The organism is Lentimicrobiaceae bacterium, from assembly GCA_020636745.1.
In the GTDB taxonomy this organism is placed as follows: domain Bacteria; phylum Bacteroidota; class Bacteroidia; order Bacteroidales; family Lentimicrobiaceae; genus Lentimicrobium.
Window position 1 is genome coordinate 115,344 of the sequence record JACJXH010000005.1, and the last position, 57,671, is coordinate 173,014.

At 41.3% G+C, this 57,671-nt stretch carries 45 protein-coding genes (1 of these 45 only partly in view); 25 read left to right on the forward strand and 20 right to left on the reverse strand.

The window, feature by feature from the left end:
- Positions 1-2,455 carry the final stretch of a cell surface protein SprA gene (gene sprA / locus H6541_09355; protein MCB9015987.1) on the forward strand. 4,787 nt of this gene lie to the left of the window's left edge, so the window shows 2,455 of its 7,242 coding nt (coding positions 4,788-7,242); its start codon lies beyond the left edge, outside the window; it ends in the stop codon at positions 2,453-2,455.
- A gap of 28 nt (positions 2,456-2,483) precedes the next feature.
- On the opposite strand, the gene H6541_09360 is transcribed toward sprA, so the two are convergent.
- On the reverse strand, positions 2,484-3,236 hold the full coding sequence (locus H6541_09360; GenBank protein MCB9015988.1) for a ParA family protein: 753 nt from the start codon (positions 3,234-3,236) through the stop codon (positions 2,484-2,486).
- A gap of 252 nt (positions 3,237-3,488) precedes the next feature.
- Here H6541_09360 and gcvH point away from each other — a divergent pair, with 252 nt between their 5' ends.
- The 3 genes from gcvH to H6541_09375 are packed head-to-tail and all read left to right on the forward strand — an operon-like array spanning position 3,489 to position 5,058.
- Positions 3,489-3,869, forward strand: a complete 381-nt coding sequence (gcvH, locus tag H6541_09365; protein MCB9015989.1) for a glycine cleavage system protein GcvH — start codon at positions 3,489-3,491, stop codon at positions 3,867-3,869.
- Between the two features lie 33 nt (positions 3,870-3,902).
- Positions 3,903-4,319 carry a VanZ family protein gene (vanZ, locus tag H6541_09370; protein MCB9015990.1) on the forward strand — a complete coding sequence of 139 codons (417 nt, stop codon included), beginning with the start codon at positions 3,903-3,905 and terminating at the stop codon, positions 4,317-4,319.
- 58 nt (positions 4,320-4,377) lie between these two features.
- Positions 4,378-5,058 (forward strand): energy transducer TonB, encoded by a 681-nt coding sequence (locus H6541_09375; protein ID MCB9015991.1) that lies wholly within the window; start codon positions 4,378-4,380, stop codon positions 5,056-5,058.
- 211 nt (positions 5,059-5,269) lie between these two features.
- On the opposite strand, the gene H6541_09380 is transcribed toward H6541_09375, so the two are convergent.
- The 9 genes from H6541_09380 to H6541_09420 all read right to left on the reverse strand — a co-directional run bounded on the left by H6541_09380 (position 5,270) and on the right by H6541_09420 (position 24,260).
- Positions 5,270-5,734: an OsmC family protein gene (locus tag H6541_09380; protein ID MCB9015992.1), complete on the reverse strand. Its 465-nt coding sequence runs from the start codon at positions 5,732-5,734 to the stop codon at positions 5,270-5,272.
- 312 nt (positions 5,735-6,046) lie between these two features.
- Positions 6,047-8,104 carry an OmpA family protein gene (locus H6541_09385; GenBank protein MCB9015993.1) on the reverse strand — a complete coding sequence of 686 codons (2,058 nt, stop codon included), beginning with the start codon at positions 8,102-8,104 and terminating at the stop codon, positions 6,047-6,049.
- Between the two features lie 46 nt (positions 8,105-8,150).
- Positions 8,151-9,098, reverse strand: a complete 948-nt coding sequence (locus H6541_09390; GenBank protein MCB9015994.1) for a type IX secretion system membrane protein PorP/SprF — start codon at positions 9,096-9,098, stop codon at positions 8,151-8,153.
- 121 nt (positions 9,099-9,219) lie between these two features.
- On the reverse strand, positions 9,220-13,683 hold the full coding sequence (locus H6541_09395; protein ID MCB9015995.1) for an HYR domain-containing protein: 4,464 nt from the start codon (positions 13,681-13,683) through the stop codon (positions 9,220-9,222).
- Between the two features lie 165 nt (positions 13,684-13,848).
- Entirely contained in the window at positions 13,849-15,105 is a 1,257-nt protein-coding gene (locus H6541_09400; GenBank protein ID MCB9015996.1) for a hypothetical protein, read from the reverse strand.
- 82 nt (positions 15,106-15,187) lie between these two features.
- Positions 15,188-15,565, reverse strand: a complete 378-nt coding sequence (locus H6541_09405) for a hypothetical protein (protein MCB9015997.1) — start codon at positions 15,563-15,565, stop codon at positions 15,188-15,190.
- 47 nt (positions 15,566-15,612) lie between these two features.
- Entirely contained in the window at positions 15,613-16,065 is a 453-nt protein-coding gene (locus H6541_09410) for a hypothetical protein (protein ID MCB9015998.1), read from the reverse strand.
- Complete coding sequence (locus tag H6541_09415; GenBank protein ID MCB9015999.1) at positions 16,016-22,210, reverse strand: SprB repeat-containing protein; 6,195 nt, start codon at positions 22,208-22,210, stop codon at positions 16,016-16,018. The genes H6541_09410 and H6541_09415 overlap by 50 nt, the downstream gene beginning before the upstream one ends.
- Before the next feature lie 436 nt (positions 22,211-22,646).
- A complete protein-coding gene (locus tag H6541_09420) occupies positions 22,647-24,260 on the reverse strand; it encodes an RNA-binding S4 domain-containing protein (GenBank protein ID MCB9016000.1) in 1,614 nt (537 codons plus the stop codon).
- A 229-nt stretch (positions 24,261-24,489) separates the two neighbouring features.
- Here H6541_09420 and H6541_09425 point away from each other — a divergent pair, with 229 nt between their 5' ends.
- Positions 24,490-25,620 carry a universal stress protein gene (locus tag H6541_09425; protein MCB9016001.1) on the forward strand — a complete coding sequence of 377 codons (1,131 nt, stop codon included), beginning with the start codon at positions 24,490-24,492 and terminating at the stop codon, positions 25,618-25,620.
- A gap of 4 nt (positions 25,621-25,624) precedes the next feature.
- Here the strand turns inward: H6541_09425 and H6541_09430 are convergent, their stop codons facing one another.
- Together H6541_09430 and H6541_09435 are read right to left on the reverse strand one after the other, a co-directional pair.
- Positions 25,625-25,987 (reverse strand): YraN family protein, encoded by a 363-nt coding sequence (locus H6541_09430; GenBank protein MCB9016002.1) that lies wholly within the window; start codon positions 25,985-25,987, stop codon positions 25,625-25,627.
- 12 nt (positions 25,988-25,999) lie between these two features.
- Positions 26,000-27,019 (reverse strand): LD-carboxypeptidase, encoded by a 1,020-nt coding sequence (locus tag H6541_09435; protein ID MCB9016003.1) that lies wholly within the window; start codon positions 27,017-27,019, stop codon positions 26,000-26,002.
- A 118-nt stretch (positions 27,020-27,137) separates the two neighbouring features.
- Between H6541_09435 and H6541_09440 the strand changes: the two genes are divergently transcribed.
- The 3 genes from H6541_09440 (at position 27,138) to H6541_09450 (ending at position 28,635) form a co-directional block, all read left to right on the forward strand.
- The gene (locus H6541_09440; protein ID MCB9016004.1) at positions 27,138-27,467 is read left to right on the forward strand and encodes a tRNA-binding protein; all 330 of its coding nucleotides are present in this window, start codon (positions 27,138-27,140) and stop codon (positions 27,465-27,467) included.
- Positions 27,468-27,538: 71 nt separating this feature from the next.
- Positions 27,539-27,919 (forward strand): DUF1801 domain-containing protein, encoded by a 381-nt coding sequence (locus H6541_09445; GenBank protein MCB9016005.1) that lies wholly within the window; start codon positions 27,539-27,541, stop codon positions 27,917-27,919.
- Positions 27,920-28,056: 137 nt separating this feature from the next.
- Complete coding sequence (locus H6541_09450; GenBank protein MCB9016006.1) at positions 28,057-28,635, forward strand: rubrerythrin family protein; 579 nt, start codon at positions 28,057-28,059, stop codon at positions 28,633-28,635.
- 123 nt (positions 28,636-28,758) lie between these two features.
- On the opposite strand, the gene H6541_09455 is transcribed toward H6541_09450, so the two are convergent.
- On the reverse strand, positions 28,759-29,454 hold the full coding sequence (locus H6541_09455) for a Crp/Fnr family transcriptional regulator (protein ID MCB9016007.1): 696 nt from the start codon (positions 29,452-29,454) through the stop codon (positions 28,759-28,761).
- Positions 29,455-29,817: 363 nt separating this feature from the next.
- Here H6541_09455 and H6541_09460 point away from each other — a divergent pair, with 363 nt between their 5' ends.
- The 11 genes from H6541_09460 (at position 29,818) to H6541_09510 (ending at position 39,321) form a co-directional block, all read left to right on the forward strand.
- Positions 29,818-30,405, forward strand: coding sequence for a porin family protein (locus H6541_09460; GenBank protein MCB9016008.1), 588 nt, complete (start codon positions 29,818-29,820; stop codon positions 30,403-30,405).
- 66 nt (positions 30,406-30,471) lie between these two features.
- Complete coding sequence (locus tag H6541_09465; GenBank protein MCB9016009.1) at positions 30,472-30,894, forward strand: hypothetical protein; 423 nt, start codon at positions 30,472-30,474, stop codon at positions 30,892-30,894.
- Between the two features lie 71 nt (positions 30,895-30,965).
- Positions 30,966-32,225: a hypothetical protein gene (locus H6541_09470; protein ID MCB9016010.1), complete on the forward strand. Its 1,260-nt coding sequence runs from the start codon at positions 30,966-30,968 to the stop codon at positions 32,223-32,225.
- Positions 32,226-32,473: 248 nt separating this feature from the next.
- A complete protein-coding gene (locus H6541_09475; protein ID MCB9016011.1) occupies positions 32,474-32,965 on the forward strand; it encodes a nuclear transport factor 2 family protein in 492 nt (163 codons plus the stop codon).
- A gap of 64 nt (positions 32,966-33,029) precedes the next feature.
- Entirely contained in the window at positions 33,030-33,551 is a 522-nt protein-coding gene (locus H6541_09480; GenBank protein ID MCB9016012.1) for a GNAT family N-acetyltransferase, read from the forward strand.
- 160 nt (positions 33,552-33,711) lie between these two features.
- Complete coding sequence (locus H6541_09485; GenBank protein MCB9016013.1) at positions 33,712-36,126, forward strand: outer membrane beta-barrel protein; 2,415 nt, start codon at positions 33,712-33,714, stop codon at positions 36,124-36,126.
- Between the two features lie 279 nt (positions 36,127-36,405).
- Positions 36,406-36,822 (forward strand): OsmC family protein, encoded by a 417-nt coding sequence (locus H6541_09490; GenBank protein ID MCB9016014.1) that lies wholly within the window; start codon positions 36,406-36,408, stop codon positions 36,820-36,822.
- Positions 36,823-36,932: 110 nt separating this feature from the next.
- Positions 36,933-37,289 (forward strand): thioredoxin family protein, encoded by a 357-nt coding sequence (locus H6541_09495; GenBank protein ID MCB9016015.1) that lies wholly within the window; start codon positions 36,933-36,935, stop codon positions 37,287-37,289.
- 151 nt (positions 37,290-37,440) lie between these two features.
- Positions 37,441-38,403, forward strand: a complete 963-nt coding sequence (locus tag H6541_09500; GenBank protein ID MCB9016016.1) for an FAD-dependent oxidoreductase — start codon at positions 37,441-37,443, stop codon at positions 38,401-38,403.
- Between the two features lie 86 nt (positions 38,404-38,489).
- Complete coding sequence (gene trxA, locus H6541_09505; protein ID MCB9016017.1) at positions 38,490-38,828, forward strand: thioredoxin; 339 nt, start codon at positions 38,490-38,492, stop codon at positions 38,826-38,828.
- A 100-nt stretch (positions 38,829-38,928) separates the two neighbouring features.
- Positions 38,929-39,321: a DUF302 domain-containing protein gene (locus H6541_09510; GenBank protein MCB9016018.1), complete on the forward strand. Its 393-nt coding sequence runs from the start codon at positions 38,929-38,931 to the stop codon at positions 39,319-39,321.
- 112 nt (positions 39,322-39,433) lie between these two features.
- Here H6541_09510 and H6541_09515 read toward each other — a convergent pair whose 3' ends face one another.
- The 4 genes from H6541_09515 to H6541_09530 all read right to left on the reverse strand — a co-directional run bounded on the left by H6541_09515 (position 39,434) and on the right by H6541_09530 (position 42,596).
- The gene (locus H6541_09515) at positions 39,434-39,859 is read right to left on the reverse strand and encodes a DsrE family protein (GenBank protein MCB9016019.1); all 426 of its coding nucleotides are present in this window, start codon (positions 39,857-39,859) and stop codon (positions 39,434-39,436) included.
- Between the two features lie 133 nt (positions 39,860-39,992).
- Complete coding sequence (locus H6541_09520) at positions 39,993-41,333, reverse strand: 1-acyl-sn-glycerol-3-phosphate acyltransferase (protein MCB9016020.1); 1,341 nt, start codon at positions 41,331-41,333, stop codon at positions 39,993-39,995.
- 4 nt (positions 41,334-41,337) lie between these two features.
- Positions 41,338-42,288, reverse strand: coding sequence for a bile acid:sodium symporter family protein (locus H6541_09525; GenBank protein MCB9016021.1), 951 nt, complete (start codon positions 42,286-42,288; stop codon positions 41,338-41,340).
- An 89-nt stretch (positions 42,289-42,377) separates the two neighbouring features.
- Complete coding sequence (locus H6541_09530) at positions 42,378-42,596, reverse strand: RNA-binding S4 domain-containing protein (GenBank protein ID MCB9016022.1); 219 nt, start codon at positions 42,594-42,596, stop codon at positions 42,378-42,380.
- 252 nt (positions 42,597-42,848) lie between these two features.
- Between H6541_09530 and H6541_09535 the strand changes: the two genes are divergently transcribed.
- Entirely contained in the window at positions 42,849-43,670 is an 822-nt protein-coding gene (locus tag H6541_09535; protein MCB9016023.1) for a kinase/pyrophosphorylase, read from the forward strand.
- Positions 43,671-43,848: 178 nt separating this feature from the next.
- A complete protein-coding gene (locus H6541_09540; protein ID MCB9016024.1) occupies positions 43,849-45,153 on the forward strand; it encodes a cysteate synthase in 1,305 nt (434 codons plus the stop codon).
- Between the two features lie 21 nt (positions 45,154-45,174).
- Here the strand turns inward: H6541_09540 and H6541_09545 are convergent, their stop codons facing one another.
- The 3 genes from H6541_09545 to H6541_09555 all read right to left on the reverse strand — a co-directional run bounded on the left by H6541_09545 (position 45,175) and on the right by H6541_09555 (position 51,428).
- Entirely contained in the window at positions 45,175-46,710 is a 1,536-nt protein-coding gene (locus H6541_09545) for a HAMP domain-containing histidine kinase (GenBank protein MCB9016025.1), read from the reverse strand.
- Between the two features lie 174 nt (positions 46,711-46,884).
- Complete coding sequence (locus H6541_09550) at positions 46,885-49,401, reverse strand: hypothetical protein (protein ID MCB9016026.1); 2,517 nt, start codon at positions 49,399-49,401, stop codon at positions 46,885-46,887.
- Between the two features lie 128 nt (positions 49,402-49,529).
- A complete protein-coding gene (locus H6541_09555) occupies positions 49,530-51,428 on the reverse strand; it encodes a 1-deoxy-D-xylulose-5-phosphate synthase (GenBank protein ID MCB9016027.1) in 1,899 nt (632 codons plus the stop codon).
- Between the two features lie 305 nt (positions 51,429-51,733).
- Between H6541_09555 and trkA the strand changes: the two genes are divergently transcribed.
- The 4 genes from trkA to H6541_09575 all read left to right on the forward strand — a co-directional run bounded on the left by trkA (position 51,734) and on the right by H6541_09575 (position 57,504).
- Positions 51,734-53,074 (forward strand): Trk system potassium transporter TrkA, encoded by a 1,341-nt coding sequence (gene trkA, locus H6541_09560; protein MCB9016028.1) that lies wholly within the window; start codon positions 51,734-51,736, stop codon positions 53,072-53,074.
- Positions 53,075-53,194: 120 nt separating this feature from the next.
- Entirely contained in the window at positions 53,195-54,616 is a 1,422-nt protein-coding gene (locus H6541_09565) for a TrkH family potassium uptake protein (protein MCB9016029.1), read from the forward strand.
- Positions 54,617-54,720: 104 nt separating this feature from the next.
- Positions 54,721-56,106 (forward strand): TrkH family potassium uptake protein, encoded by a 1,386-nt coding sequence (locus H6541_09570; GenBank protein ID MCB9016030.1) that lies wholly within the window; start codon positions 54,721-54,723, stop codon positions 56,104-56,106.
- A gap of 75 nt (positions 56,107-56,181) precedes the next feature.
- Positions 56,182-57,504, forward strand: coding sequence for an MATE family efflux transporter (locus H6541_09575; GenBank protein MCB9016031.1), 1,323 nt, complete (start codon positions 56,182-56,184; stop codon positions 57,502-57,504).
- Positions 57,505-57,671: the final 167 nt, after the last annotated feature.

Genomic DNA, 57,671 nt, shown 5'->3' on the forward strand with positions numbered 1-57,671 from the left:
TGGAATTAAGATACCCATGCATATCGACTATTCCGAAATGCGGCTTACACCCAAATACAATCCCCTCGATCCTGACATTCTATACTCCAGCCTGATTTCTGACTTGAATAGTTCGGAAAAAGATTCAATTAGAAACAAGGTCCAGGATATTACCCGGCGAACCAACGTTAACTTTGTGAATATGCGCAAAGAAAAAGTTGGAGCCAAAGGCAAGCCCAAGGTGTATGATATCTCCAACTTTGACTTCACCTATGCTTATTCGCAAATTTATCATCAAAATATTGATATTGAATACGATAGTCGTAAGCAATATAGAGGTGGAATAGGATATAACTACATTAATAACCCTAAACTGGTTAAACCATTCCAAAAGGTGAAGTTCCTTCAGAACAAATCATTGGCATTGATCAAAGATTTTAACTTCTACTATTTGCCCAAGATGTTCTCTTTCCGAACCGACATGAATCGCCAATACAGCGAACGTTTGCTCAGAAATAAGAGTGACGCACTTGTGATCATTGAACCTACATACATCAAAAGCTGGGACTGGAATAGAATCTTTGATTTCAAATTTGACCTTTCACAATCACTTAAACTCGAATATCAGGCCAATGCCAATGCATACGTGCAGGAGCCTCCCGGCCGAATAGACCGAAACGCTGATGATTACAAAATGAGGCGTGATTCTATTTGGGATGAGATTATGAACTTTGGGACAATGAACAGATTCACCCAAAACATGAGTCTCAACTACACGGTGCCTATCAATAAGATTCCTATTTTAAACTGGGTTAACCTTAGCACCCGCTATGCAAGCACTTTCCGTTGGGAAGCATCTCCCCGCTCAATTCAGAGCATCATGGGAAATACAATTGAAAATTCCAATACCATTAATATTAATGGAAATGCAAGGCTGACCAATTTGTACAATAAAGTAGGGTTCCTCAAAAAAATCGGACAAAAGGCCCGACCGACGCCTGGTCGACCCGGCCCCGGAGGTCGTCAGCCAGCAAACAAAAACAAACAAGACAATCCTGACGAAACACTTGCTGCTGACTCAACTGCTAAAAAAGGTCCGAATATAGCCAAATTGCTTGGCACAGGTCTGGTAAAACTGGTTATCGGATTCAAAGATGTTCAGTTAAATTACACTGAATCTAACGGAACCTTATTGCCGGGATTTATGCCCAAACCCGATATCCTGGGAAGCCGTTTGAGCGACATGGCCCCGGGTTTTGGATTTGCTTTTGGCGGGCAGGCTGATATAAGGGATGATGCTGTAAGCAAAGGATGGCTTTCTACAGATACCTTGCTTAACAATGCTTATATCCTCAGAATGACCAAAAATTTAACTGCAAGGGCGACTTATGAACCATTTGCCGACTTCAGACTTGAATTTACAGCCGACAGAACGGAATCGTTCGGACATCAGGAATATTTTAAAGCCAATGCATCCGGCACTTTTTCGTCATCATCACCACAAGACAGAGGTTCATTCAGCACATCAATCATCTCACTCAGAACCGCATTCAGAAAAGACGGGACAGATAATATTTCTCAGACTTTCGAGGAATTTAAGGAAAACAGAAGAGTAATTTCTGCCAGGCTTGGTGCTGAAAGTCCATTCTCTAACGGAGTCGACAGTGCTGGTTATAATATCGGATATGGTGCCGGCTCTCAGGAAGTACTTATCCCTGCCTTCATTGCAGCCTACACTGGCAGTGATCCCAAAAAAGTTTCATTATCAGCATTTCCAAAAATCCCTATACCAAACTGGAGATTTACCTATAACGGGCTTTCAAAACTTGAATTTCTGAAAAAATACTTTAAACAGGTAAATATAGCACATGGTTACCGTTCAACTTATGCTGTTGGAAGTTATATCTCCAACATCGATTATATTGAAGAAAACGGATTTGCTACAACTTTTGACTTCTCAGGTAATTTCATCCCTAAAAACAGGATTGAAGTTATTACTCTCACTGAGCAGTTTAGTCCTCTCTTTGGATTAGACATGACCTGGAATAATAGTTTGCTTTCAAAGTTTGAATACAAAAAGTCGCGAAATCTTTCATTGAGCTTTGTAAACAATCAGCTCACAGAAGTTTCAAGCAATGAAATTGTTATCGGACTGGGTTATAGATTTAAGGATGTAAAGCTGAATTTATCATCGGGAGGAAGAAAACAGCAGCTCAAGAGTGATTTGAACGTGAAGATGGATTTATCCATACGCGACAATAAAACTGTACTGCGCAGGCTTGATGAGGCAATCAATCAGATTTCAACAGGCAACCGGATGGTCTCTATCAATACTTCGGCTGATTATGTAATAAACCAACGGTTTAACGTAAGGCTGTTTTTCGACAAGACCATTACAAATCCTTTTGTATCTTCTCAATTCAAAAACTCTACAACGAATGCAGGTGTCAGTTTAAGATTTACACTTGCTCAATAAACAGATACAGCATTGAATAAAAAGACCATCAACCTGAACGATGGTCTTTTTTTATTTCCGACCACAGAGCATCAAAAGCTTTTGCCGCATCTGATGAAGGTTTCGAACTCACTACAGGTTTTAAATAAATGCCCATCTTTTCAATATCGCTTAAATAAGGTATTGAGGACAAGAAGAAATTCATTCCCCGGAAATCCCATTCCTCAAGAATATGCTTTTGAAGACCTTTTCGCCTGTCAACCATAGAAAAAAAGCCCTTATATGTGCAACCCTTAACTAAAGGCTTTTCATCTGCAAACTTTATGAAATCATAATATGTTCGTACCGAAAGTGTAGTTGGCACTACAGGAATCAACACAAGATTTGAAGCATTAAAAATAGCTTTCGACAATAAAGTCAAGCCTGGAGGACAATCAATAAATATCCAGGAATATTTATCCTTCAAAGGTAAAATCATGTCTTTGATACGACTTCCGGCCTTTTTAACTTCACCAAGAACAGTCTCCATCTCGCGATAAGCAAGAGTAGCTGGTAAAATATCAAGATGAACAAATTCAGTTGATTTAATATGCTCTTCAATATCCGACTTTCCTTTTAGCAGCCTTTTAACTGTCGTTTTAATTTTAGGTTTAACTTTCAGATAAAAAGTAGAAGAAGCCTGAGGATCCAGGTCAATAAGCAAGGTTTTTTCACCTGCAAAAGAAGCAAGCGTTGCAAGGTTGATGGCGGCTGAAGTTTTTCCAACACCACCTTTTATACTAAAAACTGATATCACAAACATATAACAGCGTTGATTATTTAAAGCTTACTAAAGGCACCAAAAAGAAAAATCCAGACAAACCAAGCAAAAACCATTCAATATGAAGGCTTCGGCGATTAAAGGTAGTGCTTTTATTTTGAGCATAAATGGCAACGTGGAAATGCAGCAAAAAGATTTTTGAAATAATTACCGATTGCATAAAAAAAAACTTGGAATTTAAGCGCTTTTAGTAATTTTGCCTCATCTACATCTCATTAAAAAAAAACAAAAATCATGAACATTCCAGCCAATTTAAAGTACACCAAAGATCACGAATGGATTAAAATTGAAGGTGAAACCGCCGTTATTGGTGTAACTGAATACGCACAAGGCGAATTAGGAGACATCGTTTTTATCGAAGTTGAAACTGAAGGTGAAACATTAGAAGAAGGTGAAACATTTGGAACAATAGAAGCAGTGAAAACTGTAAGTGATATGTTTATGCCAGTTGCCGGTGAAGTTCTTGAATTTAATGAAGCGCTGAACAGCAGCCCTGAGCTGGTAAACAAAGATCCTTACGGAGAAGGCTGGATAATTAAGATCAAAGTAAGTACACCTTCGCAAGTAGAAGATTTACTTGACTCAGCAGCATATGGAGCATTAATTGGCGCTTAATAACTCGTAATTTGCAACGCTCATCAACACTTCATGCTTAGATTTCTTAAAAACTTCTGGCCAGGATTATTGTGGGCTTGCGTTATTCTTGTATTAACCTTATTACCTGGCAACTATTTTCCCGGAATCAATAGTTTTTGGGAACTGTTTTCTCCAGATAAGCTGATACACATTTTTTTATTTGGCGTACTCAGCTATTTAATATTGCAAGGAGCTGAAAAGCAATATTCAGCCGACGATAAGCGTTATACTATCATATTGCCTTTATTAACCGCCATGCTTGGAGGTGTTATTACTGAAGTTTTACAGTCAGTTTTACCCATTGGCCGTGACGGGAACATGTTTGACACAATTGCTGATTTTGCAGGTTGTTTTACAGGTTTGATGATCTTTAGGGGTCTGAGAAAGAAAAAAAAGAAAAAATTGCAAACCAATGCAAAAAATATATAATTTAGCAGTCTGCCAGTAATGGTAGTTGAGTTTGCATAACTAATTATCAGTTAACAATATGGAAGCAAAAAAGAGCCCGAAAGCTGACCTTGAGTCTAAAAGGACCATGTTTGTTCAGATCGGTTTAATTGTTGCACTAGCAGCTATGTTGGTGGCCTTCGAATGGAAGACCTACGATGTAAAGCAGCTTGACCTAAGTGCACGCCAGGTTGAAAATGTAGAGGAGGATATGATTGAAATTACCAACCAGAACAAGCCTCCCCCACCTCCGGCACCACCTCCAACAACTACATTAATCAACATTGTACAGGATAATGTTGTTGTGGAAGATGACCTGAGCATTGATGCAGAAGCTACAGAACTTACTGTAATTCCAACTTATACTCCGGTAGTTGCTGAAGAGGAAGAAGTTGCAGAAGCTGAAATTTTTACGGTTGTTGAAGAATCACCAAGTTTCCCTGGCGGTGATGAAGCACGTATCAGATTTCTTCAGGAAAATATCAAATACCCTCAGATTGCCCGTGAAAGTAGTATTCAGGGAACTGTTTATGTAACGTTTGTTGTTGAGAAAAACGGAAATGTTACAGACGTAAGAATCCTCAGGGGTATTGGCGGTGGTTGCGACGAAGAAGCTGTTCGCGTAATTAAAGCCATGCCAAAATGGAATCCCGGAAAACAAAGAGGTAAACCTGTTCGTGTTCAGTTTAACATGCCTATCAAATTTACCCTCGCAGGATAATCCCAATAGAAGTTTTAAAAAAAATCCCGTTCTGGCAGAACGGGATTTTTTTTGCTTATGAAATAACGCTCATCAAACGTGTATTTGTCACCATCCAAAAACCATTCCGATACGAGCAAAGACAATCCAGAAGGTAAACAATAAATGGCCCGAAAAAGATTCCTGCCAGGTTCGATTAACAAACTCACAAAATGAACATCATAAAACCATATCAATTACAAAGATCCGGGTGGTCAATCTTTTTAATTGAATAGCTGGTCTTAACTACTACATTTCCTTTAATCATATGATAAACCGGGCAGTATCGTTCTTCGGCAAGAGCAATCACCTTATCCACATCCTGTTCGTTTGCATCAGAAAACAAAGTAAAATCAATTGTAATGACATTGAAGCTGGTAGGATGTTCTTTATTACGAATGCCGGCAGCCGATATTTCCATTCCGGGCAATACTTTTCCCGTTTTGCGTAACAACAGAGCGAGGGCAGAGCCATAACATGAAGTCAGACTTAAAAGTAAAAGTTCTAATGATGTATACCCCAGATTATCGCCATAGGGTGGAATATAATCAATTGAAACAGGTTCATTCTTATCAGCAATACCAATAAAATTCAATTTATCGTTTATCAGCTTCAGAGAAACATTTAGCTTTTGCGACTTGTCAATTATTTTTTCCATCTTTTGAAAATTCGGAGTTAATAAATAAATCCATACAGACAAAGATGAGACAAAGGCCATGGAATTAAAAAGAAAAGATGACCAATGGTTGAATATGCAGCACAAAAGTGATATTTATTAACCTGAACCGGTGAAATTAACTCAAACATCAGGCATAATATTCGGGGAGCTCAAATAACACAAGAAAAACGGGAGAGCCGGATAACCGGTCCTCCCGTTGGAAAACAAATATAAAGGAAACTTAGGGGGCGATTGATAAGTACTAAGCTGGAAATACCAGATTAATCCTTTGAATTGTTAATTTGTGTTTAACTATTTTATTGAACTTGTATTCATACTTTCATTGCAACTAATAAAGAAATCGCTCTTCAGATCCTTTATCCCGATAATTTGTCCTCCTTTATAAATATCCAAAGGCTGCTGCGCTTTGGTATCATCGGGTTCAACAACTCCGGTAATCTTAATTTCAGTGCGACGATTATCCTGATGTTCCTGATCTGTACATTTAACTCCATCTGCACAGCGGTTTACAAGTTTATATTCACCATAACCTTTAGCCGTTATACGAGAATCAGAAATTCCACGGCTGATAATATAAGCAACGGCAGATTCAGCTCTGCGGTCCGATAACCGCTCATTATATTTAAAGCTACCCCTGGAATCAGTGTGCGAACCAAGTTCTACAATAATTCCCGGATTTTCGTTAAGAAAAGCAACTACTTTATCCAGCTCAACAGAAGCATCAGAACGAATATTCCATTTGTCGAAGTCGTAATAAATATTTTCTAATCTGAAAATTTGATCAACCTTATATTTTCCAAGAAGTAAATCCCTGTTTTCCAGCGTTGCTTCTTTTGTTCCGGCAGGAATTTCCACTGTAAGACAATCATGAGAATAACCATTTTTCATAGCTTTCATCACAAAAGTAGTTCCGGGTTTAACTTTAATTTCATAATACCCTTTGGCATCAGTCTTTAAGATGGCTACTTCATCAGTCAGCGTATTCCACGCAAAAACAGTGCTATTCGATAACAATTCCAATGACTCCTTTTCTCTCACAAGACCTGAAACCATAACAAAATCAGGAAGTCTTTCCTTGATAGTAATCATATAAATATCATCCTCACCTTTTCCACCCTGGCGGTTAGAGCTAATCATTCCCACTGTTTCATCATCACCGATTACGATACCAAAATCGTCGGCAGGCGAATTAACAGGAGCTTTAAGATTTTCAGGAGAAGTCCAGCCTGCGTTCAATTTATAAGATTTATACACATCGAGGCTGCCCAAACCGGGGAGTCCGTTTGAAGAAAAGTACAATATACTATCCTTATGAATATATGGAAACATTTCATTGCCAAAAGTATTGATGGAAGCGCCCAGATTTTCAGCGGGGCCCCATTTATCACCTTCACGTTTCACACAGTACAAATCAGTTCCACCAAATCCTCCGGGCATATCTGAAACAAAATACATAGTTTGGCCATCGGCAGTAAGCGTAGGATGCCCAACTGACCATGAATCATTATTTAAATAAAATGGTTCTGGTTCTGCCCACTTATTATCGGCGTAAGTACTGGAAAATATTTTAAGCTTATTGGTGTAATATCTTGTTGAGTCAAGCTCACCAGATTTTCTATTTACGCGGGTAAAATAAATGGTGTTAAAATCGTTGGTAAAGGAGGCGGGGCCATCATGATAGGGCTGGTTAATTGCAGCCGCATATAATGAAGGGCTTCCCGGGAGGAGTTGTTCATTTCCTTCTGTTTTATTGAGTTTTGAGTAGAATAGGTCAAGATAATATGCCCCAGTCCACCCAAACCTTTTTTCTCCAGATTTTGCATTACGATCTGACGTAAAAACAATGCCATCTTTATAGTATACGGGAGAGAAATCAGCAAACGAAGAATTTACATTTTCAGCATTGATCAACTCGTAGTCGTATTCAGGCATGGTCCACTGCTTGACTTCATTACTGTAAGTTGCAAAAAGCAGCCCTCGATTGTCGGTTGAGTCAAGGGAAGCATATTTTGAAAATAATGCGGAGGCTTCATCATAACGACCAAGGCTGCGCAATGCCTGAGCATAATTAAAATAAACCAGTGGTTCAACGGGTCCTTGTGCAATTGCTTTTTCATACCATTTAGCCGAAGCCTCAAAATTACTGGTAAGTCTGTAACAATCGCCAAGGCGGGTTAAAGCATGCATAACATGCTTGTTATTTTTATCTGCAAGCTTTTGATAAAAAGGGATTGCTTTAGCATAATTATAAGCTGTAAAAAGCCTGTCAGCTTTCCCCTTCTGAGCCACTACCTGACTTCCTGAGATAACCATCAACAGCAGTGCAAGTAACCAATATTTTGTTTTCATAGTTTTATTTTTAACTCAATAACATTCCGTTTAAGTCAGAACACTACTAGAAATACCGAGGAGTAAGCATCCTTGGTTTGAATAAATTCAAATCATATGACACCATGAATTCATGTGAACCTTGCGAATGCGTTTTCATTTCATTAAGATATGTGTCATAAGAATAACCTAAACGCCAGTTTTCAGACAGATTAAATTCAATCATAAAAACAATTGCATTTTTGCTGGTTATGGCATTTTTATTTGTACGGTAAGACGTTCCAAGCCAGAATAAATTATTAAACAGGAAGCTGACATTCAAATCCATGTTCAGCGGAGCATTTTCAGTATATTTAAACATCATGCCAGGTCTGAACACAATCCTGTCACTTAAAGGAATAGCAGCACCTGCCATTCCATAAAAATGCCTGGCCAATGTAGCATAGGTAGTCAGTCCGTTTTCAAAGTCCACTTTACCATATTGGCTCTCAAACAACTGCTTTGAAGAAACTCCCAGGTAGTAAGACTTGGTGTAGTAATAAATTCCGAAGTTAGCATCGGGTTGCAACTTATTGCGAGGTTGACTCATCGTTACCTGATCATCCTGATCGCGTACATCTAGCTTATTCCAGTCGACATTAACCTGATTAAATCCCGCCTGCAATCCTAAGGACAAAATACCATTAAGCAATCTGACCCTGTATGCATAATTACCCATGAACCCGACATCGGTAAATGGTCCGGTTTGATCAGCATAAGCATAAAACCCAATACCGATATTTTCATTACGCAATGGTGTATGTGCACTAAACGTCAACGTTCGTGGTGCTCCATCGCCGAATCCAACCCATTGATACCTGTTGAGCAAGGTCATGGTCAATACATCACGGCTACCTGAGTATGCAGGATTAATGACCAAACGATTGAACATAAACTGGCTGTAAAGCGCATCGCGTTGTGCCATAGCGCTTACTGTTACCAGAAACAGTCCTAAAATAATTGCTAGTTTTTTCATATTACTAACGGGTATTTAATTTCCCTTATTCTTTTGTTTTGCTTTCAATGACTTACCCTTGTATACTTACCGGCAACAAACTTTGTTATAATCTGCCACCGGTAAGTATCTTCAGGATAATTTATTTGTTGCCGTGAATTATCACCCAACCTGTATAAACCTGCCCAATAGACCTAAGTTTCACGATATAGTAATAGGTTGCATTGGGTAGCTTTTCGCCGTTTTTATTTGTTCCGTCCCATACTACAGTGGAATTGTCATAGTTTTCAAAATACCTGATTTGATCGCCCCAACGGTTAAAGAGGAGGACTTCATTATCATTGTATTCTTCAATTCCGTCAATTATCCAGCTGTCATTCTTACCATCATTGTTTGGTGTAATGGCATTGTAAATAACAACAGGATTACGACCTGGGTCTGGAACAATTATAATCGTTGAGGTTGCTGTATCAGCAATTGCGATTCCGTTAAGGTCATATAGCCTGTATGTAAACTCATCCTGACCTACAAAATCTGTAGATGGAGTATAGGTAACTGTGTTATCTGAGTGTAACTCAATAAAACCATTTGAGGGCTGAGTCAGGATTTCAATAGCTACTGAAACTCCCTCTGGAATAATGTCGTTCTCTATATTCAGGATTAAACGAGGAGTATTTACCAAGGTAGTGTCCGAATCATTTTCAGCAATCAGACGAAGTTGACCCGATGATTCAATTACTATGGTGACTGTTGCCTCGTCGCAAGCATTTAAGAAATCGCAAACAGTATAGTTGAATACATCAGTTCCAAAATAGCCGGCCTCAGGGGTGTACATGATACTACCTGTTTGTGGATCTACCATTGTGAAACCATGTGCAGGATTGCTGGTTACCACAACTGTGGCCGGATTTAAAGTACTGCCACAATCAGTATCATTGGCAAGAACATTGACAGAAACAGGAACATTTACATCTGTAGTCTCACTGTCGTCAACAGCAACAGGACCGCCAGTTACAGTAACATTAAAGCTACAGCTCGAAACATTGCCATGAATATCAGTAACTGTCCAGGTTACAACTGTAGTACCAACCGGATATACACCACTGGCATTACCCGAATTATTATAGTTGTTAACCAAATTTTCAATACCGCAGTTGTCAGACACTGATGGAGCTGGAATCTCAATAATTGCATTACAATCGCTACCGGCTGCCAAGGTAACATCTTCTGAACATACAATTACCGGTGCTTCGTTATCAACAACAGTTACTATCATTGTGCACTGTGCTTCATTGCCATGAATATCAGTTACAGTCCAGGTTACTTCGGTCGTACCGGCCGGATAGATACCACTTGCATTATCTGTTCCATTGAAACTGTTGGTGATGCTTTCAATGCCACAGTTATCTGATACTTCAGGTTGTGGAATCGTTACGTTGGCTTCACAAACGCCTGCATCTGTATTTACTGTGACATTCTCAGGACATACAATTACAGGTGCTTCATTATCAACAACAGTTACTATCATTGTGCACTGTGCTTCATTGCCATGAATATCAGTTACAGTCCAGGTTACTTCGGTCGTACCGGCCGGATAGATACCACTTGCATTATCTGTTCCATTGAAACTGTTGGTGATGCTTTCAATGCCACAGTTATCTGATACTTCAGGTTGTGGAATCGTTACGTTGGCTTCACAAACGCCTGCATCCGTATTGACTGTAATATTCTCAGGACATACAATTACAGGTGCTTCATTATCAACAACAGTTACTATCATTGTGCACTGTGCTTCATTGCCATGAATATCAGTTACGGTCCAGGTTACTTCGGTCGTACCGGCCGGATAGATACCACTTGCATTATCAGTTCCATTGAAACTGTTGGTGATGCTTTCAATGCCACAGTTATCTGATACTTCAGGTTGTGGAATCGTTACGTTGGCTTCACAAACGCCTGCATCCGTATTGACTGTAATATTCTCAGGACATACAATTACAGGTGCTTCATTATCAACAACAGTTACTATCATTGTGCACTGTGCTTCATTGCCATGAATATCAGTTACGGTCCAGGTTACTTCGGTTGTGCCGGCCGGATAGATACCACTTGCATTATCAGTTCCATTGAAACTGTTGGTGATGCTTTCAATGCCACAGTTATCTGATACTTCAGGTTGTGGAATCGTTACGTTGGCTTCACAAACGCCTGCATCCGTATTCACTGTGATATTCTCAGGACATACAATTACAGGTGCTTCATTATCAACAACAGTTACATCCATAAAACAACTACTGCTGTGTCCATACATGTCAGTAACTGTCCACATAATATGGGTTGTTCCAACCGGGTAAATGGCAGATGCATTTGAAGTATTTGTATAATTATTTACAATGGTTATCACTTCACAATTGTCGCTTGCCATTGGTACAGGTACAGTAACAAAAGCCTCACAAACGCCCGGATCATTATTAACTGTAATATCCTGAGGACAAATGATATGGGGATCTTCATTATCGATAACAGTAATCGTCATCTGACACTCGGAAGAATTTCCGCAATCATCAGTTGCTGTCCAGATAACGACGGTTGTTCCAACAGGGTAAAGACCACTGGCATCAGAAGTTCCGTTAAAACTATTTACAAGAGTTACATTTCCACATCCGTCATTGGATGAAGGCACCGGCACTTCAATATTTGCACCGCAAACACCCAGTGAATTATTAACTGAAATATCCTGCGGACAGCTAATGGATGGAGCTTGTGTATCAACAATAGTAAAAGTAGCACTGGTGGTGATATAATTACCACAATCGTCAGTTGCAGTCCAGGTAACTAAAGCCGAACCTGTTAGGCCGCAACCATCGCTCAGGCCTTCAAAGTCGTTGGATATTACGACCTCACTGCAACCGTCAACAGCTGCAACATTTGAAAGCCAGTTTTCAAGTGCATTAACATTACCATTACCATCACATTCGACAGTTAAATCAGTTGGTATAGCTGTAAATACAGGAGCAGTCTCGTCAGTAACTGTAAAGACAGCACTGGTGGTGGCAGAATTTCCACAAGCATCTGTTGCTGTCCAGGTAACCGTAGTTGAGCCAGCCGATCCACAAACATATGATATTCCTTCATAATCATTAGCAATAGTGACTTCGCTACAACCATCTGAGGCCGATACATTAGCCAACCAATTCTCCAGTGCTTCTGTGTTGCCGTTGCCGTCGCATTCCACGGTAAGATCTTCAGGTACAATAACAAACACTGGAGCTGTTTCATCAACAATGGTAAAGGTGGCACTTGTTGTGGAAGTATTTCCGCAATCGTCGGTTGCTGTCCAGGTAACTAATGCTGAACCAGCACCTCCACACGAATTGTTCATTCCGCTGTAATCATTGGTAATGGTAACCTCTCCACAACCATCAATAGCAGCTACATTATTGAGCCAGTTTTCAAGATCATTCACATTACCATTACCATCACATTCAACGGTAAGATTTTCAGGAACTACAGTAAATTCGGGAGCAGTGCTATCCAAAATTCTGAAAGTTGCACCTGCAGAGGCCATATTTCCGCAGTTATCAACTATTGTCCAAACTACATAAGCCATACCGGCAGCACCACATTGGTTATAGAGTCCATTGAAATTATTGGAAATCGAAACATCTCCACAACCATCGTAAGCTGTTACACTCGAAAGCCAGTTCTCCAGATCATTTACATTTCCATTTCCATCGCACTCAACAACTAGGTTAACAGGCGCATTTATAAAGATTGGATCTACTGTATCTACAATGGTGAAGGTAGCAGTAGTGGTGGCGGTGTTTTCACACTCGTCCATGGCTGTCCAGGTTACTGTAACGCTGCCAGTGGAACCACAGCCGTCGCTTAGGCCTTCAAAGTTATGGGTGATTTCTACTTCTCCGCAGGCGTCTGTGGCTGATACATTGGCCAACCAGTTTTCCAGGGCTTCTGTGTTGCCGTTACCGTCACATTCTACTGTTAAATCGGCCGGGATGGTAGTGAATACAGGAGCTGTTTCATCTGCAATGGTGAAGGTAGCGGTGGTGGTGGCGGTGTTTTCACACTCGTCCATGGCTGTCCAGGTTACTGTAACGCTGCCAGTGGAACCACAGCCGTCGCTTAGGCCTTCAAAGTTATGGGTGATTTCTACTTCTCCGCAGGCGTCTGTGGCTGATACATTGGCCAGCCAGTTCTCCAACGCTTCTACGTTGCCGTTTCCGTCACATTCTACATTTAAGTCAGCTGGGATTACTGTAAATACTGGGGCTGTCTCGTCTGTGATGGTAAAGGTAGCGGTGGTGGTGGCGGTGTTTTCACACTCGTCCATTGCTGTCCAGGTTACTGTTACGCTTCCTGTTGAGCCACATCCGTCGCTTAATCCTTCAAAGTCATTGGTGATTTCTACTTCTCCGCAGGCATCGGTGGCAGATACATTGGCCAGCCAGTTCTCCAACGCTTCTACGTTGCCGTTTCCGTCACATTCTACATTTAAGTCAGCTGGGATTACTGTAAATACTGGTGCTGTCTCGTCTGTGATGGTAAAGGTAGCGGTGGTGGTGGCGGTATTTTCACACTCGTCCATTGCTGTCCAGGTTACTGTTACGCTTCCTGTTGAGCCACATCCGTCGCTTAATCCTTCAAAGTCATTGGTGATTTCTCTCGCAGCATGGGATAAGCCACGTATTGCGCGTTCTACTTTTCGCGATTGTAATGGGCTGTCGTGTGTGTGGTTTGTCCTGCTGTCAGGTTACGCTCTGAGTCCATGGTTTACTTCTCCGCAGGCATCGGTGGCAGATACATTGGCCAGCCAGTTCTCCAACGCTTCTACGTTGCCGTTTCCGTCACATTCTACATTTAAGTCAGCTGGGATTACTGTAAATACTGGTGCTGTCTCGTCTGTGATGGTAAAGGTAGCGGTGGTGGTGGCGGTATTTTCACACTCGTCCATGGCTGTCCAGGTTACTGTTACGCTTCCTGTTGAGCCACATCCGTCGCTTAATCCTTCAAAGTCATTGGTGATTTCTACTTCTCCGCAGGCATCGGTGGCAGATACATTGGCCAGCCAGTTCTCCAACGCTTCTACGTTGCCGTTTCCGTCACATTCTACATTTAAGTCAGCTGGGATTACTGTAAATACTGGGGCTGTCTCGTCTGTGATGGTAAAGGTAGCGGTGGTGGTGGCGGTATTTTCACACTCGTCCATTGCTGTCCAGGTTACTGTTACGCTTCCTGTTGAGCCACATCCGTCGCTTAATCCTTCAAAGTTATTGGTGATTTCTACTTCTCCGCAGGCATCGGTGGCAGATACATTGGCCAGCCAGTTCTCCAACGCTTCTACGTTGCCGTTTCCGTCACATTCTACATTTAAGTCAGCTGGGATTACTGTAAATACTGGTGCTGTCTCGTCTGTGATGGTAAAGGTAGCGGTGGTGGTGGCTGTGTTTTCACACTCGTCCATTGCTGTCCAGGTTACTGTTACGCTTCCTGTTGAGCCACATCCGTCGCTTAATCCTTCAAAGTTATTGGTGATTTCTACTTCTCCGCAGGCATCGGTGGCAGATACATTGGCCAGCCAGTTCTCCAACGCTTCTACGTTGCCGTTTCCGTCACATTCTACATTTAAGTCAGCTGGGATTACTGTAAATACTGGGGCTGTCTCGTCTGTGATGGTAAAGGTAGCGGTGGTGGTGGCGGTATTTTCACACTCGTCCATTGCTGTCCAGGTTACTGTTACGCTTCCTGTTGAGCCACATCCGTCGCTTAATCCTTCAAAGTCATTGGTGATTTCTACTTCTCCGCAGGCATCGGTGGCAGATACATTGGCCAGCCAGTTCTCCAACGCTTCTACGTTGCCGTTTCCGTCACATTCTACATTTAAGTCAGCTGGGATTACTGTAAATACTGGTGCTGTCGTCTGTGATGGTAAAGGTGGCGGTGGTGGTGGCGGTGTTTTACACTCGTCCATTGCTGTCCAGGTTACTGTTACGCTTCCGTTGAGCCACATCCGTCGCTTAATCCTTCAAAATCATTGGTGATTTCTACTCCGCAGACGGTGGCAGATACATTCAGCCAGTTCTCCAACGCTTCTACGTTGCCGTTTCGTCACATTCTACATTTAAGTCAGCTGGGATTACTGTAAATACTGGGGCTGTCTCGTCTGTGATGGTAAAGGTAGCGGTGGTGGTGGCGGTATTTTCACACTCGTCCATTGCTGTCCAGGTTACTGTTACGCTTCCTGTTGAGCCACATCCGTCGCTTAATCCTTCAAAGTTATTGGTGATTTCTACTTCTCCGCAGGCATCGGTGGCAGATACATTGGCCAGCCAGTTCTCCAACGCTTCTACGTTGCCGTTTCCGTCACATTCTACATTTAAGTCAGCTGGGATTACTGTAAATACTGGTGCTGTCTCGTCTGTGATGGTAAAGGTAGCGGTGGTGGTGGCGGTGTTTTCACACTCGTCCATTGCTGTCCAGGTTACTGTTACGCTTCCTGTTGAGCCACATCCGTCGCTTAATCCTTCAAAGTATTGGTGATTTCTACTTCTCCGCAGGCATCGGTGGCAGATACATTGGCCAGCCAGTTCTCCAACGCTTCTACGTTGCCGTTTCCGTCACATTCTACATTTAAGTCAGCTGGGATTACTGTAAATACTGGGGCTGTCTCGTCTGTGATGGTAAAGGTAGCGGTGGTGGTGGCGGTGTTTTCACACTCGTCCATTGCTGTCCAGGTTACTGTTACGCTTCCTGTTGAGCCACATCCGTCGCTTAATCCTTCAAAGTTATTGGTGATTTCTACTTCTCCGCAGGCATCGGTGGCAGATACATTGGCCAGCCAGTTCTCCAACGCTTCTACGTTGCCGTTTCCGTCACATTCTACATTTAAGTCAGCTGGGATTACTGTAAATACTGGGGCTTTAGTATCTCTTACAGTGATATACTGAAGTGAAGTAAATTGTGTTGCCACAATCATCAGTTGCTGTCCAACTGCGTTTTATGGTATAACTATTATTACACAGTATATCAATTTTTCTTTCTCCGTTGTATACAACTCTAACGTCATCATCACAATTATCAGAAGCTGTTGGATTAAGCACATAACAAGGAATATTATCGCATTCTACTGTGATATCAGCCGGAAAATTGATAAATACAGGCGCTGTTTCATCTGAGATGGTAAAGGTAGCGGTGGTGGTGGCGGTATTTTCACACTCGTCCATTGCTGTCCAGGTTACTGTTACGCTTCCTGTTGAGCCACATCCGTCGCTTAATCCTTCAAAGTTATTGGTGATTTCTACTTCTCCGCAGGCATCGGTGGCAGATACATTGGCCAGCCAGTTCTCCAACGCTTCTACGTTGCCGTTTCCGTCACATTCTACATTTAAGTCAGCTGGGATTACTGTAAATACTGGCGCTGTCTCGTCTGTGATGGTAAAGGTAGCGGTGGTGGTGGCGGTATTTTCACACTCGTCCATTGCTGTCCAGGTTACTGTTACGCTTCCTGTTGAGCCACATCCGTCGCTTAATCCTTCAAAGTCATTGGTGATTTCTACTTCTCCGCAGGCATCGGTGGCAGATACATTGGCCAGCCAGTTCTCCAACGCTTCTACGTTGCCGTTTCCGTCACATTCTACATTTAAGTCAGCTGGGATTACTGTAAATACTGGGGCTGTCTCGTCTGAGATGGTAAAGGTAGCGGTGGTGGTGGCGGTATTTTCACACTCGTCCATTGCTGTCCAGGTTACTGTTACGCTTCCTGTTGAGCCACATCCGTCGCTTAATCCTTCAAAGTTATTGGTGATTTCTACTTCTCCGCAGGCATCGGTGGCAGATACATTGGCCAGCCAGTTCTCCAACGCTTCTACGTTGCCGTTTCCGTCACATTCTACATTTAAGTCAGCTGGGATTACTGTAAATACTGGTGCTGTCTCGTCAAGGATGGTGATGGTCTGGCTTACTGAGGCCTGATTGCCACATGCATCTTCTACACTCCAGGTGCGGGTGATGGTTTGACTGCATCCTTCACCGCTTATTTCGTCTACTCCCAATACTTCGCCTGAACCACCGCAGTTGTCTGTCCAGCTTAAATAACCTGCCGCTGGCACTTCTGACATACATTCGTAGCTGGCATTTCCTGGTGCCTGGGCAAATACTGGTGGCTCATGATCTTCAACCCAGGTATAAGTTATACTTACAGGTATTGCAGTATTATTTCCTTCATCCGTATATGTAGCTGTCCAGGTTTGCGTGTAATAACAACCATTAACTTCAGCGCCCATGGTGGTCACCTCGGGTGTAAAGCTGCCTTCACAGTTATCGGTACCCGTAAATTCAGGAGCTGATACTTCAGGATTACAACCTAAGTCTCCACTCTCTGCAAGGGTTGTGATTACTGGCAATCCGCTGTCTTCTGTCCAGGTATAGGTGATGCTTAATGGCTCTGCTGTGTTACCACAACCATCAGTATATGTAGCGGTCCATGTCTGACTGTAACTGCATCCGCTTGCCTGTGGGCCAGTGGTGGTTACAACGGCGGTGTGAGGACCAGCACTGTTATCGGTTACCGTAAACTCTGGTGCTGTAATTACAGGATTGATGCCCATATTGCCACTTACTGAAGTACTGGTTATTTCTGGGTTTTCTGTATCTTCTGTCCAGGTATAGGTAATACTCAATGGATTTGCTTCATTGCCGCAAGCATCGGTATATGTGGCGGTCCAGGTCTGGCTATAGAATATGCCGTTGTGTGTTGCGCCTTCTGTGCTTACCACAGGTACTATTACACCTGTGCTATTGTCTGTTCCCGTAAATTCAGGAGCTGATACTTCAGGATTACAACCTAAATCAGCGCTAACCGCTGTGGTGGAAAGTATCGGATTCTCTGTATCTTCTGTCCAGGTATAGGTGATGATTACCGGTTCTGCTACATTGCCCGAAGCATCGGTATAGGTGGCTGTCCAGGTCTGGCTGTATGAAGTCCCATTGTTGCTTGCGCCAGTGGTGGTCACCTCGGGTGTAAAGCTGCCTTCACAGTTATCGGTACCCGTAAATTCAGGAGCTGATACTTCAGGATTACAACCTAAGTCTCCACTCTCTGCAAGGGTTGTGATTACTGGCAATCCGCTGTCTTCTGTCCAGGTATAGGTGATGCTTAATGGCTCTGCTGTGTTACCACAACCATCAGTATATGTAGCGGTCCATGTCTGACTGTAACTGCATCCGCTTGCCTGTGGGCCAGTGGTGGTTACAACGGCGGTGTGAGGACCAGCACTGTTATCGGTTACCGTAAACTCTGGTGCTGTAATTACAGGATTGATGCCCATATTGCCACTTACTGAAGTACTGGTTATTTCTGGGTTTTCTGTATCTTCTGTCCAGGTATAGGTAATACTCAATGGATTTGCTTCATTGCCGCAAGCATCGGTATATGTGGCGGTCCAGGTCTGGCTATAGAATATGCCGTTGTGTGTTGCGCCTTCTGTGCTTACCACAGGTACTATTACACCTGTGCTATTGTCTGTTCCCGTAAATTCAGGAGCTGATACTTCAGGATTACAACCTAAATCAGCGCTAACCGCTGTGGTGGAAAGTATCGGATTCTCTGTATCTTCTGTCCAGGTATAGGTGATGATTACCGGTTCTGCTACATTGCCCGAAGCATCGGTATATGTGGCTGTCCAGGTCTGGCTGTATGAAGTTCCATTGTTGCTTGCGCCAGTAGTGGTCACCTCGGGTGTAAAGCTGCCTTCACAGTTATCGGTACCCGTAAATTCAGGAGCTGATACTTCAGGATTACAACCTAAGTCTCCACTCTCTGCAAGGGTTGTGATTACTGGCAATCCGCTGTCTTCTGTCCAGGTATAGGTGATGCTTAATGGCTCTGCGGTGTTACCACAACCATCAGTATATGTAGCGGTCCATGTCTGACTGTAACTGCATCCGCTTGCCTGTGGGCCAGTGGTGGTTACAACGGCGGTGTGAGGACCAGCACTGTTATCGGTTACCGTAAACGCTGGTGCTGTAATTACAGGATTGATACCCATATTGCCACTTACTGAAGTACTGGTTATTTCTGGGTTTTCTGTATCTTCTGTCCAGGTATAGGTAATACTCAATGGATTTGCTTCATTGCCGCAAGCATCGGTATATGTGGCGGTCCAGGTCTGGCTATAGAATATGCCGTTGTGTGTTGCGCCTTCTGTGCTTACCACAGGTACTATTACACCTGTGCTATTGTCTGTTCCCGTAAATTCAGGAGCTGATACTTCAGGATTACAACCTAAATCAGCGCTAACCGCTGTGGTGGAAAGTATCGGATTCTCTGTATCTTCTGTCCAGGTATAGGTGATGATTACCGGTTCTGCTACATTGCCCGAGGCATCGGTATAGGTGGCTGTCCAGGTCTGGCTGTATGAAGTTCCATTGTTGCTTGCACCACTGGTGGTCACCTCGGGAATAATGCTGCCTTCACAGTTATCGGTACCCGTAAATTCAGGAGCTACTACTGTCGGATTACAACCTAAGTCTCCATTCTCTGCCAGAGTGGTAATTACTGGCGCAGTTATATCAGGAATGGTTGCTACTGTGTATGTTTCAGTTTTTGAGCATCCATTGTTATCAGTAATTACAACCTGATAAATACCTGACAAAATATTATTCAGATCTTCATTTTCACTCATAAAATCATTTGGCCCTGTCCAACTAAATGAAAAAGGACTAGTCCCTCCGGATAATGTAATATGAATAGAACCATCGGGAGTTGCAGGACAAGAATTATTAACAACTTCGACTGAAACGCTAATTTCTTCAGCGACAGCTATAATAATTTCATCCGAATTTGAACATCCATTTGCGCCTGTTACAGTAAGAGTATATGTAAAACTCCCTTCTGATTCTGGCGTAAATATTGGGTTTGCAATATTGGGATTGCTAAGGCCTGTTACAGGTGACCATGAATATGACAATGTGCCACTCCCATTTGCATTTGCCGTTCCCTGCAATTGATATGTCTGACAATATCCTATGTTTGCATCTGCCCCGGCATATACATTCAATGGAGCAGGATTTACTATAATGGTTGAAGTTGCAGTGGCAGTACAACCGTTAGCTCCGGTTCCTGTTACAACATATGAAGTGTTGGAAGTTGGGCTGACCGAAATTTCTGCGGTTGTAGCACCTCCTGGATTCCAACTATATGTTGCAGCACCGGAAGCGGTTAAAGTTGCACTTGAACCATAACATATTTCTGTTTCTAATGGTGAAACAGTAACAACAGGCGAAGGATTAACGGTTACAACAACCTGATCTGTAGAAGCACAGTTTCCTGATGCATTAGTTACAGTAAGTGTATAGGTTGTTGTTGTGGCAGGGCTGGCTATTGGATTAGCTATATTAGGGTTATTCAGACCCGTTGCCGGACTCCATGAATAGAGCACACCACCTGTGCCATTTAACTGAGTGCTCAAACCTGAGCAAATTGTCACATCTGAACCGGCATTTGCTACAATGGCAGAAGGGCTTCCAACAGTTGCCGAGCCAGAAACCGGATTATTGCAACTGCCTGGGTCACGAACCAAAATAGTATAATTACCAGCAACCAACCCGGTAAAAGTATTGGATGTTTGCCATGAAGTTCCATTATCTTTTGAATACTCATAATTTCCTGAACCACCAGAAGCATTTACTGTAATGACTCCATTGCTCTGTCCGGAACATAAAGTATTTGTCGCTGAGATGGAAGATATTGTAACATTTTCATAAATGTGGATTACCTTTTCTACATAAACAATATTGGCATCACAGGGGCATGAATTACGCACTTTAACAATAAATGTCTCGGCATTGTCACCTGTTCCATCATTCACAGCATAATAAGGTATTTCATAAGTTGCCTGGCCTGCAGGAATTGTAATTTGTGTAGGGAAAGGCTGTCCGTCAGCAGTAAGTATGTCGGTGCCATTAACACTTGTTCCTGAAAGCAGAATATCTACTGTATAAGGCTCCGTTAAATCACTGGTTTGTCTGGTTACAACCAGTTTATTGTTTAAACAACCTTCAAAAATATTATTGTTGTTCAGTATATTATTACCAAAGTGTGTCAGAGTAAGTGTTTCTGAATTAAAGCTTTTAGCAGAAAGAAAAACTCCTGCATCCCATAGCTGATCAGAAGCATCAGCAACAGCCATTTTTATACGGTAGGTCTGACAAGGAATTACATTATATGTAGCTGTGAGCTCAACAGTGCTTCCATCAAATTGCATCTTATTTGAGCCACTTGGATTATCAATATAATACTGAGCATTTTCTGCAGGAAAGCTAGCATGATAAACATTTGTACCTGATGGGTGGATTGTATTGATTGAAACTGCAATGTTTCCGGGAATCGTCGCGAGATTTACTGCATTATTGGTATAAGGACCTGAAATACCAGGGCCACTGAGGAAAAAACCGAATGCATCATTAAATTCAGTTTCACAATACTCAATATACTCTTCAGAAGCAAAAATGTATTTGAATTCAACTGTATTTCCGGCAGGAATAAAATCGAATTCGAGAACAGCTGCATCATACATTGTCCGGTTAGTTATACCTGCAAGATCTGGATCGCTTGCATTTGCATTCATTTTATCTGAATAACTACCTGAATTATTAGGGCCCATTGCCGAACTGATTTTACCTGTTGACAGGATTAACCCTTCTTCAATAGGAAAATTTGATGTTCCTTTATTGAAATATCCAATCATCCTGTCTCCGGGATTAGATGACAAGCTGTAGTTGTTCCATGACCAGCTGTTATTATTATTCTTTTTATAATATCCAAAACGAATATTATCAGCCTGTAAACAACCGGTTACCAATACATTTTTAACCAGTTCTGAAACCGACATGGCATTATAAGTTGAATTTTCTGCAACTGAAATAGATCCTGCAGGAGCCATTAATGCACCATTGCCCATATTTTCTCTGGGACCAGGATTAATAACTTCAGGAATCCTGACATGAACATTTTCATTTTGGGTCCCAAACTGAGCATTCACGTTTGTAATAACCAATAACGTAATTATTGCCGACAGGATTACCTTAGCTCTTAAGCTGATAGTAAATGTTTTCATAACTATAATATTTAAACTACTTTTGTTTTCCTTTTTACTGCCAGGCGGCAGATTATCATCATCATGGCTACCAGTCTTACTTTACGCCTCCCCCCAGATTGGTAAAGTTTTAATTATTATTCAGCATTAAAGACCTGATTCAGTGTATTTTAATTCTCAATCCCTGATTCAATTTGCCTCTTTTCAAAAATGCCTGATAGCGTAGATTTTGATTCGTACAAATTTATATTGACAAGTAAGTCTGCACAATACGGTTTAATACTACTTTTAATTTTAGCCTTCAATTAAGCTGGTGGGTATTTATACGTACTGGTATTGTGAATCTGCATGTTAGAAATATGACATTTTAATTCTTATGTAATTTTTCAATATTTATAAAATAAAAAAAAGCCACCCCGAAGGGCAGCTTTACACTGCAAAAAATATATTCATTCTTTTAAATCATTTTCAAAAGATTCAGCTCATTTTCTTCCAGGAAGCGCCATCTGCCACGAGGAAGATCTTTTTTCGTAAGATTTCCAAAAGCAACCCTGTCGAGTTTAACAACTTCGTATCCAAGCGATTCAAACAGTCTTCGAACAACCCTGTTGCGACCGGAATGAATAACAACACCAATGTTTTTCTTGTCATTGGAAGTCCCGGTATATGCAATTTCGTCCACGGCCATCATTCCATCCTCCAGTTCAATACCTTCAGATAAGGTAAGCATGTCAGATTTTGCCAGTGCTTTATCCAGTTCAACATGATAAACCTTTCGCACTTTATGTCCGGGGTGTGTCAGCTTTTTAGCCATATCACCATCATTGGTAAAGAGCAGCAAACCTGAAGTATTTCTGTCGAGTCTTCCAACAGGATAAATTCTCTCACGACATGCATCTTTCACCAGCATCATGACAGTATTTCGTTCCTGGGGATCATCTACTGTTGTGATATAACCTTTAGGCTTATTCAAAAGCAGGTAAACTTTCTTTTCAATATTGAGTGTTTCTCCTCCAAACTGAACTTTATCCTCACGGGTTACTTTAACACCCAGCTCGGTTACAACTTTTCCGTTTACAGAAACGGCACCTGATTCAATAAGAGTATCAGCTTCACGTCGTGAGCAAATTCCCGAGTTAGCAATGAACTTATTTAACCGAATTGAGCCATCATCACTATATCCCTTGCCGGATTTTGGCCTGGAAGTATCAGAAGGTTTGCGGTCGGCATATCTTCTTTCACGGGCTTCACCAGTTTCATCTTCACGTTTGAATGGTTTTGCAGGCCTGTTATCCCGAGAATCCTTATATGATCGTTCACCAGAAGGTTTTCTTTCTGAAAAATTCCGTTCACGGGGAGGCCTTGATTCTTCATCACGTTTCCAGGGTCGAGTTGGTTTGTCTTCGCGAGCCCCTCTGAATGGGCGCGAAGAAGTGGAAGCTTCATTTTCACTATCTGAAGGACGGCGGCTTTTGTAAGGCCTCTCGTCCGAAGGTTTATGGTCTGAAAATCTTTTGCCTCTGGGCGCGCCTGAATTATCCTCTTTTTTCCACGGACGTGATGGCTTGTCATCACGGTTGCCTCTGAATGGGCGCACTGAACCGGTTGATTCTCCTTCTCCCTCATCATTCCTGCGGCTTTTATAAGGCCGGTCGCCTGAAGGTTTGTAATCGGAAAATCTTTTTTCTCTGGGAGCTCCTGAATGCTCCTCCCTTTTCCAGGGGCGCGATGGTTTGTCTTCACGGGAACCTCTGAATGGGCGTGGCTCCCCTGTGGATTCTCCTTCAGCCGGACGACGACTCTTATATGGCCGGTCGCCTGCACTTTTATATGGGCGTGAAGAGCCTGCACCATCGTTCTTTGCTTCATCAGAACTACGCTTTGTGTAGGGACGTTCACCACGGGGAGCATCACTGTTGTAGTTGTTATTTGATTTAAAACTACCGCGTCTGCCAGTTCCTGGTGTTCCTGGTGTTTTACCCTTGCCGGCGCGCCTTCCATCCGGGGCTCCATCGGGCTTTTTTCTTTTCTCAGGGCTTTCATCGCCGGAGAATCTTCTCATTGCATTCATTGAAAATAGTTTAGCCTGCAAAGTTAGCGAAGTTATCAACACTTACACATTTAATAATATGGCTAAATGCCTATTATTTTTAGCCTTATATGCTTTTCCGAATCTAAACAAAATCAGAATAACTGAATCTTTTTTACGCTAAAATGCCCTATTTCAGCTATTTTTTCGTATATTCGTAATACTTTCAGAAATGATTGAAAACAATTCTGAAACTGAAAACCTCAAAGTCATGGAACCCTCCGAAGATAAAATTATCGTCATTGCCCGCCATTCATATTCCAGGGCATTGTTGTTAAAATCAAAACTGGAAGCTGAAGGAATTGATTGTTTTCTTTCACATCAAAATCTGCTACAGGCAACTATATCAGGTGGTGTAGAGATAAAAGTACGTTTGACAGATGTTGAAAAAGCGCTGAAAGTAATAGAACAATCGCTTTCAGAACACGGGACACAAAAAGAGGTTGCCGTTAAATCACTCCGAAGCGTGCGGAAGATCCTGGTTCCTATAGATTTCTCGGAAGGATCAACCAGAGCATGTAGCTTTGCGATTGGGCTGGCAGCCAAACTAAAGGCCGAAATCAAGCTTTTGCATGTGTATTACAATCCAATCGTAGACATTGCCCCATTTGACACCAGCCATGCATATCAGATTAATCTGGTCAACTACCTTCACGAGACGGAACAGAATGCCAAAAGGCAATTGGCAACACTTGCTAAAGAACTGAAAGCAAAAGCATTAAAAACCAATCCGGATTTAAAAATTACTTATTCACTTGCCAATGGACTTGCGGCAGAGGAAATAGCAGCGGCCAGCCGAAAGTTCAAACCAGGTCTTATTGTTATTGGCACCCGGGGAATTGGAAACCAAACCAGTGGATTTCTCGGAAGTGTGACTGCAAAACTTATTCAGAAAACAGAAACACCAATCCTGGCTATTCCTGATCAAAGTCATTTTACCAGCCTCGACAAACTTAAAAATGTACTGTACGCATCTGATTTCGACAAGTCTGACCACCTGGCCATGAGCAGATTAATCAATCTTTTACATCCTTTTAAGGTCAGAATTTTTTGCCTGCATGTAAGTGTAGGCGTAAAAAAATCATGGGATCAAGTAAAAATGGATAGTTTGAAAAAATTTATTTCCCATGAGTTCCCGAAAGAACCGGTTGCTTATGATATTGTGGTAAGCGATGATGTCATTAATGGGCTGGAGTCATACATCAGGAATAATTCTATTGATGTAATTGCGCTTACCAATCATAACCGAAGCCTTCTGTCAGGATTTTTCACGCCAAGCATCACCAAAAAAGTGATGGCACGCATTAATAAACCATTATTTATTTTTAAGGCAATCGATTAGCAAATTAAAGAACAGGATAAAATGCATCCTCAAGGTGATTTATCCGCTTTGTACTGGAGTTTAAAATAATGGACACAATATCAAAACGGGCTTCGAGGCTTACGTTGTGCTTTTCGATATAGGCCTGCGTAGCTCTTATCAGAAATCTTTGCTTGGCAGCATTCACAAATATTTCAGGCTCACCAAAAACTGAGGAACGCCTTGTTTTCACCTCTACAATTACCAGAAAATTTCCCTTTTCTGCTATGATATCAATTTCATCCTTACCAAAACGCCAATTGGTTTCCAGTATTTTAAACCCGTTATCGCGCAAGTGCTGTACCGCCATTTCTTCGCCCACCCGGCCCAGTTCATTGTGTTCTGCCATAGAAAAGAGTTTTTATAAATTACCTGTCAGTAACGCTATCAGAAAATACAACAAAGCAAAAAACCCCAGAAAAAATATTCCGGGTTTTATCAGTTTCTTCAGATGCTTTCCATTGGCCATATCCTGGGCCGGCATAAATACCACACCAGCCTGTTGCGCAACATCCAGAACTGCTTCGCGTCCCATCACCAATGGCATATTCTGCTGCAAATGTCCGGCAGGAAAACCAAACAACACAGGATACTTATAATTACGAACTGCTTCAGCAATAATCTGTTCAGCACTTTTCCCAAATGGGATGCTGTTATCGCGCATTTCTGTCATTCCACCTACTATCAATCCGGCCAGATTTTCAAGTTTGCCGCTACGTTTCAGATTCATCATCATCCGATCAACATGATACAGATATTCATCCAGATCTTCAATAAACAATATCTTTCCATCAGTATCAATATCTGATGTTGTTCCTGAAAGGCTGTATAAAATGGAAAGATTACCTCCTGTTACAATTCCCTTTCCATGACCGTTGCGCGAGAGAGCACCGGCATTAATTGAATAAGATGGCGTTTCTCCAAAGAGACAATTTTTCAGCGCATTTACAGGTTGAAATTCTCCACCTGCCTGAGGAAAATTAACAGGCATGGTTGCATGCAAAGTTTCGATATTACAATGCCGGTGAATATGCGAATGCAGCACCGTTATATCGCTATATCCGATAATCCATTTCGGATGCTTCTCAAATTGAGAAAAGTTCAGCATGTCAATAATTCTGACGGTGCCGTATCCTCCACGTGCACAAAAAATTGCCTTTATCTGTTGATTATCTAGCATAAGCTGAAAATCAGCAGCACGCATTTCGTCGCTTCCTGCAAACTGATGCTCAATTTCAAACAGATTGGGAGCGGATTCAACTACCAGACCCCATGACGATAAAAGGGCAATAGCCGGCTCAACTTCGCTGCGTGAAATTTTTCTTGCTGTAGCCACAATACCAACCCTGTCGCCTGGCTGTAAAAATGGAGGTGTAATCATTGACTATTTTTTATCATTCAAAGGTAAGACTTTCTGTTACTTTTCAATTTAGAATCATTCTATCATTATTTACGATTTTTGTTTATTATCCTATCTGTATATTTGTTGAAAAAGCGAAATGATTGCGTATAACGATTTCGAAAAAGTTGAAATCAGAACCGGAACGATAATAGAAGTGGAAGATTTTCCTGAAGCAAGAAAACCAGCCTATAAAATTACCATTGATTTTGGCGATTATGGCACCAAAAGGTCTTCAGCTCAAATAACCCAATTGTATTCAAAAGAGCAATTAAAAGGGAAACAGATTGTTGCCGTCATCAACTTTCATCCGAAGCAAATAGGTCCGTTTATGAGCGAATGTCTGATTCTGGGGGCTGTAGGCGATGATGGAAATGTAACACTTCTTCAACCAGAAAAGCCGGTTGATAACGGATTAAGGATAGCATAAGTTATATGAGAAAAATAACCTCTGCTACCTGTTTTGCAAAATAATCGTTTGTAAATCAACCATACTACAATATGTCATCATCAGACCTTGATCATATTTTCGGCCAGATTAAAGCACTAATGACTCCCTACGAACACGGAAGCATCAAAGCCCGTATTGACACAGATACAAGATACGAACTCTGGTTTGAAAAAGAGTTGGTTGCTGATGGCCGAAAACGCAACGACGTTTACTTTGCCGGTTTAATTATTCAAAGCAAATATGTTGGGTTTTACTATATGCCGGTCTACATTGAGCCGGAGATGAAAACATTTTTCCAGCCAGAGCTCCTGAAAATGCTGAAAGGAAAATCATGTTTTCACATCAAGAAATTAGACGGGGCACTTAAGCTACAGATTGCCGAAGCGCTTGAAAAAGGGTACAAATTGTATGAAGCAAGAGGCTGGGTTTAACCTCGCGCATAACGCATCCATTTAAATGTGAGCCAATCACAGCTTGAATGACTGCAAATGACAAAATGCTGACTGACAGCATTTTGCCACCTAAATCTTCAATATTTGAATGAACAATTCATTAAAAACAAAATATCATGGAAAAAACCATTAAAGGAACACAAACTGAAAAGAATCTTTTGAAAGCATTTGCAGGAGAGTCACAAGCTGCAAGGCGCTACCGCTTATTTGCACAAAAAGCCCGTGAAGACGGATACGAACAAGTAGCCGCATTTTTTGAAGAAACCGCAAATCAGGAAGATTCACACTCACGCATGTTTTTCAAATTCTTGGAAGGGGGTATGCTTGAAATTACCGCTTCTTATCCAGCTGGCAAGGTTGGCTCAACTTCTGAAAATCTGGAGGCTTCTGCTGAAGGAGAAAATGAAGAATGGACACTGCTTTATCCGGAATTTGCCAAAATTGCTGAAGAAGAAGGATTTAAACGAGTAGCCAGCACTTTTAAACTCATTGCCAGCATCGAGTTGGAGCATGAAAAACGTTATCTGAAATTACTCGAAAACCTGAACAAAGGAAAGGTATTTGAAAAGGACGAAGACATTATTTGGGTATGTCGTCATTGTGGCTATCACTACAAAGGCAAAAAAGCGCTTAAAAACTGCCCGGCTTGTGAGCATCCGCAGGCTTTCTTTGAAATGAAACAAGAAAACTATTAACCCCTGACAACCAATAAATAGGATTAAAATGGGTTCGTTGATTCTCTATTCTGTTATTCAGATAAAGAATGAGCGAACCTTTTTATTTGGCTCATACAATTAACCCTCACCTATTTACCTGGCTTATCCTCTCAGATTAATCTGTTCAAGATTAGAAATATCCAGTAAAATAATATTTTTGTCATCTAGTTTGATAAGTCCGTCCTTTTCAAATGTTTTGAGCAATTTTACCGTACTTTCTGTTGAAAGGCCGGCAAAATCAGCAACATCCTTCCGGCTTAAATAAGGAAAAATATCATCACCGCCAATCTGCTCACGCCAAAGATATAATAAAGCACCCGCCAACCGGCCATTCATTTGCTTGTACATCAAATCATGAATTGAAACATACAATTTGCTATCCTGCTCACAGTAGCGGTTAATAATGTGGTAGGCAAATTCGCCATTACTCTTTATCAAACTGGTAACTGCATCTTTCTCGATCAGGCAGGCCGTTGTTTCGCGCAATGCCACCACTGAATAATTATAAGTGTGGTTGTTAAAAGCAACTGAAAGCCCCACAAACTCCCCCCCTTTGACTAAACGCAGGTTAAAATTTCTTCCTGCATCGCCTTCAACATATTGTTTAGCCAGGCCATCCATCACAAATAAAACGCTGGAAGCAAAAGCCCCCTGCTTGGTCAGATTCTCTCCCTTCCTGAAAACAACCCGTGTTTTGCTATCGCGGGCAAGCGCAATTTCCTCCGGCAGAAGGTTACGAAAACATGGAGCGTCAAGATTATTCAATGCGCAATCGTCAGGCGGAATAAAAGTTTTCATTGAGGAGTCATTTTGCTTGAGTGCAAATATAATGTTTCAGCCATCATTGTCGGCCATTGAAACCCTTTAAATCTGATTCGTCGTATTGAAAAATTAGTTTGACATCCATATATCAAGTTTATCAGCTATAAGCATCTTCTCTCCTTTACCTCTCTTCTTCACGAAACAACCTACAGTCTATCAGCACTTAAAACAAGTAAAAATCAAAAACCAAGGCTAAATGCGCGAAGAGAAACTCTCTGACTACCTGTAAAAATCACTTTCATCTTCGTGAATTGCGCTTTCATCCTGATTTATTTTCAAAGCACACACACCGGCGATACTTTTGCCACACAAAGAATAACGAACTTAAGACAAACAAAAATGAAAACAAGACTAATCATTGTATTTGCAGTCATTACGGCACTTGCATTAAATTGCTCAGCACAGAATCCTGAGAAAAAATTCGGATTTGAATTAAGTACCGGAGCATCGCTTCCCACTTCAAAGCTGAATGGCACAAGTTTGAAGACCGGACTTGGGTTTGAAGGTATTTTACACTATCGCTTTATGCCTTACACAGGAATTTTTGCAGGCTGGGGCTGGAACCATTTTGCAGCAGACGAAACTTTTGCAGATAATCATTCAGATTTTGAAGAAACCGGATATGTTTTAGGTCTTCAATTTAAACACCCTGCGGGTCATTCCCCCTTTTCTTACTATTTGAGAGCAGCAGGCTTATACAACCACATTGAAATTGAAAATAAAGAAGGGGATATTTTGAAAGACAGCGGCCATGGATTCGGATGGCAGCTTGCCGGAGGCATTGACATGAATCTGGGCCGCAACTGGAGTCTCACTCCTGGCATAAAGTTTCAGTCACTCAACCGGGAAATAGAAATTGAAAGCGTCTCAACATCCCTTAATCTTAACTATCTGACTTTTCGTGTAGGGATTTTAAAGCAGTTCTAAAAATTACGACTACTTGCTAAAAGAATCAATCATCCTGTTAAGCCCAACCATTTCAAATCAAACAACATGAACAACAAGTCACTGAAGCCCCTGGCACTCACTTTTGCTCTGAGCGGTGTCTGGGATTTAATAGCCGCAATTCTGTATTTGTTTTTTATTGGTGCAAACAGGATGATTGATAATCCATCGGCCAACCCTTTTTATACAATTTTCCTTGGATCATTCTTCTTATGCTTTGCCTTTATACAGTTCATGTCGGCTGTCAATATAAAAAGGTATGCTTTTAATATCGGATGCCTGATAATCGGCAGGAGTTTTTATATTATTCTGTTATATGCATTCATCGCTTTTTCGCCCGGATTTCCCTCTACATTCTGGTTTACCGGTATAATTGACAGCACATTCACACTACTGTATATCATTTTCGCTTTTCGGGGAGGGCTCACTATCCGGAATTTGTTCCTTCCGGAAATAGAGAAGCTGGCATAAAACACATAAACCGCACAAGCGAAAGGACTGAGAACAACAGCGTATCAACAACCGGAACATAATCTCAAACAATGATAAGCCTTAAGAAAATTGCAGAAGCACTCTTGATTCTTTTTCTGACATCAACATTCACAGCCATAGCCCAATCACCAGTATCAAGCTTTATAGCAATGGACGACAGTGTGAAACAAATGATCAGTTTTTATGATTGCGATACAATACTGGTAGTTTTGCCTGACAATTATAAACTCAGAACTGCAGATAAAGTTGCGTTGGAGAATTTTGTATTCTGGAAAGCCCGGCCGGTCTATGCATATATACATGAGTCAGAACTGAAGGATTCAGACATGCATCATTCAATTCAGTATTTTGGTCCGGCTCATAAATTCAGCAAGCAAGTATTAGAAGAAACGCCTTTTAAAAAGGAAACAAATGGTTTTTCTTTTCATCAAAGGTTATTTCAAAATCCCGAAGATGCCTTTTACTATATGCATCCTGCCGGAAGAAAAATATATACTTGCCGGAATGGCGAGGAGTTTCCGCTGGTTTATATCTCATTTATGGCAGGATCATATCAGCTTTATGTATTTAGCGGCAGACAGATAATATATTCAGGTTATGAAACCGCAGGTTTAACTGGGAACCAGATCAATGACATGGATTTGCTCAGAAGCCAGTACTTCTGCAACAAACAAAAAAGCCAGTTCTTTAACCTTTATTTCGCCTGTTCATTCTCTCCGGATTCTATATCAGGCACAGCAGCCCGCGAAATGGACCAATTTGTGACAGAGCTGTGCAAATATCTGAATGTTGAACCTACCGGTATCCATTCCATAACTTCATACTTTTATCCGGTTCGTGAAGACCTTCAGTATTTTATTGCCGCTCCCCTTTGGCAAACCATTTACGGCAAATCATTTGGCGACATCAACCACATTACCGGCTTTGATCTGGCAACATTCAAACACGAAACAGGGCACAGCATTATTGCTGCAAAAATTGGCGACAATCCCAATCCATTCTTCGCTGAAGGTTTCAGACAGGCTTCAGACTATTATTTTAGCAAAGAAGCTTATATAAGAGACCTTGAAACTTATAAAAACAACACAAGTTTGTTGACTGCTGAGCTGGTAATATCTGACAATGCTCTTTTTTTCAGAAACTGGTCAAATTATGCTATAGCAGGAGTCTTTACCAATTACCTGATTGAAAGAACCGGCCTTGAAGCCTTTAAGGACGCTTATGCCAGAAATGAAATTGAGCAACTGCTCAAAAGCCGGGGCACATCTATTGAAAAGCTCATTGGCGAATTTATATCTGCCAACAGATAAAAACATCTAAACGCCTCCTGAAATGTAAACGCAATAGCATAAACGAAAGTTGATTATCTCTTTTTAAAACAGGGCATTGCGCCCTTTTGGGTTACCCGTTGAAAGGTATACTCCAACTTTTAACCCCACAATTCAACCATTCAAGACGACAAAAAGAGCCTCCACCTTCTTTTTGTTTTCATAGCTCACCTATGCATCTATTTTTGCCAGAAGTGGTTACAAACACCATTTGATAAAAAATTCCCGTCATGAAAATCAACAACACATTATACTGCCTTTTGCTGGCATTGGTCTTTCTCACTTCATGCATCACAAGCAAAAATAATTTAAAGCAAAACACAACCTCTTACAAGCCTGACAATCAGGAATTGTATAACAGTATAGCCCGGATGGACAGCATTTTTTGGAATGCTTACAATACTTGTGATATGGAAATGCAAAGCCTGATATATTCGGACAATATCGAATTCTACCATGATCAAGGAGGTTTAATCTCATCAAAACAGCAAATTCTGGACGCGACAAGAATGAACATTTGCGGAAAAATCAGAAGAGATTTGGTTGAAGGCAGCCTGGAAGTATATCCCATCAGAGGTTATGGAGCTGTAGAAATGGGATCACACACATTTACACAAATTACAGAAGCAAACAGCTCACCTTCACGTCCGGGAAAGTTTGTGATTATTTGGCAGCTCAACAACGGGCAGTGGACAATCAAAAGGGTTATCAGTTTGCATTAGACGCTCATCTGACAAAAAAATCAACCAGGAAATACATAAACTACCTGAACAAAAACGGCAAATCATGAATCCGGTAAATATTCGCCAGGCAACAATGGCAGATGCAAAGAACCTGACCATACTGAAACAACAGGTTTGGGTTGCAACATATGCCGTTGAAGGAATCAGGCAGGAATTTTCTGATTATCTGCTTCAGGAGTTTACACTTGAAAAAACAGAAAAGAGCATCCAAAACTCACTAAAAATTACGCTTTTGGCTGAGACACACTGCCATTTGATAGGATGTGTTGAAATCTCGCTTGACACTCAATGTCAGGTACCATCAATAGCCGGCCAGCCTGAAATATCCATTTTGTACGTTCTTGAGGCTTTTATCGGGAAAGGCACAGGTAAGTTGCTTTTAAATGAAGCCTTCAAAACAATCAAAAAGCTGAAGTTCAACAGCACATGGCTAACGGTTTATTTCAAAAACACCAGAGCACTGTCATTTTACCTGAAAAACGGATTTACCCAGACAGGAACTACTTTTTTTGAATTGGGAGAGAACAAATACGAGAATAAAATTATGCTGTGCCAAATTGAATAAAGACAGTAACAATTTGCATATCAGAATATCACCAATGTATAATGCAAAAACAAGCATGGCATTATTTAACCCGCTGCGTAAAACAGCTCAAGTGAATATTCCGATTCTTAGATAATCAATAAAAAATAACCAGCACCATACACCTTCAAAAACACATTCAATGAAAACCAGATTTATCCATCATTTACTGCTTGCCGGACTTTTATTAATATCAGGCGTTATTCAATCCCAACCAGTTTCCGGAGTGGTTAAAGGACGCGTGATTGATACCAAAAACCAACCTGTAGCATTTGCAACGGCAGCATTATTAACCCCCCAAACCACTCAGATTGCAAAAGGCGTAATGTGCAATGAAAAAGGCGAATTTCTAATTGACAAAACAGAGCCCGGAGAATACATTCTTTCGGTCAGAATGCTGGGTTTTAACGCCAACGAATCAGAACATATTGAAATTACGCGCAGCCTCAATATTATCGAAAAAGTAATCATACTGACAGAAACGGTTCAGCAACTGCAGGAAACCGTAATCGCCGGCAAATATGATTTTGTTGAGCAGGCAGTTGACAAAACCATTATCAATCCGAATGCCTCCATCATATCTTCATCAGAAAGCATTTATGAAATTCTTAAAAAAACGCCAGGTGTTTTAATCGACGACAATGACAATATATCGTTGAAAGGAATGCAGGGAGTTCAGGTGATGATCGACAACAAGCCGACTTATGTTTCGGGCAAAGATTTAGCCCCGCTTTTAAAAGGAATGTTGGGAAAAAATGTCAAAAACATTGAGATTATTGAAAACCCCTCTGCACGCTACGACGCAGAAGGCATTTCAGGAATTATCAATATCAACACAAAACACAACCAGGCTCCCGGATTCAATGGCAGCTTCAATTCAGGATTAACCATTACACGGTCACTCAGCGAAAATGCAGGCATTATTTTGAATGCCAATTTTGGAAAAATCAATGCTTACGGCAATTACTCATTCTCTAATTGGGAAAGGTGGCATTCATTGGATGTAAAACGTCGCTTTATTGCCGAAGACATGAGCAACAGCTATCTATTGATGGACAGCGAGGATCTGAGTAACGGCAATTCGCATAATTACAAAGCCGGAATTGATTATCTGATCAGCAAAACACAGGTATTAAGCATCATGCTCAGGGGAGGCGATGGAATCAGAAAATATACCGACTTTGGAAATTCAGCATTTGCCGATGGCAATATGACAATTGACTCAACTCTAACCAACATTTCTGACGGAGACTACCATTGGAACAATAAAACCTTTAATGTAAATTACAAATGGGACATTGATTCAACGGGCAAAACGCTCATTGCCGATGCAGATTATGCTCATTTTTACACAAATTCAGGAAGCCATCTGAATAGCCGTTATTTTGACAACTCAGGCGAAGAAATGGACAGAAACTCAAAGTTAGAAAACACTCAGAAAGGCGATATCGACATAGTTTCTGTAAAGCTAGACTATACACACCCGATAAATAAAATATATTCGTTCGAAACCGGAATAAAAGGCAGCTTCGTAAAAACAGATAGCCGGGCTAATATGGCTGGCTATTACCAACAGGACGATAATTTTGTGTTTGAAGAAAACATACAGGCTGCTTACATAAACACAACAGCTCAATATGCAAAAACCACTGTTCAAATAGGCTTAAGGGTTGAAAACACCATTTCAACCGGCAAATCACTGTCATTGAATCAGATTGACAAAAAAAACTATCTCAACCTATTCCCTTCTGTTTTCGTTCAGCAAACACTTGAACCAAAGCAAACCATCGGGTTCAGATACAGCTACCGCATAGGTAGGCCTAATTATCATGATTTAAATCCATTTATCTGGATAAATGACCCTTATACATACAATTTAGGCAACCCCATGCTAAATCCGCAATTCACCCATACTTTGTCTGTTAACCACAACTACAAAAGCAAGCTTATGACCAGCGTGGGCTATAATTACACCCGGGATCTGCTTACCGAAGTAATTTATAACAATGATTCGACAAAAGCCATCTACCAAACCCGTGAAAATCTGGGCAGCTCGGTTGACTTTAACATATCAGAAACCGTTCAGTTTCAGCCTGCCACCTGGTGGAGAATTAGTGGAACACTTACAGGAATGTACAAAGAAGTTAACTCAAAACATGAAACCGGAGATCATTACAGCCAGTGGAGTTGCATTGGAAATGTGAGCAATAATTTCACGCTGCCGTATAAAATAAGTATGGAGTTGAGCGCAAATTACATGTCAAAACAGTTGATAGGAAACTTCATACTTAAATCCCGCCAAACCATTGATCTCGGATTAAAACGCAATGTGCTCCATGACAAAGGAAGCCTCAGAATATCGTTCAGCGATATTTTTAACACAGGCTCTACCGGAGCCACCATCAAAACCAAAAATGTATATGTTGACGTTGACAACCAATTTGAAACACAACGTTTGAACATTTCCTTTACTTATCGCTTTGGCAAAAGTGAATTTAAAACCCGTTCAAACCGCTCAACGGCTTCGAGTGAAGAAGAAGGCAGAAGTGCAAAATAATGGCGATGGCATAACGCAATCCATCTTATCTTTTAAATCCCCTTGTGAATTAACTCCAGGTTAACCAAGGGGATTTTGCATTTAGAACAGACAAGTTGTAAACAAATAAACAGCGGCCAAAAGTGTAACAACCTGATAGCAAACCTATTAAATCACACACAGGATCTTCCTCAATAAAAAAATTAAGTAAACTCAAGCTCCCGATTGTTATACAAAGAGGCCCATTGCTTGCGCAGTCATTTGCTTCATTTTAATTTTGCCACACTTAAATCATTGGTTATGAAACACACTTTAAATACATCCTGGAATGGAAATATGCAATTTGATGCATTGGTTAGCGGACACCATGTTATAATGGATGCTAATCCTGAAGTTGGCGGACAAGATGCCGGCCCCAGGCCCAAACAACTTATGCTGGCTTCTCTGGCCGGGTGCACCGGTATGGACGTTATTTCCATTTTAAAAAAAATGAGAATTGAGCCCAAGACCTTCAATATTCAAATAGAGGCTGAGATGACCGAAGAGCATCCAAAACATTACAGCAGCATGCACCTGATTTACGAATTCTCAGGAGACAACCTCGATATGGATAAGCTTAAAAAAGCCGTTGAATTGTCGCAGGAACGATATTGTGGTGTCTCAACGGTCTATAAAAAAGCAATGCCTCTGACCTTCGAAATTAAAATTGTGGAATAACACAAAAGCAGGCCGGCGAATGCAGGTTTCTGAAAAGAGCATACCCAATTCATCAGCCAGCCCAACACTTCACCTTCAATTCAAAAATTAAAAACAAAAAAACAAATAGTATGTTGTACACAAACCTTCATCACTTAATGACTGCAGCTGATCATCAGAAGCTTATCAATGAAAACGAAAACGTAATGATTTGCTGTGGCCGTATGGGCCCCATGTGTATTCCTGTATATGGAATTATGGAAGAGCTTGAAAGCGAATACACCCATGTGAAATTTGCCGATATGGAATTTGACAACCCTGAAGCATACGTTATTCGTGATGCTCCTGAAACCCGTGGCTTTATGGGAATTCCTTTTACCATGTACTATAAAAAAGGCAAACTGGTAAAAGCAACTTCTAGCATTCAGAGCATGAGCCAGGTAAAAGCTATCCTTGAGAAAGAATTTTCACCTGTAACAGTAAGCTAAACTACCAGCATCCTTCAGTTGGAAATGATGAAATGATGAATAACCCACAAGTACATCTCTCATAACCCCTTTGCCTGTAACAGCAAGGTGCGCTTTATCATCAACGCGTCATTTCCAACTACTTACAACCTTAAATTAAAGAAAGAACAGCATGTTACAATCAACTCACTTTGATGCCATAGTGATTGGTGGAGGGCCCGCCGGTTTAACGGCTGGTATTTACCTTTCAAGAGCCCGCCTTCGCACGCTCATCATCAGCGACGGTGTGCCTGGCGGACAAATGATACTTACACATGAAATAGCTAATTATCCCGGAGTAGAAAGCATTTCGGGCTACCAGCTTTCAAATATCATGAAAAAACAGGCCAAAAACTTTGGCTGCGAAATCAAATCAAATACAGCGGTAGTTGGCCTGAGCTTAGACAATGACATAAAAGAGGTCACTCTTTCTGACGGTCAGATTTATACTTCTGACGCCATCATTCTAACTCCGGGCGGACGTTCACGCACACTTCAGGTCGAAGGAGAATCACAATTTAAAGGTCGGGGGATCTCCTATTGTGCCACCTGCGATGGAGACTTTTTTACCGATAAGGAAATTGTAGTAGTTGGTGGGGGCAATTCGGCACTTGAAGAAGCAGTTTCACTTACAAAGTATGCTTCAAAAGTGACCATTGTGCACCAGTTTGATCATTTTCAGGCATTTGAATATGCGGTTGAAGAAGCCCGAAGCAATCCTAAAATCAATTTTGTCATGGAATCATCTATCATTCGCTTTCATGGCAATGACAAACTGGAAAGTGTTGATATCAAAAACCAGAAAACCGGAGAGATACAAAACTTCCGTACTGACGGAACCTTTATATTTATCGGATATGTTCCCAATACAGAATTTCTGAAAGGGACCATCAAGATGAACCAATGGAATGAAATTATTGTTGATAATGACATGGCCACCAGCCTTCAGGGAGTGTTTGCAGCCGGAGATTCCATTGTAAAACGTTACCGGCAAGTTACTACAGCTGTTGGCGATGCAACAGTTGCTGCACTTGCTGCTTCAAACTACATTCATCAATTAAAAACTAAAAGCCTGCACGAATCCTTAACCCACTAATTATGTCTGTATCACTTATCATTGCCGCCGCATTATTAACAGCATTTGTTGGCTATATGGTTTATTCATTCCGAAAAATGAAAACGATGGCTGCTGTTCCGGAAAGCGAAAAAATACTAACACTAACCGACAAGAACTTTAAAAACCAAACGCAAAAAGGGCTGGTTATGGTTGATTTCTGGGCAGAATGGTGTATGCCTTGCAAGGTTATGGGACCAGTATTGAATGAGCTGGCAGAAGATGAAAACTTTAAAGCTACCGTTGCCAAGCTGAATGTAGATCATTTTCAGTCTATTTCGCAACAACAGGGCGTAAGAGGTATTCCTACGCTGATTCTTTTTAAAAACGGCAAAGAGGTTGACCGGTTTGTGGGTGTAAAACCCAAAGATTTCCTGATTAAACAAATTGCCAAACATCAGGCTTAATTCTTAAAATTGTTTTCTTATGAACATCAGACAGTTAGCGGCCATTACCCTGATTCTTTTCGCTGGTTTGGCCAATGCACAATCTTCAAAAAAAGAAAATATGACCATTCTTCTTGAAAATGAAAGCAGGTTTAGCTTTGACGAGTCAGTAAACAAACTTACCGAATTGATAACTGCAAAAGGCTGGAAAATTACAGTAACACACGATTTGCAGGAAACCATGAAAAAAAACGGTAAATCGGTTTTACCTGTTAAAGTAGTTGAGCTATGCAATCCCGCTTATGCATATCAGATTTTAAGTGCTGATATATACAGAAGCGTTTCGCCGTTGCTGCCTTGCAGAATCTCTGTTTATGAAAAAACTGACGGCAAAACATACGTGTCAAGGATGAACGCTCCGGCTTTTGCTTCTTTGATAGGAGGAGAAGCTGAACAAACCATTCTGAAGGCTTACCATGATGCTGAAGAAATAATCCGGGAAATTTCTAAATAATCCTGAAAAACCAAAACCAACCAATCCCGCAATTATCTTCACTTTTACGAAGATAATCGCGGGATATTTTTTTCTGAAACTTCACTTTCAGCTCAATAATATTTTTTTCGAATCAATAATCCAACGTCAGAATCCTGCCCTTGGTAAAATTGAAAAACTGCTCTTTTTCGGCAATTTTTACACCCGGCATCAAATCTGCCGCGCTTTTGCCAGCAGCTTTCAGGCATGCCGGACATGCAAATACTGTAATGCCTTTATCTAACAGTATTTTTAATGATTCTTTCGAACTTGGGAAAGTAGGGTAACTTATATCCTGAGCATCATTCATAACCACTTCTATTCCTTTTATATCAAAATACACAAGCACATCCTTATCTTCAGCCATCATCACTGCCTGTTTAAGAGCCATAACAACTTTATGAGGATCATTGGTACCGCTTGAAATGTGATAAAAAACACCATCACGGGGCGCAATAACAGTTGAATCAGCAACAACGCTAACTTCCTTTTCAATTGTTTGCCTGCACGAAGAGGCCATAAATAAAAGGGCGATAAGCCCAAAGAGTAACTTTTTCATCATCGCTTTTTTTAATATTTAATTGCTAAGTTATTGAAAATAACGATATAAAATATAAGCGATAGAATCTTTTTCAATCGTAAAATTTATGATTTCAGTCCATATCTGGCATCTGAATTAGTTTTTGTCTCAAATCCATCAATTGACGGTATTGGTCAGGCTTGCGGGCTTTCAATCTGTAAAGCCTGAGTTTGCCAATTAATTTACGCAAATATTTATAATGATAAAAAACAAACAAACCGGCAAATGGCCATGAGATCAATGAAATAACAGTTAACAGTCCGTTCCCTGTTATTATCCAGACAATTACCATTAGCAAAACATACCATAAAGGGAATAACACAAACCCCAATCCAAAATTTACAGAACTGATAAACTGTTTGTCTTTCATCATGTTTGCAATTTTCTGGGGAAGTTTATAAGGTATATAATTGAACACCATGCCATAAAGATGAACTGGCAGAAGCAAAACTGAAAGCATGAACAAAAGTATGAACATCCATGCAGATGGAAGTTTTGACTCAAAGAGTTTATTTTTTAAACCATATTTTTGAAGCAGGTTATGATATGCCTGAAGGTCGGACTTTGCCTGGCCCAAATCCAGTCTTTTTATTGATGAAGCATTTTCAATCAACTGAATTACTTCACGCGAAGCAAAAAATCTGTTTACCCTGTTATCGGTCAGGCCTGAAGCCGAAAGTTGGGCAGGCACCATGATATCGGTAAGCGATATAATCTCCTTATAGTTTTCCACGTTTTCAACGTGAATCATTATTTTTTTGATAGCCAGAGCTAAATCATCGCGCAATTGAGCTATGGCTTTTTGTGGATTATCTTTATACAATCCGTAATAATCAGCAATGGCGATGGGAGGGCCATAATTGACCAAAAGATGAGTTCCGGCTTTCTGATAGCTTGAATAGTCGATACCAACAGGAACAATATGCAGATTTAAATTAAAGTCACTGCTTTCTTCTGCCAGGAAAGCTATGCGGCATATTCCCTTTTTAAGTTGCTGTAAGTGTTTGATAGAAGTATGTGTACCTTCGGGCAACAAGGCAAGCGGCAATCCGGCTTTCAGCACCCTTACTGTATCTTCAAAAATCTGTTGATTATTACCCATCGCATCAAAGCCATCGCGGATACGATAAACCGGAAGCATTTTAAGCAAATTCAACAATGCAGCAATGGCCTTTTTTTTGAAAATATCGGCTCGTGCCAAAAAAACGACTGGCCGGTTGGCCGCAAACAGAACAGCCAAGGCATCCATTAAGGCATTTTGATGATTGGCTGCATAAATCAAAGGAACACCCCGGGGAACATTCTCGCGACCAGTTACAGTCATGCGGCGGTAATAAATCCTGAAAAAGAATTTTGCCAACCTGAACAATAAAAAATACCGGAAGGAAGGTTTTACAATGTCTGGCTTTTTCATCAGATTACGAATCAGTAAATTTATGAACAGGACGCCAGTAAGACCAAAGCGAAGCCATGCCCAAACCTGCGACAATATGCCATATGCCCCACCATGCTGCAATAAATGCCATACCTCCGATATTTAGCTCCGGTGGGAAAATTTTTGGATTAAAAAGCAAAACCAGCCCCAGTCCTGAATTCTGTATGCCGGTTTCGATAGAAATGGTGCGTCTGTCGCGTCGGTTGAGGCCAAAAAACCCAGAAAACATATACCCGGTAGTAAGTGCCAGGATATTATGTATGAGCACGATGATAAATATCCAACCCATATATTCTATAAAGTACTCATAATTATTGCGGAAAGCAAGGATTACAAATGCCCCGAAAATTACCAGAGAAATCTGTTGTATGGGTTTTTGAATTTTGCGGGTAATATGTGGCAGTTTTTGCGAAAAAAAGATGCCAGCTATAACCGGAATACCTAATAATATTACCACTGTCTGAAACATTTCAAACGGGTTAATATGAATTGGCCTTAACAATGGCGAAGTTGTAGAGTATAAGCCGCCCCAGAATGCAAAGTTCAACGGTGTAAAAAACACAGCCAGCATAGTTCCCAGAGCTGTTAAACTAACAGAAAGTTCGACATTGGCTTTGGCTACGCTGGATATAAAATTGGATATATTTCCTCCCGGGCACGAAGCCACAAGCAGCATCCCAAATGCAACTGAAGGTGTAATAAAGCCCCCCAGCAACCATACAGCCAGAAAAGTTACAGCCGGCAAAACAAGAAATTGACTGCCAAGCCCTACTAAAACCTGGCGTGGATTTAAAAAAATATCTTTAAAACTCTCCCATTTTATACCCAGTGCAACCCCAAACATAATAAATCCGATGGAAATATTCATCAAATGAAGACTGGCCTGACTGAAGTTCAGCCTGATGGAATCAAGCAATAAAAGATCATCGTGCATATACTAATCCCTCTGGCTTCAAATTAACAACTTCTCAAAAATAACAAAAAAAATACCATGCAGTGAATAACCCATCATGTGAAAAAAGATCAATCAGCCGGCTCAATTTTAACAATATTATTTTCAAATTCAACAATATCGCCCGGCCTGAGCTTTTTCCTTTTTTGTAACTCAGTTTCACCATTTACTTTTACCAAGCCTTCGGTGATACACTGATTGGCTTCACCTCCGGTTTCAACAAGGTTCAACAGTTTAAGCAATTGATTTAACTGAATATATTCGTGACCTTCTAATTTAAATTCTACCATATAATCTGATTTAGCGAGCAAAGGTAAAGTATTGGATGGTTAAACAATAAGGATAATCAGCTTCCATCATGACAAATATCCATCCGGTTCAACCGTAATATAACTAAACTATCTGCGCTTAAGCAAAATTAACATTCAAGCATTTAACATGATTAATCTGTTGATTTTCATTTGAATATACGTAATAAAATGATTAACTTCGTAAGAATGAATCCGAATGCAAATTACATGTAACCCGAACCAAAGAAGACCATGTATAAGGTAATTGTAGTATCGGATGGCACCGGACGTACAGCCCGTCAGGCATTAAATGCCGCGCTCACCCAGTTTCCGGGTACAGAGGTAGAGATTATCGTTCACAGTCAAATAAGAACTCCCTCACAAATCCGAAAAATTGTCGCCAGTGCTTCAAGAACGGGCTCTTTGGTTGTACACACGCTGGTAACAGATTCGCTGCGTGAATTAATTTTGCGCGCCAGCCACCAATCCAACGTTCAAACCATCGACCTGATGGGGCCGCTACTCGACCGACTTTCCAATGAATTCATATTTAAGCCATCGCAACAGCCTGGATTATTTCATCGTCTGAATAAAGAATATTTTGAACGAATCGATGCGATACAATTTACTTTTAACCATGACGACGGCCAGCGTGTTGAAGAGCTGGCCGATGCAGAAATTGTGCTTTTGGGTGTTTCACGAACCTTTAAAACCCCTTTGAGTATTTACCTTGCCTATAAAGGCTGGTTTGCAGCCAACGTTCCTGTGATATTAAACATTGAGCCGCCAGAAATCCTGCGGCGGATTAATCCTTCAAAAATATTTTGTCTCACCACCAATGTAAGCCGTTTAACTGAACTACGCCGTACCCGTCACCAAAGGCTGGGAGGAGCATCCGGCAATTATGCGAATCCTGATTTTGTATTCCACGAAATACAATATGCGTTGAAATATTACCACCAAAACCCTGCCTGGCATATCATTAATGTTGCATCCAAATCTATTGAAGAAATTGCCACTGAAATATTGGCCATCAGGTCAGGTGGCGACAATGAGGACACAGATGAATATTAACCACCAGAAACACCCAACAAAAGACTTGAAGCTGAACATTCTATAAAACATATCACAAAACCTGCTAAGGAAGAGAAATGGCATACCGGAAACATAATTCACTTTTAGTGACTTACACCGAAGCTGAACGAAAGCGGGAAATTTTACTAAATTTGCCGCTTCAATCAGATTCCGGCGCATGAAAGACATCTTTACACCCACAGAATACAAATTACAATCACAAGCAACAGGTAAAATCTTTGAAGACAGCGGCTGGATGCTCGATGCAACAGACGAAGAAACACCTTCACTTATCAGAGCCATCTACAGGAAAAAACAAATCGCGTTAAGAGATGATTTACCAGGACTGTACCGGTTTGCCGACTGGCTTCCTGTAAGCAGGGTATTAAAAGGCTCATCAGCTCCGATAACATACAAGAGCAAAGGGCTGGCTCAGGCGCTCGGCATGAGTAACCTGTGGATAACCTTCAGTGGTTACTGGCCTGAAAAAGGAGCTCACATGACTACCTGCTCATTTAAAGAAACGGAGGCTTATTCAGTATGCGGACGACTGAACCCGGCACAGCAAAAAGTACTGGTAGTAGCATCAGCCGGTAACACAGCCCGGGCCTTTGCCAAAGTCTGTTCCGACAACCATATTCCGCTATTGCTATGTGTGCCTCACGACTATATCAATGCCCTTTGGTTTGATAAACCGCTGAATGATTGTGTAAAGCTTGCCGTTACAGCTTTTGGAAGTGATTATTTTGACGCTATCCATTTATCGAATCTGGCAACACAGTGTAATGGTTTTTTAGCTGAAGGCGGGGCAAAAAATGTGGCCCGCCGTGATGGAATGGGAACCACCACTCTTTCAGCAGTAACTACCATCGGTCAAATACCTGATTACTATTTTCAGGCTGTAGGAAGTGGAACAGGAGCCATTGCTGCATGGGAAGCAAACCTGCGATTGATAGAGGACGGGCGATTTGGCAACAACAAAATGAAACTGATGGTTTCACAAAATGCGCCCTTCCTGCCTATTTACGAAGCCTGGAAGGCAGGCTCACGGGCCATGTTGCCTTACAATGACGATATTGCCCGCGAACATGTTACTGAAATTGAAGCCAAAGTGCTCTCAAACCGCAAGCCTCCTTATCCGGTTATTGGCGGATTATATGATGCGATGTGCGATGCTGGCGGCGATGTACTGAAAGCAACCAACCTGGAAGCCCGCAATGCCAAGGAGCTGTTTTTTGAAACTGAAGGCATTGATATTTATGCGGCATCAGCCATTGCTACGGCTTCACTCGCCAATGCCGTAAAAAACGGGACGATTGATAAAGAAGCCCTTGTCATGCTAAATATTACCGGCGGAGGTGAAGAGCTCTTCAAAAGCAACCACAGTTTGCATTATTTGGAGCCCGATCTTATTTTTGGCATTACTCCAACTCCGGAAGAGGTCAAAGAAAAACTATCGGAACTCAAGTGGAAATTTGACTAAACACTGCAACCTCACATTCAACTACTTTCTTAACAGTATTCTAAAAGTAGTACCCTTACCGGGAACAGAAGATTTCACAAAAATCTTCCCGTCGTGATTCTCATGAATTATTCGCTGTGCCAGCGACAAGCCAAGCCCCCAACCCCGCTGTTTGCTGGTATAACCGGGATTGAAAATGTTTTTCTGCATTTTTTTCGGAATGCCCTTTCCGGTATCGGATACATCTATAATCACAAACCTGTCTTCTTCTTCAATATTGATATTGATGCTTCCCTGGCCAGCCATCGCATCCACGGCATTCTTTACCAAATTCTCAATTACCCAGTCGAACAGAGGTGAATTCAGCATAGTAAGTATTATAGCGCCCTGTGGAGGGTTGATGGTAAAACTTACTTTTTGCGATGTTCTTGTTTTGAGATATGAAATGGAATTATAAACCACTTCTACTACATTTTCCGTTTTAAGATTTGCAGCTGAACCAATTTTCGAAAAACGCTCCGTAATGGTATTCAATCGATTAACATCCTTCTGTAATTCAATAATGGTTTCGTTTCCTACATCTTTTGTTTTCAAATACTCCACCCATGCCATCATTGAAGAGAGTGGTGTGCCCAGCTGATGAGCAGTTTCCTTAGCCAAGCCTACCCAAACCTGATTTTGCTCTGACCGCCTGGCGGTGCTGAAAAGCAGATAGGCTATCAATAAAAAGATACTTACAATGGCAAGCTGAATATAAGGATAATAGCGCAGTTGGGTGAGCAAAAATGAATCCTGATAATAGATATAATGCTTACTGCCTGCAATCACAATTTCTATTGGCTCATTGTAAGTAGCCATATCCTCAACAGTAGCTTTGATATAAATTGAGTCATTTACTTTGGTGGAATCAATTTTACCCCATGCAACCAGCTTGGTTCTGGTACTATCGGTAATAATTACAGGCACCGAAGCCGAATTATTTACCACTTCCATAAAAAATGACTGAACCAAATCGTCAAGAACCACCTTCAGTTCAGAAAAAAGATGTGAATCCTTGTAGTAAAAATAATTGAGGTTACCGTTATAATAATCAATTTCAATAGGCGGATAGACCGAAAACTCCATTTTGAGTTCAGGCGTAAGTTCCGGAACAGTATCGATATCAAAATCGACATTTTTTACACCTGTAATCTTTCCTTCGGGGTCGGCCAGAATAACCGGGATGGAGGTATTGCTTTCAATAATTTTCAGATAAAAGCCAAGGGCCACATCATCGTCAGCCTGAGGTATTCTAACCATCGTTTCGGCCAGCAATTCAACCCTTTTTCGCTCTTCAATCCTTATCTGGTCAAAAAATTCGCCTGTATAATTTACAAGATTCGCCCGTTGTTGTATAGCATTGGCCCAGGTTGTAATTTTACTCCTTTCGTCTTTGGCAATATTGCGCACCAAAGTATTGGTATACCAAAGTGATACACTGACAATCACCAGAGCGATCAAGAATAACCATCGCTTCCAGGTTTTCTTTTGTTCATAAATATTGGTTACACGCGGTCTGATAAGTTTACGCAGATTCATTTTTCAGCAATTAGAAAGACAAATATCGCTTTTTTAATTCAGGATAACGATTGATTTTTTGTTTTAGGCCGGGTGTGACCCCTCCCAAACCCCCTTTCCCCTGTTTATTTCCATTATAAAAATGAGAAAAATCAATCTCTCTGTCATAAAAAGCACCATGGGCACAAAGCCAAATTACTTATCTTCATCCCATTCAATTTCAAATTGAACCTGATTTTTAGGTTTGACATTCTCAGGCTTAAGTTTGCCCGGACTGAATTCGCGCCTGATTGCTTCGCGCAATTCGTATTTTTCCTGTTTAAAATCATTGGCTATTTTCTTTACTACAGCTTTAGGATCGTATTTGATAACCGGATTATCAACAGTACCTGTCATATGCAGAAAAAGGCGGGTTTGGCCTAGTCCATCCTCTTCAACGGAGGCAGGAGGTGGAATGTTTTTCCGGCGTTTGTTTTTACGCAGGTCAGACATTAAAACACTGAAATGGTAATCGATATCATTGCCGAAAGTGTGCGCGCCATAACCCTGAAGATTTAATGCCGAGGACTTTACTTCCATTTCCGGAATTACAATGGTTTTTTGCGTAATTTCAATACGGTTGCGCAGCGTTGAGATTTTCACACTTTTTAAATCCTCTTCATCCAGAAACCTCGAAAGGGCTTGCATAGGTTCAAACTTAATCAGTTCACCATCTCTGATTTCAACATCAGCAACAGCTGAAACACTTGCAGCATCAGTTTCAAATTTTGTGTTCAGAACAGAGGCATACTGCAGGGTGGCATCTCCCCGGCCATGTATATGGCGGCTTTGGAGTTTTGTTTGCCCAAAGTCGTTAAACTCATAGAACATTCGCGAGATATCCACATCGGTAAGACGGGCATTGCAAATAAATCCGGCATGATCTCCATATCGTCCATTGAGTAACATATTTGCTGTTATCTGACCATCTACAGCTTTAAACACCAGATTTTCTGCCCGCAGCACATTATCTTCCAAATTCAAATTTCCACTCAATTTTTGGGCAGTAAATTTTCTATAAGATAATTCATCAATAACAAATTTGGTTTTGAAGCCCAGGTTTTGAGGGAAAATTGAGGCTTCGGTGGCTGAATCATTTTCTGCTGCAACCATTGCCATCAAATCCTCCAATCTGAGTTTACGGGCTTTGAGTGAAGCATCAAAATAGAGAGGTTGGTTTTTAAGCATCGCCCATCGTGCAAGATTATCAAAGAAACCTGTAATACTCAGCTGACTTTCGCCTGCTGTAAAGTCCAACCCCTCAACATAAACTTTGCCAGATTTCAGTTCAAAACGGCCATTTATATCAGCAAATTCCAATCCTGAATCTTTCATCCTGAAGCCAGTATTTGTTAAACTTAACTGACCCGATGCCAGTTCAGCCATATGCAATCCGTCGAACATATTCCCCTTATAATGCACATCGGCCAATAGATTACCTTCGAGATTACTTACCTTATTTAAACTCATAAAACCAGCCACATCACTCAATTCAAGACTGGCCTTCATGCTCAAATCCAGCATGGGTTGTTGAAAATTCTCAAGAATTAGTTTGCCTCCAATTCTTCCGTTGCGCGTTAAACCGCTGAATTGTTGCACCTCCAGTTTATCGGGGCCATAACTCTGGTTGTAATCAAAACGGCCCTTTACTTCAATTTTGGTAATACGGGCTCCGCTTTCACGATGGGCAAGCGTGCCATTATGAATGCTGAAATTGACATCTAACGAAGGAAATTTCCTGTCATCCCATTTACCGGCTATTTTAGCCTCAACAGTCAGACGGCCATCCGGCTCCAGATTCTTATACGATTCGGTCAAAAACAAAGGCAATGTATGGATAAGCTGCTTTATGGCCACATCCTGTGCCGACAAGGTAACATTCAGAAAATTTGCCTTCTTACCATAGCCAATGCTTCCGGCTATAAGGGTATGAATACCGTCGAGATTCAACCGCGCTTTTTTAACACTTAAAATTCCGGAAATTTCATTTACCTGCATAGAAGCCTCTATTGTTGCCAAAGAGGTAAGCGCATAGTCTTTCTTATCAAACAGTAATCGGTTGGCTATAAACTTCCCGCTAATTAAAAGACTATGTTGTTGTTGGCCCATCATTCCCCTTAAAGTAAAGTCAGGAATTGCCAAAGCAATATCTGCATTTGCAGGGATACTCCTAAAATAGCATTCTGAGTTGCGAAAATGCACCCGCTGAAGATCAAAATTAACCGCAGCATCTGTTCCTTTATTGCCTTTCTTCCAGATTTGAAAATTATTATTTCCTTCGGGTCCAATCCACAGGGCAATGCTTGAGCGATTAATTTCGAGGCTTCGGATTTTGTAATTGTTGGTCATCAGACTAAAAATGCTGAATTTCAAAGCAATACGATTAGCGTGTAATAAACCCGGAGCATCAGGAAGAAGTTTTGAAGGCTTGATTTCCACATTTTTAAAAACCACCGCAGCATCAGGAAAGCTTCTGATGAGTGTGAATTCAATCTCACCAATTTCAACCGGAACCAGTAAATGCCGGTTAATTTCACTCACAACCAAACCTTTGACTTTGTCGCCATAAACCAATCCGGCAACAAAGAGTAAAGTAACCAAAAACAGGATAGTACCGGTTAAAATGACGGCATATCTGAGCAATCGCTTTCTAAGAGGTGAAATAACTTTCATTACACTGCCCGAATAATATCAACGAAATTAACGTAATAAACAGCAGTTCATTGCGCTTGTTTTGAATGAAGTAAAGAATGTACAGGAAGCAGAAATAATTCAGTATCAGGGATATTAAAATGACAGAGTTATGTAATCGCATTTTTCACTGCAGAAATAATTCCTTCAGCATCAAAACCGCACTCTGCATATAAAAGTTCGGGTTTACCCTGTGTAATATATCTGTCAGGAATACCCAGGCGTTTGACATTTTTCTCATAGCCTTGGTCAGCCATAAACTCCAGCACAGCGCTACCCAAACCACCCAGGGTAGTACCATCCTCAACCGTAATAATATGGGTATATTTTTGAAAGACTTCGTGCAAAAGCCTTTCATCCAAAGGTTTCAGGAAACGCATATCATAATGACCTGTTGAGATTCCTTCCTGTAGCAGCCTATTACAAGCTTCAGCGGCAAAATTGCCCGGATGCCCGATGCTCAGGATTGCCACTTTTTCACCTTCACGCAGTTTTCTGCCTGTACCCACTTCGATTTCCTCGAACGGGTTTTTCCAGTTATTTGACATGCCACGGCCACGGGGATAACGGATCACAAAAGCCCCTTTACCGGGCAACTGAGCGGTATACATTAGGTTACGCAGTTCTGCTTCGTTCATGGGCGCTGAAATTGTGAGGCCCGGTATTGCCCTGAAATAAGCCAAATCGAAAGCGCCATGATGCGTTGGACCATCTTCACCTACCAGGCCTCCACGATCGAGGCAGAAAACAACCTGTAATCCCTGCAATGCAACATCATGAATAACCTGGTCATAAGCGCGTTGCATGAATGAAGAATAGATGTTACAAAATGGTATCAGGCCACGGGCTGCCATTCCGGCCGAAAAAGTTACGGCATGTTGTTCAGCAATCCCCACATCAAAAGCTCTGTGTGGCATTACCGACATCATCATATTGAGTGAACAACCCGACGGCATGGCAGGCGTAACACCCACAATCTTCTCATTTTTTTCGGCAAGTTCAATAATGGTTTTACCAAAAACATGCTGATATTTTGGTGGAAGACTTTTACATGGTTTCTCAATAATTTCACCGGTTGTTTTATCAAACATTCCCGGCGAATGGTAAAGAATCTGGTCTTGTTCAGCTTTTTCGAATCCCTTTCCCTTAACTGTAATCACATGCAGCAATTTAGGCCCCGGAATTTTCCTGAGGTCAGTCATGAGCTTGGTCAGGCGTATTACATCATGCCCGTCAACAGGCCCAAAATACCTGAGATTAAAAGCCTCAAACAAATTGCTTTTTTTCAGAATGGTTGATTTCAGAGCATTACCAACCTGTTTCACAACAGCCCTGGAATTTTTACCATAACGGGTATTACCGCCCATAAGTTGCCAAACCTTATCTTTTAGTTTGTTGTATGCACGGGAAGTAACAATATCGAGTAAATATTGGCGCATTGCTCCAACATTCTTATCAATGGCAATACCATTATCATTCAAAATAACCAGCAAATTTGTATTGGACACCCCGGCATTATTGAGGGCTTCCATGGCCATGCCACCGGTCATTGAACCATCGCCAATTACAGCAATATGTTGTTCAGTAAAATTTTGCTGAAGTTTTGCCGCCACAGCCATTCCTAAAGCGGCAGAAATTGAAGTGGAGGCATGTCCCACGCCAAAGGCATCGTATTCACTTTCGGCCATTTTCGGGAAACCACTTATGCCCTGATAGGTGCGATTGGTATGAAAAACATCACGCCGGCCTGTAATAATTTTATGAGCGTAAGCCTGATGACCAACATCCCAAATTAGCTTATCAACCGGTGTATTAAAAGCATAGTGAATGGCAACAGCAAGCTCAACGGTTCCCAGACTGGCCCCTAAATGACCAGGATTGGACGAAATAACATCAATAATAAACTGCCTGATTTCATCACACAAAAGCGGAAGAGCCTCTTCGTCGAGTTTGCGCAAGTCGGCAGGCGAATTAATTTGATTTAACAATCCTGTTTTTTTTGTATGCATTGGGCAAGCTGTAAGTGTGCCGGCAAATTTACGAATAATCGGCCAGTGTTGATAAAATAGAAACGGTACGTTAACTGCCTGTCATTTATACGAAAATTACGAAAGCAAGATAAAAACTACAATTAAGCTTAAGCATACATTTCTGTTTCACAAGTGATTAAACACCAAAAAAAGAAGCCAAAAGTAAAAATCAAACCGGCTTTAACTATTTGAGAGCGCTATAAAAGGGCTATCATTTAACATTTTTTCACCTTGGGCAGGTAAATGTATTACTTTTGCAGGCTGTATTCTATATAAGAAAAAAAATGAATATAATCATAGCCGGCGATGGCGAAGTCGGATTTCACCTGGCCAAGATGCTGTCTGGTGAAAATCACAATATTACCATAGTTGACCCTCATCAGGAGCTACTCAAACTGATTGAATCACATTCTGATTTGATGACCATAACCGGAGATTCAACTTCCATCAGAGTATTGGAGCAAGCCAACATCCGAAGGGCCGACCTGCTGATTTCGGTGGTGCATGACGAAAAAATTAACATTACCACCTGCGTTCTTGGTAAAAAACTGGGCGCCAAACGTACGATAGCACGAATCAACAATACAGAATATCTGACGATAGAAAACCGCGAGATTATGCGCTCACTGGGCATAGACGCGATGGTATGCCCTGAACGTATTGCCTCAAAAGAAATTGTCAGGCTGCTCAGTCAAACTGCTGCAACTGAAATTTTTGATTTTTCAGAAGGACGATTATCTCTTTTCCTTATCAAACTCGACGAAAAGGCTGCAGTACTCAACAAAACACTAACCCAGATTGCCAAAGAAAATCCAAAGCTTGACTTCAGAGCCATTGCCATTCACCGCAACAATAAAACAATAATTCCTAAAGGAGAAGACGAATTTAAGGTTGGCGATTTGGCTTATGTCATAACAAAACCTGATGGAATTGATGCCTTATTAAGACTTGGCGGTAAGCAAAAACAGGAAATCAGAAATGTGATGATTGTGGGCGGAGGACGTATTGGCCGTAAAACAGCCAGGCGTCTGGAACGTGATATGAATGTCAAACTGATTGAAATTGACAAGGATCGCTGCTTAAACCTGATTGACCAGCTTGAACACACCTTAATTATCAATGCCGATGCACGCGACATTGAACTGCTCGAAGATGAGGGAATCCGCAATATGGATGCCTTTATTTCAGTTACCAACGATTACGAAACCAATATTCTTACTTGCTTGCTGGCTCAGCGTTACGGCGTAAAAAGGGTTATTCCGCTGGTTGAGAATATAGACTATATCGGAATTTCGCAAAGCATTGGCATAGAAACCATTATAAACAAGAAGCTTATCACTGCATCATATATTGTTCGTTTTACCATGGATGCGGAGGTAACTTCAATCAAATGCCTGAGCGGAATTGATGCCGAAGTACTTGAATTTGTTGTTAAACCTGGAGCTTATGTTACCAAAAAACCCATAAGAAGCATTGATATTCCAAAGGGCAGTATCATCGGTGGTATTGTTCGCGGCCTGCAGAGTTTTATTGCAATCGGCGATTTTCAGATTCAGGAAGGCGATAAAGTGGTGATTTTTGCACTACCCGAAGCCATCAATAAAGTTCAGGCTTTGTTCAATTAAATTTTTAATATCTTTCCGGGCAAATTCTTCTCACTTGCTGTTATGGCCAATCCAGGCAAAATAAATCTCAGAGCCATTGTTAAAGTCACCGGGTTACTTATGGTGATTGAAGGTTTATTTATGCTAAGTTGCCTGGGGTTTTCTATCTGGTACGACCGTGATTTTGCAAACAATCTGAGCTTTTTCAATCCCAACCACGATTTTCTTCCATTGCTGGTTTCCGGTTCAGGTATTTCGATAATCGGCCTTCTTTTATGGATAGCGAATAAAAGACTGGAACAAAACTCTATCGGAAAACGCGAAGGCTATATCATCGTTTCATTTTCCTGGATCATCATATCCCTTTTTGGGGCGATACCATTTTTAATAAGCGGAGTCGCTCAAAATTATACGGATGCATTTTTTGAAACAATGTCAGGCTTCACCACCACCGGGGCTTCCATATTTACTGATATTGAATCTATTCCGAAAGGAATTCTTTTCTGGCGCAGTCTTACTCACTGGATAGGCGGAATGGGAATTATTGTGCTTTCATTAGCTATTCTTCCAATTTTAGGTATTGGTGGTATGCAGTTATTTGTGGCTGAAGTGCCCGGTATAACACCCGACAAGTTGCACCCTCGCATCAAGCAAACTGCCAAAAGATTATGGGGAATTTATGTACTTCTTACTTTGGTTTTAACCATCTTGCTCATGTTTGGAGGCATGAATCTTTTCGATGCCCTTTGCCATGCTTTTGGCACACTTGCAACTGGCGGCTTTTCAACTAAAAACGACTCTATTGCAGGCTTTTCCCCCTACATACAGTATGTGATCATTATTTTCATGTTTCTGGCCGGAACCAACTTTACACTCCATCATTTTGGCCTGAAAGGACATCTCAAAAAGGTATGGGATAATGAAGAGTTTCGCAATTACCTTTATTTATTGGTTGCATCGTCCGTTATTATCGCCCTGGCCCTGTTTTTTATTCAGGGCGATACGGCTGAAAAATCATTTCGCGATGCGTTATTTCAGGTTGTTTCCATCGTTACCACCACTGGTTACATAACCACAGATTATCTGCTCTGGCCTTTCTTTGCCTGGTTTCTCATTTTTCTGTTGATGTTTACTGGAGGTTGCGCGGGTTCTACAGGCGGAGGCATAAAAATGGTACGCATTCTACTGCTTTTTAAAAACAGTTTACTCGAACTAAAACGACTCATACATCCGCAAGCCATAATACCTGTAAGGCTCAACAGAAAGTCAGTACCACAAAGCATTATTTTTAATGTACTTGCCTTTTTCCTTATTTACATCATCATTTTTGCATTTGGGTCATTGGCCATGTCAATGATGGGCCTTGAGTTTGAATCTGCAGTTGGTTCTGTTGCCGCCTGCATTGGCAATATAGGCCCGGGGCTTGGACAGGTTGGGCCGGTTCTTAATTTTTCATTGGTTCCCGACCCCGGTAAATGGCTTTTATCGCTTTTAATGCTTCTGGGAAGGCTTGAGCTCTTTACAGTGCTTATCCTCTTTTCACCAGCTTTCTGGAGAAGTTAACAACAAATAAATAGCACGCTCAGGCAGGCAGTTTTATGTATCAGTTCAAATTCCGGCCAATTTTTAAGATTATAGGCATTTTGCTGGTGATTGAAGGCGTGTTTATGCTTTCATGCATTCCCTTTTCTGTTTATTTTGGAAGTGCCGACCTTCTGCCCATTCTTGAATCAGCGGCTATTACCATTGCCGCAGGAGGAAGTTTGTGGTTTGTTCGCCGTAAGTATGATGAGCACGACATTGGTAAGCGTGAAGGCTATCTGATTGTTAGTCTCACCTGGGTTATTATTTCTCTTTTCGGAGCCCTTCCCTTTTATATCAGCGGTGCCATCCCTTCATTTACAGATGCATATTTTGAAACCATGTCGGGATTTTCAACAACCGGTGCATCTATTCTCAAAGACATTGAGGCAGTGCCCAAAGGTTTGCTTTTCTGGCGAAGCATGACACACTGGATTGGAGGAATGGGAATTATCGTACTCTCCATAGCTATTCTTCCCTTTCTTGGATTTGGAGGCATGTCGTTGTTCTGGGCTGAGGTGCCCGGCCCCGAAAAAGAAAAGCTCCATCCTCGTATTGCCGAAACAGCACGCCGCCTGTGGGGAATTTATGTATTGTTAACTGTTGCCATGGTTATACTGCTTTTACTGGGCGGAATGAACCTGTTTGAATCATTATGTCATGCTTTCGGAGCCATTTCCTCAGGAGGATTTTCACCTAAAAACACCAGCCTGGCAGGCTATTCGCCATACATTCAATATGTTGCCATTTTCTTTATGTTCTTGGCCGGAACCAACTTTACGCTGCATTATCTGCTGCTACACGGCAAAGTTAAAAAAGCGCTGGGGGGGCAGGAGTTTAAAGCTTACTTACTGGTACTGCTTATTCCAACTGCTGTGATAGCCACATCCCTGGTTCTTGAACGAGGTTACCAGATTGAGCAAGCTGTACGCGGTGCCATGTTTAGCGTTGTGAGTATAGTTACCTGCACCGGATTTGCCACCGAAGACTATATGCTATGGCCTTTTTATGCCTGGTTTTTAATCTTTCTGTTGATGTTTGCAGGAGGGATGGCCGGTTCAACCTCAGGCGGAATCAAGATTGTTCGCCATGTGCTGCTTTTTAAAAATGTAGCTATGGTTATTAAAAAGCAAATACACAAATCGGCAGTTATTCCTGTACGACTCGACAACAAACCTGTGAGTCCGTTAATTATTCATAATGTACTGGCTATATTTGTTTTATATATTTTCACATTCGGCATCGGATCACTGTTACTAACGGCCTCCGGTCTGGATGTAATATCGAGCATGGGCTCTGTTGTAACCTGCATGGGAGGCATTGGTCCTGGCCTGGCTACCACGGGGCCTGTTGCCAATTATGCTCATCTTCACGACTTTGCCAAATGGGTCCTTTCTTTTTTAATGCTACTGGGAAGGCTTGAGTTATTTACCCTGTTTATTATCTTTCACCCCGCTTTCTGGCGCCGTTAGTCTGCAGTTTTTGCCAAAATACCACGGCAGAAAATATTTAGCTTACCTTTGCTGCCGATTATGACCAGCAAATCCATTCCAACATACCGCCGCATCTGGGAAATTTCATTGCCCATTATTCTCAGTCTGGTTGCCCAGAATATCGTTAATGTAACAGATACTGCTTTTTTGGGCCGAGTAGGCGAAGTTGAGCTTGGAGCCTCTGCTATTGCAGGGCTGTTTTACATTTCCCTGTTTATGCTTGGATTTGGATTTGGCATTGGCGGCCAAATTCTGATGGCTCGTCGGAATGGCGAAAGAAACTACCAGGAGATAGGCAAAATCGTAGACAACAGCCTGTACTTTCTTATGGGAATGGGGCTTGTATTATTTATATTGATTAAGTTCTTTTCTCCGGTCATGCTCAGGCCTATGATTGAGTCAGAGGCCATTTTTAACGCCAGCAACGATTTTCTTCAATACCGCATTTACGGAATTTTCTTTGCCTTTGGCAATGTTTTGCTGCGAGGATTCTTTATTGGCACTACCAACACCCGAGTGCTTACCTATAATGCCCTTATTATGGCCGGCACAAATGTTTTTCTTGACTACGCCCTGATTTTCGGGCATTTTGGCTTCCCTCAAATGGGCATTAAGGGAGCCGCCATCGCTTCATCCATTGCCGAAGCCGTTTCAGCAGTCTATTTTTTCTATTATACCTTTAAAATGGTTGATTTGAAAAAGTATAACCTCTTTAACTTTGGAAAGATCGACTGGTCAATTGTGCGCAAAACACTTGATATTTCGGTATTTATCATGGCCCAGTATTTCATCTCGCTGGCAGCCTGGTTTGTTTTCTTTATGATTGTTGAAAAAATGGGGCAGCGCGAACTAGCTATTTCAAACATCATTCGCAGTGCCTATCTGGTGCTGATGATTCCGATTTTTGCCTTTGGCTCTACCACCAACTCATTGGTGAGCAATATGCTCGGGCAAGGTAAACCCGATCATGTAATTCCTGTCATCAGAAAAATTGCCCTGCTTAACTTTCTTCTCATCGGAAGCATTGTGTTAGTTTCGGCATTTATTCCACGATTGCTTATCTCTGTTTATACTTCAAATGCCGAGCTTATCACGCAAACCATTCCTTCCTTTTACGTTATAATGTCAGCTTTACTGCTTTTCTCTTTCTCAAGTATTATGTTTAATGGTGTTTCAGGTACCGCCAACACGGCTACTGCTCTGGGTATTGAGCTGATAACCATTATCGTTTACCTGATTGTGGCCTATATTCTGGCTGTTCACCTCCGATTGAGTATCGAATATGTGTGGTCTTGTGAAATTGTATATTTTCTTATGCTGGGACTTTTATCCTATATATACCTTCGTTCGGGCAACTGGCGAAAAAAACAGCTTTAAAATCAGAGAATGAAGAACATCTGATTCAGCACTCAATAATCCGGCATTACAAGTTTAGCCATCCTTAATCCCACCTTCGCATTGCACTCAAGGCATTATACAACATTGATTTACATACATTTACAACACATCTGCTCATCACACCATGAAGTTTCCGGCAACTGAAA

What these genes read in the sequence shown, in the direction of transcription:
- H6541_09420 (MCB9016000.1), bottom strand. Translation starts at nt 24,260, where the DNA reads ATGAATGCAATGAGAAGATTCTCCGGCGATGAAAGCCCTGAGAAAAGA.
- H6541_09545 (MCB9016025.1), bottom strand. Translation starts at nt 46,710, where the DNA reads ATGAATCTGCGTAAACTTATCAGACCGCGTGTAACCAATATTTATGAA.
- H6541_09435 (MCB9016003.1), bottom strand. Translation starts at nt 27,019, where the DNA reads ATGATTACACCTCCATTTTTACAGCCAGGCGACAGGGTTGGTATTGTG.
- H6541_09385 (MCB9015993.1), bottom strand. Translation starts at nt 8,104, where the DNA reads ATGAAAACAAAATATTGGTTACTTGCACTGCTGTTGATGGTTATCTCA.
- H6541_09550 (MCB9016026.1), bottom strand. Translation starts at nt 49,401, where the DNA reads ATGAAAGTTATTTCACCTCTTAGAAAGCGATTGCTCAGATATGCCGTC.
- H6541_09415 (MCB9015999.1), bottom strand. Translation starts at nt 22,210, where the DNA reads ATGAAAACATTTACTATCAGCTTAAGAGCTAAGGTAATCCTGTCGGCA.
- H6541_09470 (MCB9016010.1), top strand. Translation starts at nt 30,966, where the DNA reads ATGATAAGCCTTAAGAAAATTGCAGAAGCACTCTTGATTCTTTTTCTG.
- H6541_09460 (MCB9016008.1), top strand. Translation starts at nt 29,818, where the DNA reads ATGAAAACAAGACTAATCATTGTATTTGCAGTCATTACGGCACTTGCA.
- H6541_09430 (MCB9016002.1), bottom strand. Translation starts at nt 25,987, where the DNA reads ATGGCAGAACACAATGAACTGGGCCGGGTGGGCGAAGAAATGGCGGTA.
- gcvH (MCB9015989.1), top strand. Translation starts at nt 3,489, where the DNA reads ATGAACATTCCAGCCAATTTAAAGTACACCAAAGATCACGAATGGATT.
- H6541_09535 (MCB9016023.1), top strand. Translation starts at nt 42,849, where the DNA reads ATGTATAAGGTAATTGTAGTATCGGATGGCACCGGACGTACAGCCCGT.
- vanZ (MCB9015990.1), top strand. Translation starts at nt 3,903, where the DNA reads ATGCTTAGATTTCTTAAAAACTTCTGGCCAGGATTATTGTGGGCTTGC.
- H6541_09455 (MCB9016007.1), bottom strand. Translation starts at nt 29,454, where the DNA reads ATGAAAACTTTTATTCCGCCTGACGATTGCGCATTGAATAATCTTGAC.
- H6541_09450 (MCB9016006.1), top strand. Translation starts at nt 28,057, where the DNA reads ATGGAAAAAACCATTAAAGGAACACAAACTGAAAAGAATCTTTTGAAA.
- H6541_09495 (MCB9016015.1), top strand. Translation starts at nt 36,933, where the DNA reads ATGTTGTACACAAACCTTCATCACTTAATGACTGCAGCTGATCATCAG.
- H6541_09490 (MCB9016014.1), top strand. Translation starts at nt 36,406, where the DNA reads ATGAAACACACTTTAAATACATCCTGGAATGGAAATATGCAATTTGAT.
- H6541_09510 (MCB9016018.1), top strand. Translation starts at nt 38,929, where the DNA reads ATGACCATTCTTCTTGAAAATGAAAGCAGGTTTAGCTTTGACGAGTCA.
- H6541_09440 (MCB9016004.1), top strand. Translation starts at nt 27,138, where the DNA reads ATGATTGCGTATAACGATTTCGAAAAAGTTGAAATCAGAACCGGAACG.
- H6541_09360 (MCB9015988.1), bottom strand. Translation starts at nt 3,236, where the DNA reads ATGTTTGTGATATCAGTTTTTAGTATAAAAGGTGGTGTTGGAAAAACT.
- trxA (MCB9016017.1), top strand. Translation starts at nt 38,490, where the DNA reads ATGGCTGCTGTTCCGGAAAGCGAAAAAATACTAACACTAACCGACAAG.
- H6541_09480 (MCB9016012.1), top strand. Translation starts at nt 33,030, where the DNA reads ATGAATCCGGTAAATATTCGCCAGGCAACAATGGCAGATGCAAAGAAC.
- H6541_09475 (MCB9016011.1), top strand. Translation starts at nt 32,474, where the DNA reads ATGAAAATCAACAACACATTATACTGCCTTTTGCTGGCATTGGTCTTT.
- H6541_09465 (MCB9016009.1), top strand. Translation starts at nt 30,472, where the DNA reads ATGAACAACAAGTCACTGAAGCCCCTGGCACTCACTTTTGCTCTGAGC.
- H6541_09390 (MCB9015994.1), bottom strand. Translation starts at nt 9,098, where the DNA reads ATGAAAAAACTAGCAATTATTTTAGGACTGTTTCTGGTAACAGTAAGC.
- H6541_09395 (MCB9015995.1), bottom strand. Translation starts at nt 13,683, where the DNA reads ATGGACGAGTGTGAAAATACCGCCACCACCACCGCTACCTTTACCATC.
- H6541_09565 (MCB9016029.1), top strand. Translation starts at nt 53,195, where the DNA reads ATGCTAAGTTGCCTGGGGTTTTCTATCTGGTACGACCGTGATTTTGCA.
- H6541_09570 (MCB9016030.1), top strand. Translation starts at nt 54,721, where the DNA reads ATGCTTTCATGCATTCCCTTTTCTGTTTATTTTGGAAGTGCCGACCTT.
- H6541_09530 (MCB9016022.1), bottom strand. Translation starts at nt 42,596, where the DNA reads ATGGTAGAATTTAAATTAGAAGGTCACGAATATATTCAGTTAAATCAA.
- H6541_09485 (MCB9016013.1), top strand. Translation starts at nt 33,712, where the DNA reads ATGAAAACCAGATTTATCCATCATTTACTGCTTGCCGGACTTTTATTA.
- H6541_09400 (MCB9015996.1), bottom strand. Translation starts at nt 15,105, where the DNA reads ATGTGGCTCAACGGAAGCGTAACAGTAACCTGGACAGCAATGGACGAG.
- H6541_09380 (MCB9015992.1), bottom strand. Translation starts at nt 5,734, where the DNA reads ATGGAAAAAATAATTGACAAGTCGCAAAAGCTAAATGTTTCTCTGAAG.
- trkA (MCB9016028.1), top strand. Translation starts at nt 51,734, where the DNA reads ATGAATATAATCATAGCCGGCGATGGCGAAGTCGGATTTCACCTGGCC.
- H6541_09500 (MCB9016016.1), top strand. Translation starts at nt 37,441, where the DNA reads ATGTTACAATCAACTCACTTTGATGCCATAGTGATTGGTGGAGGGCCC.
- H6541_09540 (MCB9016024.1), top strand. Translation starts at nt 43,849, where the DNA reads ATGAAAGACATCTTTACACCCACAGAATACAAATTACAATCACAAGCA.
- H6541_09555 (MCB9016027.1), bottom strand. Translation starts at nt 51,428, where the DNA reads ATGCATACAAAAAAAACAGGATTGTTAAATCAAATTAATTCGCCTGCC.
- H6541_09525 (MCB9016021.1), bottom strand. Translation starts at nt 42,288, where the DNA reads ATGCACGATGATCTTTTATTGCTTGATTCCATCAGGCTGAACTTCAGT.
- H6541_09515 (MCB9016019.1), bottom strand. Translation starts at nt 39,859, where the DNA reads ATGGCCTCTTCGTGCAGGCAAACAATTGAAAAGGAAGTTAGCGTTGTT.
- H6541_09375 (MCB9015991.1), top strand. Translation starts at nt 4,378, where the DNA reads ATGGAAGCAAAAAAGAGCCCGAAAGCTGACCTTGAGTCTAAAAGGACC.
- H6541_09425 (MCB9016001.1), top strand. Translation starts at nt 24,490, where the DNA reads ATGGAACCCTCCGAAGATAAAATTATCGTCATTGCCCGCCATTCATAT.
- H6541_09405 (MCB9015997.1), bottom strand. Translation starts at nt 15,565, where the DNA reads ATGGACGAGTGTGAAAACACCGCCACCACCACCGCTACCTTTACCATC.
- H6541_09520 (MCB9016020.1), bottom strand. Translation starts at nt 41,333, where the DNA reads ATGAAAAAGCCAGACATTGTAAAACCTTCCTTCCGGTATTTTTTATTG.
- H6541_09445 (MCB9016005.1), top strand. Translation starts at nt 27,539, where the DNA reads ATGTCATCATCAGACCTTGATCATATTTTCGGCCAGATTAAAGCACTA.